A 57,671-nucleotide genomic window follows, 5' to 3' on the forward strand; every position below is an offset into this window, starting at 1 on the left:
CCTCGGCTTTTGCCTGGGACATCTCTCGATCTTCGCCGCTGCATCCAAGCCGCTGGCTGTCAACTCCTTATCATCTCCGGATGACATCTGGAACAGAAACAAACCCAGCGCTGGGACGATGAAAAACCTACTTCGCAATCGTCTCTCATAGTACGACGTGGGATTTCAATCTCGCCCTATGCCGGAACGCCGCAGTGCATTATCGCGCCGGCGAAGCCGCCAAAAATCCATTAAGCTATTGCAGAGCTTCGAGAAATTGCTCGATTTGACGGCAGTCAACACGACGCCTCGCAACCAGCGGCCGGCCGCCTCTCTGAAGACCGGGGACCTATTCTACCAATTGCCCACCACTTTTAACCGATTGTCGCCTCTCCAATCCTTGTCTGAAATAAAGAATCACGGATAATGACGCCATTTCGCTGATTTCGGCGATTCTATCGACATAATGGCCAGAGGCACGATGAACGCGTTCACTTCGTTACCGTCATTCGAATTCGACGACAAGATTCTGATGCAGGGCGCGGAGATATCGCGCAAGCTCGACCAATTGCGTCTCGAGAATTTTCCGCCGGATGCGAGGAAGACGCTTCGTCAATTCTCGGTGGCCGAAGTTGCTCACTATCTGGGCGTCACCCCCAGCAATCTGAAGCGTCTCTATCTCGACGGCAAAGGCCCCACCCCAACGACGATGTCGGGAAACCGGAAGTATTACACCGCGCAGCAGATGATGGAACTCCGCTTCTTTCTCGACCGAACGGGAAAGACGGAAGCGAAGCGATATGTTCCGCACCGCAAACAAGGTGACAAGCTTCAAGTCATTGCGGTGGTCAATTTCAAAGGCGGTTCTGGCAAGACGACGACCGCAGCGCACCTTGGCCAGCATCTGGCTTTGACGGGGCACCGGGTTCTGGTGGTCGATCTCGACCCGCAGGCGTCACTCTCGGCTTTGCACGGATTTCAGCCCGAACTGGACAGGAACCCATCGCTTTACGATGCGCTGCGCTACGACGATGACCGCAAGCCCATTTCGGACATCATACTGCCTACCAATTTCCCGGGTCTAGATATCGTCCCTGCAAACCTCGACCTGCAGGAATACGAGTACGACACGCCACTGGCGATGCAGCAGGCGGGTTCCGAAGGAAAGCGGTTCTTCACCCGCTTCGGGAAGGCGCTCGAGGAGGTAGACAGCCGCTACGACGTCGTCGTCGTCGACTGCCCTCCGCAGCTTGGATATCTTACGCTGACCGCACTTACGGCTGCCACGTCCGTATTGATCACGGTCCATCCGCAGATGCTCGACCTGATGTCGATGTCGCAATTCCTGCTGATGCTGGGCAACATCACGAAGACGATCAAAATGGCTGGCGCCAATGTGCGCATGGATTGGCTGCGTTACCTCATCACCCGTTTCGAACCTTCGGATATTCCTCAAGTCCAGATGCTGGGCTTTATGCAGTCGATGCTGGCCGAAGAAATTCTCAAGAGCCAGATGGTGAAGACGACGGCGATTTCCGATGCCGGCCTGACGAAACGCACCCTTTATGAACTGGACCGCTCGAATTTCACGCGCGAAACTTACGATCGCGCCATCGAATGCATGGATGCCGTCAATTTCGAGATCCAGGGCTTGATCCACAGGGCATGGGGAAGGCTGTAGCGATGTTGACGGCCGTCAAAACCAGCAAAATAACCTGTCAAAACAACATAATATCGAGTTTTCGGGGATAACAGAATGGCTCGCAAGAACCCGTTCATGAACGTCATGAGTAACGCCGGCTCAGATGAAAGCCGCGTGGCGCTCGACTACACAATCAAGGGGGCGTCCAAATCGATCCTGAGCTCTATCGACGAGATCGCAGCTCGCGCGGACCGGTTGCTGGAGGGCGAAACTATTGTTGAGTTGGAACCTGATCTCATCGATCCGTCCTTTGTCCGGGATCGCATCGAAGATGACGAGCAGGAGTTTGCGGAGTTGCGTTCGGCAATCCAGGACCGAGGTCAGGATAGTCCCATCCTCGTGCGTCCACATCCGAAGGCGTCAGGACGCTACATGGTCGTGTTTGGCCATCGGCGGCTGCGTGCGGCTAGGGAGCTCGGCAAAAAAGTCCGCGCTGTCGTCAAACAGCTTCAGGACAGCGATCATCTCGTCGCTCAAGGCCAGGAGAATTCGGCGCGTGCTAACCTGTCCTTTTTTGAGAAGGCAATGTTTGCAAGAGAGATCGCACGACTCCATGTCGATGGAGACAACGCGATCATTCTTTCTGCGCTCTCCCTGGACAGGGCAACCCTGTCGAAAATGCTGGCGGTGGCGGGCATGCCTGGTGAGGTGCTCGACGCTGTCGGCGCAGCGAAGGGTATTGGCCGCGATCGCTGGTATGAGCTGAAGGCGTTGTTGGAACGGCCGACAAATCTGGAGAAGGCGCTCGCTTTCGTGAAGTCTGAAGAATTCGGCGAGAAGACAGGGGATGATCGCTTCAACGCTTTGCTCGCCCACGTCAAAACCTCGCGTCGGGCGAATTCGACAAAACGGATCCGTAATGCGAAATGGGTTTCAGAGGACAAGTCGGTCGCCATTGATTTGAAGAGCGACGGGCGGTCGTACACGCTCGCTTTGAAGGCCAAAGACGCCCTCGGTTTTGGAGATTTCCTCTCCGAGAACCTGTCCAATTTGTATCAGACGTATCGGAACCGCAAGATTCAACCGTAGAGCAGAATGCCGGACGTATGGTCGTGCGTGTCGATTCGCAAGCCGCTCGGCTTTGTCTTGCATCAGGAAGCCGATCGGGGAATGGGTGGGACCTGGTGCATCGCAGCGACAGGCCTGTCCCCCTTGGCGCCATCCTCGGTCTATGACCAGGCCTGCGTCTGAGGCAGGAAAACTGCGCCACGCGTTGTTGCGGAGCCGATCACGGACCTTGCTGTTACCGCTGGCATTTACTGGCTCCGTCGATACCGACAGGCGTTATTTCTTCACGGTTTTCTAAAAAGGGGAGACATTCAGGATCTTCAGGGCCGGCCGTCAGCTAATTCTAAAGCACTCCCGCGCTTCAGGCCGTCCAAATAGCCAGAGCACACTGCCTTGACCAACTCCAGTAGAATAGCAGTCCGCTCCCCCAGCCAGGCGAGGGCCTCCTCACTGATCTCGAAATGCTTTGAATACCGCGCTTTCACGTATGCTTCGTTTAGGGTGTTGAACCACGCACGCTCACGATGTTGGTCGCGGGGAAAGGCTTCAGCTAGGCGCCGGTCCTGCTCCTCGGCGAGCGAGCGGAGGAACTTGATATTATGAGAAGGCGGACCGTAGTTTGTGAGTGTCAGGAGGACACAAGAATAGGCCTGCTCTAAGGCCTGATGAAAAAGAAAAGCGGCGCGCTTTCTATATTGTTCGCTGCGAGCATGTTCCGCCAGGTGGAAAAACTCCTGCGTGGCCTCCAGCCGCTCCTCAAAGTGCTCCTTCGCTACCTTAAGCTGAGCCGATGGTGAGAGTGGCTTTGGCTCAGCCAGGGGCTCGTCATCCAGCTCGTAAAGTACGACACCTTCCTTACGGATGTCGGAGAAGAAGTATTGCCCCTCCCTGAGGTAGGTGTTCACCTCCCGCCTAGAATGAACGATGAAGCTCACCGGCGTCTCGATCGACTTGTCATGGATCAATCTGTCTGCTGCCTTGTACCAATATTCGGCGAACTCGCAGAGTTTGCGGTTGTTGACGATGATCAGGAGATCGAAATCCGACCGGTATCCTTTGATGGTGAACGGCTCGTCCACCCAGCCGCCTTTGGCGTATGATCCAAAAAGGATAATCTTCAGAATCCGCCCACGTTTTTTGAACTCTGCCGTGCCGTCCCTCAGCACGTCTTCGAATTCCTCGTGAAGAATTTGCAGAGCGCGTTCGAGCTCACGTTGTTTGCGAAGCGGAATATGTTCGACAGACGACTTCATTTCATTATCGATAGGCGAAACATAAGATATCGTCCACTGGCAGTTTCGCGACTGGCGTATGGCGACTGTCGTTTGACGATTTGAGTGTCGCAGCGGATACGTCGGTCTCGCGAGAGACACATAGGCTTACAGGGTGATGCGCCACCGATGGGGTAGCTTCCGATAAGCGGTACTTATCGGAAGTGAAACTCGCCTCATCAAGACCAGTCTGTGGCAGAACCGACTGTAACAGTCGCTTCCGTTTAATGCTCGATTAACCATACTTTCAATGCCTTGCGACATTTCGTGGTAGTCCCCGACCAATCTCTTGCTGCCCACTGCTGACAGCGCATCGCGTCTTAATGAGCGGATCACCCGTTCGTCGGTCGGCGCGGATTCGCTCGAACGGATGCACTTTGCCGCCGCCTGAGCCTCGCTCTTGGTCGGTGGCGCGCTCTCGTCCACCTTGAGGACGCTCGTCCTAGACGACGAGGCGGATACCAGCCGAGGCTCTCTGTTCAACCCGCCTGAGCAACCGATATAGATCAATCTATCTCTTCCGCATTTCGCGCAGACAGAATAACGCCGGCCTAGCATTATCTCGCGGCTTTTGCTAATCCCAGGTTGTTCACTTTGGAATAGTATTGTGTCAGCCGCATCCATCTCCATCCAAGAAACGATTGACCTTTTAGAAGGCCAGTTTGCCAAATTTGCCGAAGGCTTCACCAGCGGCATGTACGCGCTGTGGCTTGGGTCAGCCATCTCCCGTGAGCGCGTCGTCGGGCTGGACGGAGTGCTTGCCAAGTTGCTGGAAGGACTTCGCCAACGCGTCGAGAACACCGCAACCTGTCCCCATTTCAAGGCTTTGTCTCGCATCTTAGATCTTGCGGAACTCAGCCAGGAGCAGCGTACTCAAATTGACTTCTCAACGCCGCTGGAAAAGGATCTCCAGAAGATCATCATCGACCGTCTTTGGACCAAGTATTCTAAGGTGCTGGGAACTGAGGTCGAGGGAAAGCCACAACTCGACTATCTCCTCTGGGACGTCCTTGACTTCAAGAACACCTTCGCATCGCAGCACGCAGACGCCGAGCATCTCGCAATTGGGATGCTTGTGCTGGAGGGCGTTGTTTCGGATATCGCGACTGCAAATTGGGACGCCCTGCTAGAGGCCGCGATGGACGAGCTGGGCCACACCAGCGCGCCGTACACTGTGGCCGTGACCGGCGACGATCTTAAGGGCCCCAAGGGCGAGGCCGTTCTTTACAAATTTCATGGTTGCGCGCGGCGAGCGATCGAAGATGAACCGAAGTACCGGCCCCTCCTGGTCGCCAGAGAGGCTGCGATCAACCAATGGATGGCAAATCCGGCGTTCGAGAAAATCCGTGTGCAACTCGGTGCGCTTTTGCAACGGACTCGGACCATCATGATCGGCATGTCTGCGCAGGACAGTAATATTCAGCTCCTGTTCGGCAACAAGGGCTGGAAGTGGGATGACGAGCCTTCGCCGATCATCTTCTCGGCACAGGAATTGAGCGAGGGGCAGAAATCCATTCTTGAGGGAGCCTATCCAGCCGATTACGAGGCAAACCGCAATTCAATATGCGACAACGCCAAGTTTCCCGCCTACGCCAAGGCCATTCTTCTCGCACTGCTCTTGTATGTCCTCGGACAAAAACTTGAGCTTCTCACCTTAAAGGTTTCGTCCGAGGGACTGGACACGGCTGCCAAGGAGGCACTTGCTCAAGGCATAAGAGCAATCCGCAATAAGGCCGCCGAAGGGGGTGACTCCGATCGATATGAGATGGCGCGGACAATAGCCCGAGTGATCGGACGTCACGCCGAGCAGTTTTTTGCCGGGCGAAGCGAGAGTGGCGCTCGGCCTTATGTGGCGATCCATTCAAAGGCTCCTCATCTGATGAGCGCTGACAAGCAGATCGAATACTCGGGTCAGATCGAGGCGGCAGTAGCGTTGGGCGCCATTGGATTGGAAGTTCAGGAGAAGAAGTGGAGCCTGTCGATAGATGATCCTTCCGCCAACACGTCGGGAACGTTGAAGGTAAGCGGGCCCGGCGCCAGCGCCCGCGTGTTTTTCGCTTCGACAGACGACAGAATCAATGGGTTGATCAAGTCCGGCGCTTTCAGCCCCGATGACGCGGACGTTGTTGTGCTATGCTCTGGCAGCGTTACGCAAGGAAAACAGCGAAGCCCGCGGGCGCCTATGCGCGATGGTCGCCCCGAGCCTCGCTATCTCGGCATGGAAGATATCTTGAAAGACAGTGTCTCCTTGGGAGACTTTCGGCATCGGTTTACCGGGGAGGTCGGACTGTGACAACCAGCGAACGCGTCGTCGAGCTGTTGACCACCCAAGGCAGATACCGCGTTGTCGCCAAACCGTTTCGAATCGGCTCCCAGGAATTTGACTTCACCCATATCCTCGCCGGCACGGGCAAAGCGAACGATATCGTTCTCGTCATTGAACTGACCGGGGGCTCAGCGAACGATGTCGTGACCAGATCGGTATTCGCGTTTACTCGTGCCCTTGATGTGGTGGGTTCGAGGCGCCCCGTCACTGTAGTTCTGACCTCAGGCCAGGCAGACAAGGAACTGGTCAACGCCATCAATCGGGTTTGCCGAGTGCTTCCGATCGGCGCCCCTGAGGGCGAAGATTCCCATCAGACGGTGAAGGATTGGCTTTCTGCCCTGCTGCCGTTAGAGAGCCCGCCACCTGTCGCCCACCTCGCGGATTGGCGCGGCCTCTTGGTGGACGACCTAAAAGAATCACTGGATGAGGCCGAGACCGAGCTGTTCATAAGCTGGGCGCAAGGTGGGAAGGAAAGTGTTGAGGACGCTCTGGCAGCAGAGATAACTGATCGCGCCGACAGAGCGTTGGAGGAGGGCGACAAACCATGACCCCGAAGCTGAAGTCACTGACCATCGAGAATTTCCGCAGTATCCGCGGCACTGTCGTGGTGCCACTCGATGCACATGTGGTTCTCGTGCACGGCTCCAACGGCATGGGCAAGACCAGTGTGCTGTCGGCCTTGGAACTCGGATTGACCGGTTCAATTGCACACCTGGATCGAAGACAGTCCCGCTACCAGGAGTTTCTCACCAACATCCACGCCAAGTCGGGTTCCATCCAACTCTCTGTTGAAAATCTGCCTGACGTGACCGGACGATCACCGGGAGCTCTGACGTTCTCTTCGGATCATTTCAAAGCGGAACCCGTTCTGCCCGAGACGGTCGCGTCGTTTTTTGCGGAGCGGTGCTATCTGCCGCAGGCCGTGCTCGGCCGCCTTCTCGAAATCTACGACGAGCAGAAAAAGGGCACTCATTCAGAACTCACCCAATTCGTCAAAGAATTGCTCAGGCTCGATCCCCTTGACGCGCTGGTCGACGGCCTCGATCACGCATTCAACGTAACGCGGGTGCGCAAGATTGCCCCTTCTTACAAGCAGCTTGAAGGGCTGCTTGAGAATTACGAGGCACAGGCATCGCGCTTGGCCACCACCTTATCGGCCGCTGAGGACGCCTTGCGGAGCAGGCGCCAACGTATCGGCGATCTACTATCAAAATTATTCGCCGGCGAGACATTTGCCGGCCCTAACTTGGACGTCGGTGAGCTTCGTGGACGGGCTTCCGAACGTGGCTCTGATGAACAGCAGCTCTCCGCGCTGGCAAGCGATAGAGCAGAGCTGCTTGCACTGCAGTCTCGCTTGAACGGACCGGAAAATCTGAGTGCAGACCTCGATGTCGCAGCCGTGGAACGTGTAGGCGCACAAGAGGCAGAGGCGCTCCAGGCGTGGCTGAACGGGCCTGGCGTCAAGCTGACAGGTTTGCTCGACCAGGTGCGCAAAGAGTACGCAGATCTTGCAATCCCTGATCTAGAATTCCACGAAGTTACTGAAGAGGCCGTGAAATGGTGCAGCGCCGAAATCATTCGGTGCGATAGGGTACTGGCGCAACACGACAAGGCTGTCGAGGCGTTCACAAATGCGCGGGCAGTTATTGATCGTGCGTCAGCCCGGATCCGCGAGATCAATGAGAAATTGGAAGCCGGCGCCAAGGATGCTCGTGCACTCGCGAACGCGCTTGCCGGTGTGGCTCCCCATGTGGAAGGTGACACATGCCCGGTATGCAGTCGCGACTATGCAGAACTGAAGATGGGGTCGCTCACCGCCCACATAGCCGCGACCATCGCCAATCTCACAACCGAGGCGGGTCAACTGCAGGCACTCGCGGCCGAGCGCGCTGATGAGAGCCAGCGACTTGCCACCGCACAGCGAGATCTCGTCGCCGCTGAAGGAGGAGCGCTTTCGGCCGAGGATCTAATTCGATGGCGGCAGAAGAAATCGACGACCTCCTCTCTCCACAGCCAGCTGACGGAACTTTCCGAGCAGGCGGCCGAGGGTAGCAGGCTCGGCCGCAGCGTGATGGAGGCTCGGCTGGCGGTCAGCACGACAAGACGTGCGCTGCTTTTGTCGGTTAGCGTTCTTCCGGAACTCGAGAACATCGTCAGCCGGGTCTCTGGGCGTCCGGTGAATTCGTTCGAGACGCCGCAAGCCGCTCTCGCAGAGGCGCTTGACCTAGTTGGAGAGCGTGTCAGGGGAGTAGAGGAGAGGCTTTCACTTAGAATCGCCTTTGTCACGGAACTCGACCAGTACGAGCGCGAAAACTCAATCGTTACCGACCGGCGAAGCCAACGGGCAGAGATCGCGCAACGCGCCGCCTCGGTTCGCTCCACAGTCGGCGAGATCAACGCGATCCGTGACAAAGCAAAGTTTGTGGCACAGACCGCGAGCAGCGTACGGTCGAATATCGTTCGTGGCGTTTTCAGCGGGTCTCTCAATAAAGTCTGGCGGGACTTGTTCGTTAGGCTCGCCCCCGCAGAACAGTTCGTGCCACAGTTCAAACTCCCAACAGATGCCGCAGGAAAAGTTGAGGCTGTGCTGCAGACGGTTCATCGATCCGGAAAGGCAGCCGGGACGCCGGGAGCAATGTTGAGCCAGGGGAATCTGAACACCTCTGCCCTGACGCTCTTTCTCGCGCTCAACCTGTCAGTCCCCGCACAATTGCCGTGGCTCGTTCTGGATGATCCGGTCCAATCCATGGACGACGTCCACATCGCTCAGTTCGCGGCGCTTCTGCGAACCCTCGCAAAGGATTTGGGCAAGCAGGTTATAGTCGCCGTCCACGAACGCGCTCTGTTTGATTATCTCGCACTCGAGCTCAGTCCTGCATTCGCCGGCGATAGCCTTATTACCGTTGAGATCAGCCGCAGCTTCGACGGGAATACTGTTGCCGATCCCAAGTTCTTCGAGTTTGTCGACGATAAAGCAGTTGCTGCCTAGCAGGCGTTCCCTCGCATCGCTTTACGGAGGCATTCCGAAGTTTATCGCCCTCGATGATGTTAGTTTTGATGCTAGGCACCAGCTCCTCAGCCAATACACAATGCAAGCTCTTTAGCAAACAGGGTAGCGCGTGTCCTGGCGGCATCAACGCCTTGAGGACATCCTCAGTTCGGCGGCTCAGGCGACGCACGTAGCAGAGATATTTGAATAGTAGCGCTCTTTGATCGCCTTCCATACTACGGCGATTGTCGAATCGAATAGCGGTCGTATACCATTACGCAAACACTTCTAGACTGGTCCGATTTCGTGAATAGCAAGCCCTACGAAACATCTCGCCTCTGGAAAGAGGCCTTCTCGGATCCAAATGATCCCACAGCCAAGAATCTCGATGCCGAGTACGCGAAAGCTTGGGATAAATCGTGCTCCATCGCTAAGCGCATCGCGGTTGATGCCCCTGGGCTTACACTTCACGACGAAAGGCATTTTGTGGCACTGTGGAGGGCGGCGGACCTTCTTGTCCCGGAGGGAGTGAAACTAACGCCGGTCGAAACGTTCATCTTTGGCGTCGCTATCTTAATACACGACGCAGCACATACCGTGCTTGCATACAGAGGCGGGTTATCGGCTTTATCGCAAACTGACGAATGGAAAGACAATCTGGTCTCGCGTCTCGACAATCTCGACCCGGACGATGACCTTCCCCTTGTCGCAAATTTGACCGAAAGCGTACGAAGGGCGGTCACATTCGACACCGTCCGGGCAATGCACGCGGCGGCAGCTGCTAAACTGCTTTCTCTAGCGTTCAGCAATCCGCTTGTCGGAGCTGATTTCTATATTTTGGAAGACCTGACGATTCGCAGACACATGAGTGTGACAATCGGCGAAATCGCCGCAAGCCATCACTGGAGTCTCTCGAAGGTAGCGACGTTGCCGCGTGCCCGCAGCCTCATCGCCCCCTACGACCAATATGGCTCGGTTCGAGTAATGTTGCTTGCAGCTCTGATGCGAACCGCTGATGCAATTCAAATCGACGGTTCCCGTGCCCCGGACTTCGAATTTGCCATTTCCAACCCACAGGGTGTGTCGGCTTATCACTGGGCTGCGCAGAATCATCTCGCCACCAACGTAGACATTGAGGATCAGGAGGCGCTAGCGATAAATAGCACAGTTCCTTTTCAGGAGGCTGAGGCCCGCGCTTGGTGGATCGCCTATGATCTCGCGAGAGTTGCCGATAGGGAATTGAGGGAAACAGACGCCCTATTGCGAGATAATGGAGAGCAGAGACTACGGCTACGACGTATCCGCGATATCGAAACACCGGAACGCTTCGCTAAACGTGTATCAACAGACGGATGGGAACCGATATCTGCAGAGGTGAAGGTGGGGGACACCTCTAGAATCGTAGATATGCTCGGTGGCCGCGGACTTTATGGCCATGACGTCACCGTGCCTCTCCGAGAGTTGATCCAGAATGCTGTCGACGCGGTCCGAGCACGCCGACTGGTCGAACCTGGTTACCATGGAAAGGTAGTCGTAGAACTGGAAGCAGGCGATAACGGCCACGGAGAGACGGGTTACTGGCTGCGGGTGAATGACGACGGCTTTGGCATGTCGCCCGCGATCCTTACGGGACCATTTCTGACATTTGGTGAAAGCGGCTGGTCAAGTTCAGCGCTGAAATACGAGCGTCCGGGCTTCGTTGCGCGACGCTTCAGACATATCGGACGATACGGGATCGGTTTTTTTTCTGTCTTTATGATTACGGAAATCGTTAGCGTTACCAGCCGCGCCTTCAACGAAGGACTTTCGGCTGCAAAAACCCTTCAGTTCTCGGCGGGATTGGGGCTACGGCCCTTAATCAAAGAAGCCGAAGGCGGCTCCATGTCGGTCGTTACATCAGTAGAGCTCTTCATAGGGGCCGAAACGAAAACGCGCCTGATGCACAAGCGAGGGGCGCGGACTGTTATCGACCCCGATGGTACGCGCCGGGAAATAGCGCCAGAAGTATACACGATTGCCGAATTGGTTGGCATGATGTGTCCGATCATAGACGTGGACATCGAGGGATTCGATAGCGATAGCGGGGCCAGAGCAGTCATTCGTGCAGACTGGACGACTTGTGGGGTGGAGAACTGGCTGCCGCGCATTCTTGGCATCCCCGGTGACGAAATCCCGGAAGCCATTATCAGCCACCCCGAGCTAGTCGAGATAATTGGATCGCCGGCCCGCCCGATTGGCAGAGCGTCTTTGAACCCGTCCCAACAGCATCTAGGTGTCTATGCCATCGGCGGATTCGGTACAAAGAAAACGGAGACATTAAGCCGTACGGAGACCGCGTTAGTGGGCTGCGTAGACCGTATGCCCGCAGGACCTAAACGCGACCTAAGCGAGCCTCTGGATAGGGAAGCTGTCGCGCGCTGGGCATCCGGTCAGGCGGCAAAATGGGCGACGATTGACCTGACCGGCGAACAGAGAAATTTTGTTGCCGCAAATGCCGCTAGTTTTAGAGGTGATGCGTCGCCTCTCGCAAATGCGCGAATTGATGGCAAGTGGTTTACCGTCACTGAGGTTTACGAGCTTCTCCTAACGAAGGGCCCGATCTATGCGCCCATCCGGAGTCATGCAAACGGCAGAGAATGGACTATCAGTGGAACCGTGAATATCCCTTCGGGTTTCCTCTACCATCCGGACGATGTGACAGTGGAGCTCGAAAACGTCCTCGTAGCAGGAGCTACCGCAGATAGCCGCGACTACTGGGCGGTTCCCGAAGAAGGGGTCGATGCGCCTTTCAGCTTCTTAGCAATTCTCGGACGCCACTGCGTGCTACAGGGTCGAACGCTGGCTTTTGAAGGCGGCAGGATTGACTTCGGGCATTATAGCGGAGAGACTATCAAGCGCGAATGGCGCACCAACGGCGACCGGATCATAATACCGGGGATTACAATCGATCTGGTCGATGCTCGGGTTTAGCGTAGCGAGTTGCTTAGTAAGTATCAAACACGCACGCCTTTTCGAAGAAGGCGCTTGTTGTACCGTCTCCGCTCCGGCAACATGTTCTCGAAGCCTCCAGGCGTCGAAGTTGGCGTCGCATTTAACTTTCGCTAGGTCGGAAATCTTCCCGCTACCCAATCGCGCGATAGTCCCCGCAAGTTCGGAGTGGACGGCTTCAAAGTGGTTTTGATTAATCTCGTCCATTCTACGCATTCGGGATGGCCAGGAAATCTTTGAGAGATAGCTCGGTGAGGAAAGCGCGAAGGCGTTCGGATTTATATAATATCCCTACTGCTATAGCACCTACGCAAAGACTCTTTTCCCGAAGTCATGAATTCGAGATTTCACGGGTATAGTACCGGAGGTTACACAGCTAAGTTGTTAATATAAAAAGCAATCCGATTGTCATCGTCCGAAAGCTGCATTAAATTCCCCCGCGAAAGGGATGGGATTTATGAAGGAGCGATTTGAGGGCGCCGACGGTCGCCGGCTTCGCATTGACGCGTTGGCCGGGCAAAAACTAGTTAGGGGCAAAGAGGACATTGCGGCGGAACTGGCCGATCGCTGCACGATCGAGGAACATCCAGCAGGGTTTGAGCTAATCCGGCACGACGATGACAGCAATGATATCTACTTTATCCTAGCCGGCACCTTCCAAATCGTTGTTAACGGCCGCTCGGTTGCTACACGCGGACCGGGTGACACTGTTGGCGAAATGGCGGCTATCCAGCCAACGCAGAAACGCTCCGCGAGCGTAGTAGCGCAAACATCGGCCGTCGTTGCGAAGCTGACCGAACCTCAGTTTGACGAGGTTGCCACCCGTTTTCCGCAGCTTTACCGCACCATCGCACAGGAACTCTCGCGGCGGCTTCTCGAACGCAACAAGCTCGTGAATATGCATCGCGACAAGATCCGCGTATTCATCATCTCGTCTGTCGAAGGCCTAACGATCGCGCGTGCCATTCAAGACGCCTTCGAGCACGATCCCTTTACCTGCACGGTCTGGACCGACGGTGTCTTCCGCATTGCCAATTACGCCATGGAATCTCTGGAGGCCGCGATTGACGATTCCGATTTCGCAATTGCCGTAGCCCATGCCGACGACATGACCGCATATCGTGGCCAGGACTGGCCCACGCCGCGTGACAACGTCGTTCTGGAGCTAGGACTGTTTATGGGGCGGCTCGGCCGTGCCAGGTCCATCCTCATGGAACCGCGCGACGAAAAGCTTAAACTGCCCAGCGACATGACGGGCATCACCACAGTGACGTACCGCTTCGAAGCCGGCAAAGACATGACTGCGCTTCTCGCCCCGGCATGCAACAGGCTGCGTGAACACATCAAGTCCATGGGGCCGAACAACGGATAACGAATGGGCCTGCTTCAAGACCTCCAAGATCATGCGGCTCAGACTTTTCGGGAGCAATGGGCGACACGTGCGGGACAGGTTGTTCCCTCACCAACTGATCTCAAACTGTCAAATGATGTGGTGGAGTTCGATCGCGCTACCGTTCTCTACGCTGACCTGACCGGTTCGACCAACATGGTCGATACCCTCGGATGGCAAAAGGCGGCCGAGATTTATAAGACGTTCTTGTTCTGCTCCGGAAAGATCATCCGTGATAGCGGGGGCGTCATTACTTCTTACGATGGCGATCGGGTAATGGCTGTGTTCATTGGCAGCACCCAAACCTCAGATGCGGCCATTTGTGGCTTGAAGATCAATTGTGCGGTTCAAAGCGTTATCAACCCTGCCCTCTCGAAGCAGTATGCAGGAAACACGTTCACGGTGAGCCAGGTGGTGGGTATCGATACGAGCCCGATACGAGCTGCCCGAACAGGCGTTCGAGGGGATAACGATATCGTCTGGGTCGGGCGGGCCGCGAACTACGCCGCGAAGCTTACTGAGATAAAGCTTCCACAGCGAACGTGGATTACGGAGGACGCCTATAGCCGCTTGAGGGACGAGGCCAAATATGGCGGCAGTCCCCGCCAGGACATGTGGAAAAAATTCAGTTGGACCCAGCAGAACGACATTCCTGTATATGGTTCGACGTATTGGTGGGCCGTTTCGAACTAAGACCGGCGCCGGTTAGTGACAGTGCGTCGCAACGTCTCCTCGTGGCGACTGAAATATACAGACTGCTGCCAGGGCGGGTTTTGACGAATCGGAGCAGGACATGAAACACGGCTTCACTGCCCAGCATTTTGCGCTGCTAAAGAAATATGCCGGGCAAGTCCGACATGCCGGCGAGCCTGCCGAGGACCGTGACTATGCCGAACTTGTGGTGGCATATGAAGCGAACGCAAAATGGGCACGTGAGGTCCAGGCAAAAGTCTTCCCGCAAGGCTACGTCCGCAAGCTCTCCAAACCCACTGATCAATGGCACCAGAAGTTCAAATCCTACACCTGGACGCGCATCTACCCTCATCGCCGTGTATCGAAAAACCTGGCCTATACGGTCGGGATCGACGCGGATGGCTTCTGCATCAAGATTGACACCGTCAATGCGGCCACACCCCTGCGCGCGCGCTACGATGTGCTTCGCCGCCACGACCATCATCTTTCGCCTTTCGCCAGCATCATACCCCCCGCGAAGGGCCTCACAATGTCGCTTGAGCAACTCGTCGACTGGAGCGTAGAATGCATCGGCGGGTTTGAACCCGGTTATGACGATATCGGACGCCATCTTGGCTTGGTGTCTCCCACCCTGCGGCTGGTGACTGATCGAGATGTGTCGCGGCAGGCTATCGACCGCTGGCGCGACATCCTACTCGAAAACGCAGGCGGTTCTGGCGCCCTTCGCTCAATAGCCGGCCACGAGGTATGGTTCACCGAAAAGGGCGGCGACGGCGGTGTTGAGGTGAAGGCGGGGCTCGATCCTCTCGGGAAGGAATGGGCAGTCGAATTCAACGCCCCGCCCGCGCCGGGTTCCTATCAACGCCTGACGGCGGTGGCGGAGGACGAATTGGGCGGTCTCCACCTGCTGCGCCAGGGCTGGCTGCGTGGCCGGCGGCCCGCCGCCGACATTCGTGTTGCCGAATTCATCAGATCAACCGGACTCTCTCCGGTTCCCGTCAAGGCTGAAGGGAAGGCGGCCGAACGGCACTGGTTCGTGGTTGCCGATCTCGGCGACGCCCCCACGCGCATTCGCAGGAAGACCGCGGCCTTCGTCGAGCTATGCTGGGCGGCGCGGACACCGATCGGCGGGCCGGCCGATTCCAAGAGCGACGCCGGAGAGAGCCTGGGTGGGTGCGAGAGCGACGCGCCTTATATGCTTCCGGCTCGCAGCGCGGCAGACCCGAAAATCGTCGAGCAGTTGCACGGAAAAGTCTGGAAAGCGCTCGCAACTGCGCTTGCTGCGCGGAAAATCGACTATCGGAAATGGCGCCGGGCGGGTGGCTATTCGATCGACTTGGAAATTGCACCGAAGGGCGGCCAATCGCTGCTGGTCGAGATCAAGACCGGTTGTGCCGCCTCCGATGTCCACACTGGTGTAGGCCAGCTTCTTCTCTATCGGAAGCTGTTTCCACGCTTGGCTGATCACAAGGCCGTGCTGCTGATCGATACCGACATCCCGGCGGGAATGGCCAAAGCGGTGACGGCACTCGACATCGCTGTGCATTCCTATTCGTGGTCCGAGAGGGATGGAGCCCGAAGCGTCGAATTTTCCGAGGATTTCAGGCATTTGTGCAGACTAGGATAGAGCACTTGTCACGCTGCTGATCGCGAGCGGCCAAACACCTGACCCAGCACCTGTGGGAGCCTGCCTCTTTGCGACCGGATGATATCGATTTTGGTACTACAAGTATTGTCGGTTCTCGATGTGTTAACGCTGCGCCGTGCCGCACTGGTCAATACCAAAATCACCGGCAGCGCCCAATGGGGGCGCCGCTCTAATAGGCGAGGCAACGCGGGATGCTGGTTGCATTGGGAACGGCATCTTGCCCTTTTTATCAGGGCGTGGGCTGGAGACGACGCGGCTGCGCAGTGGGGGCGCGCCGCCACTGCCGCGATCACGGATGAAGTCTTCATTGGCCTTTGGGCAGATCTCTCCACTTTATACTCAGCAGAGGTTTGGCCGTTTTGGGAAGCTTCGAGCGATCAACCATCCGCGACGAGACTTCAAAGTCGGCGTTGATCTTCACGACGAGGAGCTTGCTGAAATTTCCCGACACCTTGACGCAAACCTCGTCATTGGACTTAAACGGCGTAATGGTTTTGATTTCCACGTGATCGTTACCAAGCCGACCGTCGGCACCCTGCGCGTAGTTCTTGTTCAGCTTTATGCCGTGGGTGATGGCGCCGAACAGCTCGCCAATGACTCCGTACACGTCAAGATGACGACCTGTCTCACGGTGGTAGCTTTCGGCCAGCGCCAAGAGCTCCTGAAAATATGGGATCAAAGATTTGATCGCATTGGGATATTTGGCACGCCACTCGTGGTATTGGAGTTGTTCTTCCACGTCGGACCAGGAAACCCATTCGCCGTCGTCATAGAAGGCCCGATTCCAGATATCAGCATCCATTTCCAACCTCCTGGAAGCCGGGTTTTCGCGACGCTGCCCGTGCGATCTTATGATCTATCCATGCAGAAAGCTCGTCCCAGAGCGCTCGGTCACGGCCGACTTGGCAGGCAATTGCAATGATCTGCTGGTAGGAGATAGGCGTGATCGCCCCTTGGCCGGCGAGACTAGGATCAATCAGGCCCCGTTTCGCTTTCTGCGCAGTTGGAAAGCTTGGATGATCGGCAAAGGCGGCAAGCGCAGCCGCTTGAAGGTTGCGGTGCTTGCCGATCGCCGCAGCCAGCACGGCGTTGCGCATCCACTGATAGGCGTCTTCCTTAAAAGGGCAGGGTGTATGGTCCACACCTGGATCGAGCTCGAAGACCTTTGGGATGTATTCCCAGTAGCGGATGCTCTTGCCTGTCAGAGCGCATTGCGACCGCACGCCATTGCCCGGGTTGATTTGGTCTTCATAGCGTCCGTTGCATTGGCGTTCGCCGGAGCGAGAAACAGCCGTTTGGCTACATTGTCCTCCGGGTTCGGTGAACTTGCACTCGATGAAAGAGAGCTAGGTTTTGTCAGGCCGCTGGCATGAAAGGCACAGTCCGTTCTAAAACGCCGACGGTGATTGGTATCGTGGCCTAAGTTTCGGACGGCAAGATCATACCGAGCCTTACGATGTGATCGCTCCACCGGGATTTTCCTCTGACCTGAGGCCAAATTTCCCTTCAGTTTTCGGGGGATCAGGGCATGAGCGTCCATTACAATCGCAGCTCCTGTCGGCGTGCAGGGCGGGTCTCATAAACCATATACTTGGATCGTTCCATACCGGCAGGCGCGGAACGTTGAAAGCGGCCGCGATAGTGGTTAGGGCTCACTCCGATCGTTCGCGCAAAGGCGCGGCGCATCGCATTGACGTCGCTAAAGCCGCACATGGCGGCGATCTTCTGCAGGGGCTGGGCGGTATCCTCCAGCAGACGGCGGGCAGCGTCGGTTCGCGCCGCCGTGACGAAATCCGCCGGCGTCATGCCGAGCTCGCGGCGGAACACCCGGGCGAAATTGCGTTTGCTCATACCGATCTTCTGAGCCAGATCATCGACGGCGAGCGGAGCGCTGAGGTTTGCCAGTACATATTCCTGCGCCCTCTGGATCAGGGTCGTTTCTGACATCTGGCCAACGAGGTGGGCGCTGAACTGCGATTGCCCGCCCGGACGCTTCATGAACATCACCATGTAGCGGGCGACGATCATCGCAATGTCGCGCCCGTGATCCTCTTCGACCAGCGAGAGCGCCAGATCGATGCCCGAGGTGACGCCCGCCGCCGTGATGAGTGCGCCGTCGCGAATATAGATCGCGTCGGGATCGAGATCGATCGCCGGAAAGTCCTTGGCGAACTTACTGGCACATTCCCAATGCGTCGTTACCTTCTTTCCGTCGAGCAGCCCCGCAGCCGCCAGCAGGAACACGCCGGTACAGATCGACCCGAAGCGCCCGACCGTCGGCACCCGCCGCTGCAGCCACGCGATAACCTCGGGATCGATCGTCTGGAACGACGGATCGCCAGCGACAAGCAGCGTGTCGATCGGCTCGTCCGGGTCGAAGATCGTCCGGTCGGCGAGGAACCGAAGCTGCCCCGTTCCGCTCACGGACGGCGCTCCCGTCGACATGATCTGTATGTCGTATGCCTCCATGTCGCCAAGCCTTCGGGCGGCTTCCCAGAAGACTTCAGCGGGACCGACGATATCCAGAGACTGGACCCCGGGAGGGGAAAGAATAACGATGCGCATTGCCTTGACCCCTGTTGCGATGCGGATCCGGAAACGCCCGCATGTTCAATCCATGCAATTAGCCTGCCAGCTCACGAAAGGCTGCGGCGGATCTGCCGGCTGTCGAGATGGAAATTCCGCTTTGCCGGCGCCTCGCCGGCCTCGATCCTCTGCCGGGCGGCACTGAGCAAGGCAGCGGCGTTCAGCCTGGCGAAGGCGAGGCATTCGTCCGGCGAAGGCCTGGCGCCGAGCAATGTCCGCAGCGCAAGCCGGTGCACGAAGCAGTGGCCGCCGTTGCCGGCGGCAAACTGCAGCGCGTCGATATCCTCGCGCCATGTCAGGTGCAACTCTTCCACCCTATACCTCGAAACGCCGGAAGAACGTGCCCGTCAGCGATCCGAGCAGCGCCCAAAAGATGAGGCTGGTCATGACTGCGGTGCCGATGAACTGATGTTGGAGCGCTTCCGGAGCCAGCGCATGCTGGCCCTCTGGCGCGGCTGGCGCACCGATCACATGCGGAGCCGCGATCAGCACGATGGCGGCGACCGCCGTCCATGGCTTCCTGTGAAAGGCAATCAGGGCAAGGCCGCCAGCGGTCGCTGCCGCCGTCGCTATCCACCAGACCTGCCGGTCGGCAAGTGGCGCGGATGGCGTGCCCGGCAGTTCGGGCGGCAATCCGAGCATCGGCGCGATCATCACGCAGGCAAAGCCCGCTAGTCCCCACATCAGCCCTTCGCGCCAGCCGAGAGCCTTGCCGCGCATCGAGATCAGCCCGGTCAGCGCCAGCGCATAGCCGATGGCAGTGAGAATATTGGCGGCTAGCGTGAAGGCCGTCCGCTCGACGCCGTCGGCCGGCTCCCAACCTTCCTCTTCATGGTCATGATCGGCCATCGCCGCATGATCGTGTCCGGGGGGAACGGCGGCTGCGGCGTCTGCCGCCGGAAGAGCCTCACCCGCCTTCTCGTAGACTTCAGCCTTGGCGATGAGCTGGCTCGTGCCGAAGAACTGGACGGCCGTGACAGCGGCTCCGACGATGCTGCCGGCGAGCACCGCGGTGAAGACGATCGAACGAAACAGCGACATTGTCATTCTCCTTTCAGTGGCACGGAAACGCGTTGGCGTGGCGTGTGTCATGCGCAGCATTGTGGACGACTTCGATATGCGAAAAGCCGACAAAGCCGACGATCATCAAGCCGAGGCAGACGGCAATCGCCGACTGAAGCAGCCTCGTGGCGGAAGCGGTGGCAACAGGTGTCGAGGATGAGACGGTATAGGGCGTGGACATCGGAAAACCTTTCGACACGACGCCTTCGGCGCCGATAACATGTTGACTGAAGGGCCAGCGCATTACCTCGAAAATCGGAATCCGTTTTCGGAAAGGATTATGCGCCAATTCAAAGTGAGAGCGTCATTGGCGTCCTGCGGGACGCGCGGCGCTCTATGCTGATCAGGCCGCCAAGGCGGCTTTGATCTCGTCTGCGTCGATTACGCCGGATTTCACCACGGCCTTTTCAAGAGCGCCCAGGAACTGGTCATAATAATTCCAGGAGGATCGATCGACGGGATGGGTCGCCTCCCAGGCGCCGATCGCGCTGATCAGTTCGTCGCGGAAATCGTCCCATTCGAAGAAGCCGTCCTTGGCGAGCGCAAGCGCCATGCCGAAGGCCTTTCGCTCCCACTCGCTGCCGAAGCAGAGCGAGCCGTTTGCTCGCGGCGGGTTGTCGGTGCTGCCCATCATCTCGGTGACGGCGAAATGCTCGAATTGCGTCAGCACGACCCCCTCCTCACGGTGCCCTGGCGACGGCGACACCCATCATCGCTTCGGGTGTGACCAGGGCCTCGAGTTCCGCTTCGGAAAGCCCGTCCGTGCCGGCCGGGCGTTCCGGCACGACGAACCAGCGGATCTGGGCGCTGGAATCCCAGACTTTGATTTCGACCGCATCGGGAACCGCCAGCCCGAACTCCGTCAGCACGGCGCGTGGTTCGCGGGCGGCACGGCTGCGGAAGGTCGGGTCCTTGTACCAGTAGGGCGGCAGGCCGAGCACCGGCCACGGATAGCAGGAGCAAAGCGTGCAGATGATGAGGTTATGGACATCGGGGGCGTTGGCTACCGCGCGCATGTGTTCGCCCTCGGCGCCCGCCATGCCCTCGGGCAACGGAAGTTCGGCGATGGCCTTCGGCGTGTCGGCGACGAGTCTGTCCTTGAACGCCGGATCGACCCAGGCGCGCGCGACGATCTTGGCGCCGTTGAACGGCCCCATCTTGGTCTCGAAGAAATCGAGGACGGTATCGACGGTTCTGTCGGTGATCACGCCCTTCTTGATCAGCAGGGCTTCCAGGGCCTTGACGCGGGCGGCGCTGTAGGCTTCCCGGTCCTGACGATAGTGAAAACGGTCTATCATTGTTGTTCGCTCCTTGACTGGAATAGCGGCGACTGGTGTGCGGCTCAGGCGGCTTTGGAGGCTTCGGCGGTTTCCGGTGCCTCGACATAGCGGGCGTATAGATCGGCATAGAGGCTGAAATTCTTCTCGGCATTATCGGGCCAGAGGTCACTCGGTTCGAAGCGAACGCAGTAGACCGGCATCGCCGCGCCGACGCCGTCGGGGCCGGTGTCGCAGAGATAGGTGTAAGCTCCGTCATAGACGGTCTCGATCGTTCCGAACTTGTTGCGGAGGAAACCGGGCAGCCTCGTATGCTCGACGGTCGGCACATCGCGGATCGCCACCGTGTCGCCGACCTTGAATTCGAAGGTCACGGCGACGTCGCGCTTGGGGCTGTCGCCTTCGACGAGATATTGCACGACGCGCCGGTCAATCGCCTCATCGCCGGCTTCGTGCAGCGGCTTCGACGGTTCGTTGTAGTATTCCTCCGTCAGCGCATCGAGCTCTTCGGCGGTGATATAGCCGTTGTCGATGAAGTATCCCGATATTCCGCCTAGCCACTTCTCGTAATAGCGAAATCTGAAATAATCGAAGGGATTGAGGGACTCGGCCCCTTTCCTGAGATCCGCCCAGGTCCAGATGGTCTTAAACGTCGATGGCGTCTCGGGAAGCGGAAGCTGCGGCGACAGCGCCATCATCGCCGTATGGATGCCGAAGATCCTGGTTTCCCAGACATCGACGAAAACGCGCGTTTCAGTGCTCACGGCCCCCAGCCCCTCAAGGCCGCCAAGATAGTGCTGAAGTTTCATGGGATCGTTCCTTTATGATGAATGGTGACGATGACGCTCAGGCGGTCGCGGATTTCTTGCCGGCCAGAAGCTGGGTTCCGATTTCCGAGAGCAGGCCGAAGACGCCGCCGAGCAGCATCGCGGCCATGGCGACGAGGGTCGGATGATTGAGACCTGAGGTGACGATCGTCGTGTCCGTTGCCGCGCTGGTGCCGACGAGAGAGGCGAAGCCGAAGACGATCGCCGGCGGAAAGTTCAAGATCGGGATGGCCGAGGCCAGGATCATTGCTGAGGTGCCGGCGCCGACCAGGATCGCCGCAAAGATCGGGTGGGCCGGGCCATACTGGATGACCAGCAGCGTGATCGAGGCGATACCGATGCCGGTCCAGTTTGAAACGATCGATTTGACCAGCCCCTGGTTTCCGCCGCCGCAGGCGAAGAACGACGCCCAGGCGATGAAGGTGACCCACACGGGAACGGGAAATATCGTCGCGGTGATATAGGTGTCGATGGCGCCGAGCACACCAAGGCTGATCATTGCGGCAACGAGCGGGGGCATGGGTCTGTCTCCTTGTTGAGGGGTTGGGCGGATGCGCATCAGGATGCCAGCGCGCGCTGCTGGCTGAGGCAGCTCATGAAGCCGTCTCGAAGCATCGCCTCGTCGAGGTTCCTGCCGATGAAGACGATTTCGTTGAGCCGCTTTTCCGAAGGCCCCCAGGCTTTCCCGGGGCGTCCTTCAAGCGTCATGTGCACGCCGTGAAAGACATAGCGGCGCTGCTCGCCGTGGAAATTCAGCACGCCCTTCATGCGGAAGAGGTCCGTGCCGATCTCCTGAGACAGGCGATTGAGCCAGACGTTCAGCGCCGCCGGATCGAGCAGGCCGAAGTCCTGGATCGCCACGCAACCGATGCTCTGGTCGTGCTCGTGTTCATGGTCCTTGAGAATATCGGGGTCGATAGACAGGATGTTCTTAAGGTCGAAGGCGCCGACGTCGAGCACCGCGGAGAGCTCGACCTTGCAATCCCTCGTCCGGATAATCCGGGCAAGCGGATTGATCCCGCGCAATTGCTGCTCGGTGGCGGCAAGGTCCTCGGTGCTCTCCAGGTCGATCTTGTTGAGCAGCAGCACGTCGGCAAAGCTGATCTGCTCCCTCGCCTCGTCCTGAGAGAGCTGTTGCTTCATATGGCGGGCATCGACGACGGTCACGATCGCATCAAGCTGCAGCCGCCTGGCGAGCGTTTCGTCGAGCAGGAAGGACTGGATGACCGGCGCCGGATCGGCAAGACCCGAAGTCTCGATGATGATGCGGTCGATTGGCCGTCCGGAGCGCAGCAGTTCGCCGATCGCGGCGATGAGATCGCGCCTGACGGTGCAGCAGATGCAGCCATTGTTCAGCTCGATGACCTCGTCCGCCGTCGGCACCACGAGCTTTCCATCGATGCCGACCTCCCCATATTCGTTGACGATCACCGCTACGCGCTCGTTTTCGATTGAGGTGAGCAGGTGATTGAGAAGCGTGGTCTTCCCGGCCCCGAGAAACCCGGTGAGAATTGTCGTCGCAAGCTTTGCCATGGCCTCATCCCCTTGCCGTCCGGGCACGCCTCCGCCGTCTCGGCCAAATGACCGGGGCTGAATAGGCGCTCCGCTGCTGTTTGCTGGTCTGATGCGCCCGGAAGCGTCGATCAGACGAGGAGAATTACACTTGCAATACCGTCACGAGGCAAGAGACCTGATGTTTCATATTCGGCCAAAGAAACCGCAAATTCTGCCAAAATGATGAGCTTTTTGATTTTTGATTAAAAACTGATCATACTGTCTAATTATTGATCTTATTGCCCTTTTCCCGATCATCGACAGGATGGGCATGAAAAACTGTCTGGTTTGCGCAAGCTTTGGCGAGGGACGCCATGCGCAAGTTGGCTTTTCGAGAGCATTCCATTGTCGCCGGCGAAAGTGGTGCCGCTAGGCTGGGGGCTTCTGTCCATCGCCGGTGATCCAGAGGTGCTTAGCCGCCTCGGCCTCAACGAGCATAGCCGCGTCCTTCTCATCAACATCGACTTGAGGATCGGTCTCGGCGCGAGATGAGACTTTAAAGTCGGCGTTGATCTTCCGACGAGCATCTTGCAGAAATCGCCAGCGAGACTACGACCCATTGGGGCCCGAGTGCCACTCGGCGGCAATCCTATCTGCCTGCCAGCGCTGAGCTACATCAGATCGCGCGCGATGCGCTTCTCTTCGAAGATCTTCCTGTAAATTTCCGTCTCGCCGTCATAGGCAATGATCGAGGCGCTGATGATCCAGTCTGTTGCCGTACAGGCGATGGACGATGTCGCGACCGTGCGGACGAACCAGCCGGGGCGCTGCATGTCGCAGGTCCAGGTTGAGATGCCGGACATCGACAGCGGGTCATCCGGCGCGATCGACCAGGTTTCTTCGCGAAGCTGCCGCGTCGACAGGCCAGTGCCAGGATGTTCGAAAAGGCCGGTATCCTCGTGGATTTCATAGCGGGTAAGGCCGGCCGTCAGATCGCGCACGACATGCCGCTTCGTCGAGCCCGACGCGTGTTCGATATATTTCGGCAGCGGATCGGGATCGTCAGGCTGTTTTACTTCGATGAGGTCATGTGTCCCAAGCAAAGGCAAGCCAAGGCCGACGGAGGCGATGTCGATCGTCAGACCCGGATCTTCCGGCGGTGGCAGGACCATCGGCCAATAGGCCGTCGACAGCGACAGGCGGATGCGGTGCCCCTTGCGGAAGCGGTAGCCGCAGGCATCAAGGGTCAGGCTCACAGTCGTGCGTTCACGCTTGCTCATCGGTTCGGGCGCTGCATTACCGTTACGATGAGCGAGATTGAGCACGCCAAAGGAGACGCGTGTCGCGGTGCCATCCGGGTGGATGTCGACGAGCCTTGCGCAGAGATTGGCGGTTTCGGCGTCGCATCTGAGCGCCAGCGTCACGACCGGGCGGCCGAGATAATCATGATCTTCAGCCAGCGCCGCGGTCTGGAAGGTCAGCGAGCCGGCGTCATCGAGGCGCTGATCGATCGCCAGCTCCGCATCGGGCTTCAGCGTGAACCATTCGCCCGAGGCGGTGCCTGTGTCGAGCGGCGATCGCAGGTAGACGGGGTGCTCCGGCGTATGCGGGATCGGCATGCCCTCCATCAAGCCGCCGAACTGCTCGACATAGAAGCACTGCAACTCAGGCGGCTGCCAATTACGCTTGGCGATCCAGAATCCCGGGTCGAAATCGCGGCGCGTCGCGGGCGCTATGGCATCGAGAATATAGGCGCGCACGGATGGCATGGTCTCCGCGCCGTTGGGCTCGCCGCGCAGCCAGCGGTTCCACCAGGCAATCGCTTCGCCGTGGAAATCAGCGCGCGGCTTCGGCCAGGCGTAATGCGGATATTTGTGAACCCAGGGACCGATCAGCGCCTTCGCCTTCTCGCCGAGGCCTTCGACTGCGAGCAGGGGCGTGTTGCGATAGCCGTCAGCCCAGCCGGCGATGATGATAGCGGGGGTATCAAAGTCCGCGAAGCCCTCGCAGATCGAACCATGCCGCCAGAAATCGTCGCGGCGCTGATGCTGGAGCCATTCCTCCAGGAAGAAGGGTTCCTGCTCTAAGCGTTCCAGCCACATATCCCGCCAGTCGTCGCCGACGATGGCCGGATCGGGGGAGCGCGATTGGTAGGCAAGCATCGTCGCCGCCCATGAAAGCTGAGCGGAGAGATGGCAGCCGTTCTTGTAGTGGATGTCGTCATTGTAGCGGTCGACCGTAGAGGCGATCGAAATCACCGCCTTCAGCGCCGGGGGCTTCAAGGCCGCGACCTGCAGGCAGTTGAAGCCGCCCCAGGAAATGCCCATCATGCCGACCGAGCCGTTCGACCAGGGCTGCTCCGCAATCCAGGCGATCAGCTCGCAGGCATTGGCAAGCTCCAGTTTGGTGTATTCACCATCGATGATGCCGCTGGATTCACCGGAACCTCTGATATCGACGCGAACGCCGGCAATGCCGGCCGCGGCAAACGCCGGGTAGGTGGATTCATCACGCGGGCTCGTTCCATCGCGCTTGCGGTAGGGCAAGAACTCGAAGACCGCCGGCACGGGATCGCTCTCCGCGCCATCGGGCATCCAGATGCGCGCGGCGAGACGGGTCCCGTCCTTGAGGGTGATCCACTGATTTTCGATGGTGGTGAAGCTGCGCTCAGCCATGATCATATTTCTCGGAGAGGTTTAGGCATTAAACCATACACGGCTGCCGATGTAGCCGTTGGACATATCGTTGCCGATGTCGTCGACATATCCCTTCAGGGTTTTCGAAGAAGCCATGATGTAGTCGTTGAAGACGGGCAGGATCAGACCGCCATCGTCTCGCACCATCAGCGCCAATTGCCGATAAAGTACCTTGCGCTTGGTCTCATCGAGCTCGGACCTTGCCTGCAGCACCAGCGTGTCAAAGTCAGGGCGCTTGAAACGCGTGTCGTTCCATTCGGCAGTCGAAAGATAGGAAGTGGAATAGCGCGAATCCTGTGTCGGGCGGCCGCCCCAGAAGGAGGCGCAGAAGGGCTGCTTGTTCCAGACGTTGGTCCAATAGCCGTCTTCCGGCTCGCGCTTTACGTCGATCGTGATGCCTGCCTTGCGCGCGCTTTGCTGGAATAGGATCGCCGCATCCACGGCGCCTGGAAAGGCTGCATCGGAGGTCAGCAACTGAACCGGACGGTCGAGGCCCGATTTCTTGAAGTGGAAGGCGGCCTTTTCCGGATCATACGGCCGTTGCTCGATATCCGTCGGAGCGAGGGCGTAGTTGGAATTGACCGGATAGTCGTTGCCGATCGTTCCGTAGCCGCCCAGAACCTTTTCCAGGATCGACTGGCGATCGATGGCATATTTCAGCGCAAGGCGAAGGTCGTTCTTGTCGAAGGGTGCCGTGTCGCAATGCATCAGGAAGCAGTAAAAGCCCTTGCCGGCGTTCCGGACGATATCGACAGTCGGTGCCCGCTGCAGCATCGGAACGGTCTTCGGGTCGACATTGTTGACGAAATGGACCTGGCCGGAGGCGAGCGCCGCAATGCGAGCGGTGTTGTCATTGATGACGAGGATTTCCACGCTGTCGACAAAGCCTCGGTCGGAGCGCCAATCCCTTGGGTTCTTCTCAAAGGAAGCACGAACGCCGGGTTCAAAGTTCTTCAGAATGTAAGGACCGGTGCCGATGGCGGCTGCAGGCTTGCCGACGCCACCCTTGGGTTGGATGATCAGATGATAGTCGGTGAGAAGGAGAGGCAGATCCGCATTGCCTTCCGAAAGCGTCAGGACAAGGTCGCCCGCCTTTTCTTCGATACCGGTGATCGAGGCCATCAGGCCGAGTGCACCGGACTGCGAATTCTTGTCGGCATGGCGCTTCAGTGTCGCGACGATGTCGGCGACGGTCATCTTGCTGCCGTCGTGAAACTGCACGTCGTTCCTGATCTTGAAAGTCCAGACGGATGCGTCCGCCGATGGCGTCCAGGAAGTCGCCAGTGACGGCAAGGGCGCACCCGTCTTGGGGTCGGATTCGACCAGCGTATCACCCCAAAGGCGGCCAATGACGAACAAAACAGAGGCGCTGTATGTTGCGGGGTCGAGCGCATCGCTGGTGGCGCCGCCCTTGAGGCCGAGTTTCAGATGACCACCGCGCTTCGCTTCCTGCGCGCGGGCATCGCGCGGCATCAGAAGACCGGAAGTGAGGGCCGGCAAAGCGCCCAGCGCGACGGCGCCGCCGAGGAAGTGGCGGCGGTCGATTTTCAGCTGCACAGAATGATCCATTTGATGCGTCATGACAGTTCCCTCTTTTCAATTTTGTAAGAGGAACGTAGAGGTCGGGCAGGCTCACGCAATTTCGCGACTTGACGCATCTTTAAGCGAGTTTACGCTAGCCGGTATCAAGACGGAGCTGCCGATGCCTCACCTGGTCGACAACCTCAAGATTGCCTGTGCTACGCAGCGTTCTATTTCGCAGCTCTGCCGCGCAATCGATATTAACCGGCAACAATTCAATCGATACATCAACGGCCAGACGAGACCGTCTGCCCATAATCTGGCGCGCATCGCCAAGTATTTCGATCTCGACGCGGCCGACTTTGGTCTCGCTCCTAGGCTCTTTCGCGAGCGGCTTCGCAAACCAACCCTGGGCCTCAATCAAAATTCCGAACTCTTAAAGGCGTTCCCCGGGGATCTGACCGCGCTCCGGCGCCATCTCGGCTATTTCCAGACCTATCATCGCTCACCGTCCTGGCCTGGAATGGTTGTCTGTTCATGCAGCCGCCTTATCGAGCAAGGCGGGCTGGTGCATGTCAAATCAATGGAGCGTCTGCGGGATCCTGGAAACGGCATCCAGCAGTTTTCGAAATATGTTGGCCTTGCGGCCTTCTATCGGAACAGGATCTTCATTACGGAGCGTGTCGTCGGCCCGAATTCCATGTTGTCACAGACGATCCTCCTGCCATTCGACGAGTACCAGCGTGTCTATTTGCGCGGAACGACAATGGGGATTTCCTGGCGAAGGGAAAACCTCCCCTATGCCTCACGGATGATCTGGCGACATGTCGGCGCCGAGCCCGACTTACGTGAGCTTCTTGCGCGCTGTGGACCTCTGCCGCTATCGTCGCGCCACCTGCCGCCGACGGTTCGCTCATTCCTTGCGGATCCGTCTGCAGAAGTATATGCGGTGCCGGCAGAATATTGAGGACCTGATTGCACGGTTGAGCGGCTCGGCATGGCCGAAGTGTCGATCCTATCATTGACCTGATCCCCGCGATGCTTTGGCCACAGCGTCTGATGAAATTCTCGATTTCGCCAACCAGCAGTACTGGGAGTTGTCGGCTGACTTCTTGCGCCATGTCGCTGGCACGGTGTTCCCGTTCTGGACGAAGAAGATCGCATACTGGATCGATCGGAACTCTGCGCTCAGGCGGCTCACGACCAGCATGAGTGCTTCGATACAGCATTTAGTTTCGCGCGTTGGCAGGAGTGTGCAGTGAGGCCCCCGCCTTTTCGGCCGCTGCCCGCAGACGCTTGTCTCTGGTCCATAAGGTCGCTCGTTGATCGAGGAGAACTGAGGCCATCAAGTGGGCATCTGTGTAGCCAATGCCCATACTGAAAATGGCGTGGCGATCAATCATCATCATAACTTCGTCGTGCGTCGCGATGAACGCTTCGCGCTGGGCCGCAAGGAAAGTTATCACGCTACTGCGATCCCGAAGGCTGCCAAGTGCGAGCTCTCCGATTACGGCTGGATGGCATAAGAGACGGTCGTCCTCAATAATCCTACGCAGCTCTGAATCGGCATGCCGGAAATGATCGATCCAGATGGAAGTGTCGGCAAGTATCACTTGGCAGCTGCGCTCCGGCGGCGTGGGGCTGCCTCCGCATCCGGCATAGTTCCGCCGAGCGCGATGAGGCGTTTTCCCGACTCCACACGAACAAGCGTCTCCAATGCTTGGCGGACCAGAGTGGCGGTTTCTTTCGTGCCCGTTAGAGATCTAGCCCTTTCCATGAGGGTGTCGTCGAGATTGATAGTCGATCGCATCGTTGGGCCTCCTGATTATGGTGTTATAGATAGCACCATTTGGTGATAAAATCTACGCGTGATCTCCAGTCCAATATGTCGGCCGTCGGATGTGCAAATTCAGCAGCGTGATATTTTGCTGTAGGCGGGTTCCTGTCCCATCGACTGCACGATTGTGGAATGGCGGGGTCGGTGGTTCGTATCCCTTCAAGGCGAACATCGGGCAATCCCGGCCGCTCATGGAAGGTCGAGCGGTCGGATCGAGCGGACGCCGATCAGGTTGGAACTTGATCCACAGCACGTCGATGGTTCAACGCAGGAACTGCTCGATCTGAGCGCCGGATCGATCAGATCCTGATGAACCGCTGACCTGCCACTGAACTTTCATCCGGCGACGATTAGAGCCTCGGCAGTTTTGGATACGCCAAATGGCGCGGTGTGAGCAACCGGCGGAAACGCGAAGCTTTCATCTTGCGCAGCGTTGGAGCCGGTTGCGGCGATGGTCCCGGCAAAGTCTGCCGGGGTTTTGTATCCGAGCGATGAGTGCGGACGGAAATGGTTGTAATCGTCCGCCCATTCAGCAATGGCGCTTCGGGCATGATCGAGGCCGAAGAACAGGCTTTCGTTGAGCAGCTCGTCGCGCATGCGCCCGTTGAAACTCTCGACATAGCCATTCTGCATCGGCTTTCCCGGCGCGATGTAGTGCCATTCGACCTTGTGATCTTTCGACCAGGCGAGGATGGCATTCGACGTGAGTTCGGTGCCGTTGTCGGAGACAATCATTCCTGGCTTGCCGCGTCGTTCGATGAGTGTCGTCAGTTCCCGCGCCACGCGACGCCCGGAGATCGAGGTGTCGGGGATGGCGGCTAGGCACTCGCGCGTCACATCGTCGACGACATTGAGAATGCGGAAGCGCCTGCCGCAGGCGAACTGGTCATGCACGAAATCTAGCGACCAGCGAGCATTGGCCTTCGCTTCGACCAGGATCGGTGCACGCGTGCCGACGGCACGCCGCCGGGCCTTGCGCTTGCGAACGGAAAGTCCTTCCTCGCGATAGAGCCGGTAGATGCGATTAACCCCGGACGGCTCTCCGTCCCGTCGAAGCAGGATGAACAGTCGCCGATAGCCGAAACGCCGCCGCTCATTGGCAAGGTCACGCAGCTTCGCCCGCAATTCTACCTCGGGCGGTCGAGAGGATCGATAACGGATCGTCTTGCGGTCGGCGGATATGATCTGGTAGGCCCGCCGCTCCGAAAGACCCATGACGGCCTTCAGATGCGTGACGGCTTCACGCTGGGCGACAGGCCCTACCATTTTTTTGCAAGAAGCTCGCGGAGCGCGGCTGCATCCAGCATCTGTTCGGCCAGCAGCTTCTTCAGCCTCGCGTTCTCGTCCTCGAGCGCCTTCAGCCGCTTCGCCTCGGAGACTTCCATGCCGCCATATTTGGCTTTCCAGTTATAAAACGTCGCTTCTGAAATCCCGTGCTTGCGGCACAGGTCGGCCACCTTCGCGCCTGCCTCCTGCTCCTTCAGCACCGCAATAATCTGCTCTTCCGTAAATCTCTGCTTCTTCATTCGTCCGTCCTTTAATGGGCCGGACTCTAATCCATCCTGGAGGAAATTCGCAGTGGCAGGTCAACGCAAGATCCGAGAAGCCAGCTTCCGCCGCAAGGTGCGCGATGCGTGTGACGGCGTCGTCCTGCCGTTTCCTTCGAGACTTGGGGAATCCCAGCCATACCAGAGGTGCGTTTCGTGCGTCCTTGGCCTGGTTCGCTTGTCTCAGGCGAGCCGCTCGACACGGCGAGTCGTCGGCGGTGCGGCTGTTCTCCGCAGAGACCCCTTTGACGGGAGTTGCTGCAGCAGCCAGGCCGCGGTCTGTGCGGTGATCGTGACGTGCTTGTCGTTGTTGCTGCCGATCCAGGCTGTCAGATCCGACGTCGCATCGCCGACGCTACCGGTCAGGTCGTCGTTGCTGTACACGTCGAGCGAACTCAGGGACAGCGCGCTGATGGTCGGCACGAAACAAGCCGAGTCGTAATTGATCGTCGACGAATACCCGGCCATGTCGAGCTCGTTGCCGAGAGTGCTGAAGAACGTGTCCGTTCCACCCGGTGCCGATTCGTACTCGGGTGTTTGCTGACCCTCTCCACAAACAGTGACGAAAGTACCTCCGCCGCCGGGAATTTCGAGCTGGAGCTGGCACACAGCATTGGCGATCGTGGTCTTGTGTCCTTCATCATCGTACACGGTGGCCGTGAGCCCTGGTGATGTCATCACTTCCAGGCCCAATCTGGCGATCATCCCGCCTTCGGCCGAGAGCACGTAATCGGAAGCCGGCGTCCCGTTCAGCGTGCCGTCGGTCGCGCCGTTCGAAACGCCGAGCAATGTCGGCTGCTTAGGAAAATTGCCGCTCGCCGACAGATTGTTCGACAGGTTGGCGCGCAGCGGAGAGACGCCGGTGGTGATGTCGGTGTAGGTCGTCCCATTGACCCAGTAGATCAACATTTCCTGGGCAGCGTTGCTGTTCAGCAGCGCGGCCGGTGCCTCCACCGATCCATCCTGTGTATAGAGCCAGACACTCTGGATGAAGCCCTGCACGCCGACGGGCACGGATGCACCCAGGTGCGGCGTGTCATACGAAACGTAATAACTGGTCTGGTGCGGGATGTTGTTGGTCTCCATGTAGGCGAGTGCGTAGCGGGCCACGAGGCCGCCCATGCTGGCGCCGCCGACGACGAGCTCGGTGTCGGACGAGGTCATGTTGATCGCATATTGAACCGCTGCCATTACAACGCCCGCATTGGCCTCGACATACGTCGTGCCGTCGTCGAAGCCGACCAGTACTAGGTCGTATCCCTGTGCGAGCAGATCCTGGGCCAGGTTCTGCTCGTTGAAGATATTCCACAACGTGTTGATCGAGTAGCCGCCGGGGAAACCCTCTGCCATCAGCAGCGGATTTGTTAGTGTCGTGTTGCCGCTGCCGTAAAACACGTATGCATAGCCGGTCGCAGTTACACCCTGGAACGTGATCGGTGAATAAAGCGACCACGTCTCGTCCGGTATCGGTGCACTTTGCTCGGCAATGGTGAGCCGACAACCAGTGGCATGGCGACCAGCTCCGGCCAGTCGCACACGAATGCACCGGTGACCGGCGCTCGGATAGGTGACATCCACCGGCTCGTCGAGCTTTACATTGCGATAGTCGGTACCGTCATCGAAATCGATTTCGAGCTCGCGCGGCGTTAGGCCGGTATTGTCGATCACGAGATCGCTTGGCACTACGTAGCGCACCTGTAGTCCGTCGTGGCGTTCGGGGAGCAGTCGAAGGACGTGGTATTCCTGCTTGCACAGCGGTGCGGCGAAGAATGCCGCCCTGTCCTTGAGCGATCCTGGTGCAGGTGTCGGCAACGCGCCGCCTGCGCGCACGAAGCGCGACAGTTCGTCGGCAAACGCTTGGCTCGGCGTTCCGTAGCGAATATTTGCTATCGCCACCGGCATGAGACCGCATGCGCGGTGGCGTGCGGCGCGCGCCTCGATCTCCGCCGGCGAAGGCACCGGCGCACCCGCGATGGCGCCGCGATGCAATTCGGAGTAGAGCCACCGCCAATGCCGGGGTTCAACTGGGTCCCTCTGCACGCCGTCGAGCATCGATTCCACGTCGGGCCGGCGCATCAGGGGCCAGCGAAACACACCGCCATGCAGAATGCTGGGATCGGCGAACTCACGCATTCGCGAGCGAATCGTTCGCACTCGTTCGAATGCCGCTCTTGTGTGTCCCGCCGTGTCAGCCATTGCGTGCCTCCATCCGGGATTCCTTCTGTCTCGGGCCGGATTGGCGTGCCCCGGCGGCGACGCCGACCGAAGCGGTGTCGCCGGACATGTTCTCGAAGCAGAGGCTTTGGTTATCCGAGAAATCGATCTCGATGCCCGGATACCAGCTTCCGCCGCCCTTGAAATTGGTAATGTTCACCCCCCAGCCGTTATCGAGGCTGCAGGTCAGCACCGGTTCGTCTCCCAATGTCGCTTGCCAGGTGCCCGACGCTGAGAAACCGATTTCCGAGAAAGGCGCGCCAATGACTGATGCCGTCACCACGCATGTGACGGCACCTGACAGCGCGACTTCGATGCTGATGGAGCCTTCGCCTGATCCGATCGGAAAGTGCTCCCACTGGAAGCCGCCCTGAACCAGTAGCGTGCTCGAGTTCATGGTGACCGTCGGGGTGGCGCCATTGTCGCCTTCATTGTTGAGGCTGTGCCATGCGGAGACGTTGAAGAAATCGAATCGGCCAGTTGCCCCATTCTCCAGCCTTGGCATCAACGCTGGAATATCCACAGCCGTGTTCGTCGCCCAGAACGCCGCGCCCGAAGTGTCGTAGAAGACCAGGTTGGCGTCCACCTGGACTGCCAGGTAACCCGGTGAGGCGTTGTTTGTATTGTAAGCAGCCCATAACAAATCTGAACCGTCATAGATGACCAGGTTGCCGTCCGTCTGCACTTCGAAGCGAGCGGCGACGCCAATATTTGTTCCCGACGACCAGTACGGAAAGCCCTGGAAGCTTGAATTTGCTACGGGTGGTGGGCCTGCGACTTGGTACAACACCAAGTTTCCGTCCGTCTGCATCACAAGGACGTACGACCCGTTTGCGCTGATTGCCCACTGGTTCGATTGCATGCTGGTTCCGACTGGTATTTCGCCGCGCGGCGCCGCGATCTGATCTCTAAGCGTAACTGTCAAAGGGTCCATCTAAGCCTCCCTGCTGCATGCGATTGGTCGAAGCCGTACGGCATCTCTCCCCGTGTGCTACGTCGGGGGGGTCTACCTTCGGTTGATCAGAGAATAATCTAGGATGGCCCTGACGCTACTACCCGCTCGTATTTATCGCAGGTTGTGGTTAACTGATAATGTGTACAGCGGTAGAAGGTTGAAGCATACAGAACGCGGGTACAAAGCGCTTAAGCGGGAGGCGAAGCGTCACGCTGCTGGGCGCTAGAATCCAAGGATTGGGGATGCTGTCGCTACCGTCATCGGACGCACGATTTGAATCTTGACGTGTCCGAGGCCACGCCGTTCATGCGGCGAGGCTTAGATCGCAATACCAGGCACTATACGCACACGCCCGGCCCCACAGAGCTGCCCGTGCGAGCCGCGGTATGCTCCGTCGTAGCATTCGTTCAAGCCCCGCCATCCGGCCTGTTCTATACTGATTTCACCGAAAGACGGGCTTCGTCTTTAACAGCGACACGATGACTTCCTCGGATCGACGGACCGGACTAAACCGTCGATGCTCGCCAGAAAGGCCGCAGTGTCCGGCATCATTCCGGCGGAAGCATTGACCTCGCCCCCTCGATTGTTAGCGCATGTGTTGCAATAAATACACGATTCTCCGAAAACGAGCGGGATTCGAGTCAGAGCGAACACTACCAGTCGATGATATGGCACTCAGTTCAATCCTCCGGTGAGGTGACAATGCGCTACTTTTACATGGAGCCGGAAGTTTCTGGTTCGCTCGGAGATCGTACGATCGTAGACCGAAGCGTACATCCGCCGATCATCAATGAGCTGCATTACGAGATGGAGGGTTGGCTGGGAGACGCAATTTTGGAGAGCTTCCCCGCATTTATTGTAACCGAACAAGCAAAGCGGGGGCTCCTGTCGGCAGCCGTCACCGGGGCAAGTTTCGCCAAGGTTGATGTAACGGCCAGCGAAACATTTAGAGAGCTATACCCATCCCGCGAAATTCCTCCGTTTGCTTGGTTGAAGCCTGTAGGAAGAGCAGCTCACGACGACTTCGGAACGGTATCTAACGGGCGGCTCGTCGTCTCGGAACGCGCGCTTGAGGTGCTCCGGAAATTCGGTGTCGCGAACGCGTTGGTCGAGCCATTTGCATGATCGGGCCCGTCATTTGAGCTTGCCGCTAGCCGTTTCTACCTTCGCTGAACTGCGCGGAATTAGCGGTGACCTAGCATCTCCGTAAGCGTCCGGTGAGCCAGCCTTTGAGATTCTCGGCGAACACCTGAAGTTACGTCACTAATTCCGTCATTAGAGACGTTATCATGCATGAACTATGGGCCGCATGGAGATTTTGACGGGTGTCGAGCGTCGGCGTGACTGGTCGAACGACGAGAAGCTGTCGATATTGGACGAGGCTTCCGCCACAGGTGCCAAGATTGCCGAGGTCGCTCGTCGGCACGATATCAAGCCTCAGCAGATTATGCGTGGCGAAAGCAGTTCGCCGCCGAGCAGGTTGAGCCGGTCGTTTCGTTCTTACCGGTTGCATTGATCTCCTCAGAGCCGAGCAGTGAGACAGAGCGGCCAGGTTCGGCGGACAAACCCGCTGCGGCGAAGAGATCGGAGGGTCTTGCAGCGGGGTCAAACGCCCCACTGTTCTTAACGGAAACCGAAGAAGCTCAAAATTGCGAGCACTATGACCACGGCGCCGACGAGCCAAATCAGGTTGTTCATGTGAAATCTCCTCCGAAATGAAATGGGCCACTTGCAAGCACATAATGTGTAGCGGCAGTTCAAGTTCCATTTCCTCATTAGCCGGAGAGAATGTTGATTTCCTACCAAAGCTACCCGATCTTTCGCTCAAGCATCGCCAGATGTTCGAAGCACACCGTCTCGACCAGCTGAAGCAATGAAGAAGTTGGCATTGAAGCCAGCTGAGAGCCTCCTCGCTGATTTGGTAGTGTCTGGAATACCGCGCTTTGAAGTATGCCTCGTTCAGCGTGTTGAACCAAGCGCGCTCACGATGCTGATCCCGAGGAAGCGCATCGGCAAGACGCCGATCTTGTTCCTCGGCGAGCGAGCGGAGGAACTGCTGTCGTGAGACGGCGGGCCGTAATTGGTGAGTGTTAGGAGGATGCAAGAGTAGGCTTGTTCAAGGGATTGGTGTATTATGAACCCGGCTTCTTAAACAGAGGTGCGGTTGCGTGATCGAGGGTTCGAGGCGCATCGAGGGCATGCAACTGCCAAAGCTTGGGGCCTCAGCGGCCTCAAGCATTTCGGAGGTGAAGCGACACGTCCTGCCGCCTGGCGGATGTTGTCGTGGCTGGCACCACTTGATCTTGCGGCCGAATGCCGTCACCCACGAGACCGATTCGATCCCGGCTTTTGCGATGGCCTCCTGGCCCGGTCCGGATCTTCTGCGGTCAACCCATGGAAGAGTTAAAGGTGTCGCCGAACGCATCGGCCCCCGGGGCCGTCGATTGCAACAGCCACTTCGGTTCCATAAATACCTCTTACGCCACTGATACTGAGATACCGGGGTCAACGGTTCTGGCGCGGCGAGAGCCTTCGAGGCCAGCCCCGATTGTTGCTATGGGGTTCACGTTTTAGGCCAAGAAGATCGCATAATGGATCGAAGGGAACCAGCCCGGGCGCCAGCGAAGATTACAAGCGTCAGCAGGTACATAAGCGACGACGGTTTACGGTTCGAACCCATTCAAAGGCGGTTGCATTTCTTTCATTTGTAAAAAGCCGCGCTATCATCAAAGTATACAAAAATTTGCTTTCGCTTCGCTCTTGATCAGATATCCCCTCGCTTGAGAATTTCCTAGATCAGTTCCGGTGATCAATCAGCGAGAGGTTCAGGGACGCCTGCGGAGCTCTCGTCGACCTCATGGCGCCATCCGGCATGCCACCTACTTCTGGTCTCCTTTCAATCAGCCACGTAACTAATTTCAAATGGTCGTACCTTGACTTTCAATCGGTCATAACCGTAGTTTCAAACGGTCACCAAAGGAATGAAGCTATGGCCCTGTATCCAAGGCTCGTTGAGCAACGCGTTGCCGACGCCATGTCAGACACGCGAGTGGTACTGATCGTGGGTCCCCGACAATCAGGAAAAACGACATTGGCCAAGAAGTTGGCCAGCGAGGGGATCGAGTATTACACGCTGGACAATGCAACGACCCTGGAGGCAGCGCGACAGGATCCGGTTGGCTTTGTAAGAAGAATGGACCGCGCCATTATCGATGAAATTCAGCGCGCCCCCGAGCTGTTGCTGGCGATCAAGGAAAGCGTGGATACCGACCAGCGCCCAGGACGTTTCCTTCTGACCGGCTCTGCAAATCTCATGACGCTGCCACGCGTGGCGGATTCGCTCGCAGGACGCATGGAGGTCGTCCGATTGCTGCCGCTCGCTCAAAGCGAAATCAGGGCGGCGGGCAGCAGCTTCCTGCGCGACGCCTTTCAAAACGAGGTTAAGGCAGGAGAACCAACCGTTGGAGACGACCTGATGGCTGCGGTTCTGGCAGGCGGATATCCCGAGGCGTTGGGTCGCAAAACCTTGAGCCGCAGACAGGACTGGTATACGGATTACATCCAGGCGATCGTTCAACGCGACGTTCGCGATGTCGCGCAAATCGAGCAGATTGCGCAAATGCCGCGCTTGCTGCGCATCCTGGCGGAGCATTCGGGACAACTCGTGAACTACTCCGGAATTGGCGCCGCCATCGGGATGAACCACATCACAACGCAAAAATACGTCGGGATATTCGAGAGCCTGTTCCTCGCCCGAACCGTTCAACCCTGGTTTTCCAACAAACTGAAACGCCTGACCAAGACCCCGAAAATACATTTCCTCGATTCTGGTCTTCTCGCATCTCTTCGTGACCTCTCTCTCGACCGACTCCGGGATGATAGGGGGCAGTTCGGGGCGTTGCTGGAGACTTTTGTTTTTGGGGAGATCCTTAAACTCGCCAGCGCCGCACATACCCGATTTGAGTTTTCGCATTTTCGTGACAAGCAGCAGAATGAAGTCGATATCGTCATCGAAGACAGGCGAGGGCGGATCGTCGGTATCGAGATCAAAGCGGCAGCATCCGTCACGAATTCCGATTTTTCTGGATTGCGAATTTTGGCCGAAGCATCCAGAGAACGGTTTGTTTCGGGCATAGTCTTGTACGACCATGACAAGGTGATTCCGTTCGGAGAACGCCTATCCGCCGTGCCAATCTCGGCGTTGTGGCGTTAGCGTCTGGGAATTCGCTGCACGCGCCGGACCCCATAATTCTTGGAAATTCAACGACGACGAATGGGCTCAGGTTCGATTCCGTTCAAGGCGAGGCAATTTGCGGATACGCCAGTCGAGCTTCTACGAGGACCAACGGCGACCACAATGGAGAAGCTTCGGCAACTCGGAGGCGAGAGGGCGCCGAGGTTAAACGGCACCCTTGGGGAAGATCATCGCTACTCGTGTGTCGCTCCTTCAAAATCCAAAACCCCACCAATAGGAACGTACGTCTGCCCATCGAACTGATAGAGCTGGAGCGCTTCGACGGGGTAGATGTCGGTGTCCCCCTTGGTCGTTATCTTGATGTCGTCGGGGAGCACGGGGTTCTTCCAGCCGTCCATGTTATGGACGACCTTCATCAGTTCCTCGCGGGTCGGCTCCTTGAGCTTTTCAAGAGACTGAACGAGGGCGTCGCCGATGGCGTATCCGGTCTGGCCAATAGTATTGGCGAAGACAAAGTTAACTTTCGCCGCCTTGATAGCATCGAGATAGCGGTCGACGCCTTCGTCACCCGACTTCTGGTCGCTGATGATCGGCTTTAGAAAATCCGAGGTGATGATGCCTTTGGCATTTTCCAGGCCGACGGATTGGAGCACGGGATATGCGGACGAAAGATTGGTCACCAGGGTCAACGGTTTCCAGCCGCTTTCGGATTGGAAGCGGATGGCCTCGCCACCCTGCCTGGGAGCGGCAATGATGACCAGCGTGTCGGCGCCGGATGCCTTCAGCGTGTTTAGCTGCGTCTCGACGGTGGGGTCCTGGGATGTCACGGGCTGGCGTTCGATCACTTTGATCGGGGAGCCCTCGATGGCGCGGTCGAACGCCTTCATGAAGGTTTGGCCGGTTTCCGTGTTCAGATATAGAAAGGCTACCTTGGCCTCAGGCTTGGTGGAGTTGAGATATGCAGCGAAGGCATCGGCTTCGGTTGAGAAGGACGGAACGAAGCCGACTTCCCACTTTGGGGCATTCAGGGAGATAACCCCGGAATACATGAAGACGTTCGGGACCTTCTTCTGGGTAATGTAGCGTCCGATCGCGAGGTTGTTCGGAGTAGCGGCGGTGCCGACCAGCGCGAAGACTTCGTCCTTCTCCACCATTTTCCGGACATTCGCCAGGGTGCGTTGCGGGTCAAGTCCATCGTCCTCGATGACGAGTTCAATCTTGCGGGTCTTGCCGTCGCCCATCTTGACGCCACCTTCGGCGTTGGCCTGCTCGATACGTGCCCTGATGCCCTCTGCGACGCCGCCAACGACAGCGACCGGACCGGTCAAAGGTCCCGTCACACCGATCTTAATCGTATCGTCGGTGATGCCGGGCGACGGTTCCGCGGCGCTGGCGTGGGAGGCGGCGAGCAGCGCGGCCGCGGCCAGCTGCATCGTGCATCCCTTCATTATAGAGATCAGTCTCATTTCAGTTCCTCCCAGTTTGATGGCGGGCATCTCAGCCAGCCGACCTCCGAAACATCATCGAAAGCCATTTTTCGATGAAGCCAGTGACCCCATTGCGCGCGACCATCATGATGAGGATCAGTGCGAGGCCGTAAATCAAGTTGCCGAGGCTCAGGTTGATGTCGGATGCCCAGCTCGGCACAAACACCATGAACAGGCCGCCGACGAAGGCGCCCACGATGCTGGTTACGCCGCCAACAATGCTTCCGATCACGATGTTGATGGACAGGATCGCCAGGAAGGATTCCGGGCTGATAAAGCCGCTGACGATGGCAAATACTCCACCGCCCAGTCCGGCGAGCGCCGAGCTTATCGCAAATGCCCAGAGCCGGGTGCGCGTCAGGTTGACGCCAAGCGCCTGGGCAATCTGAGGGTTGTCGCGCTGAGCCCTCAGCGCGCGGCCGGCGTCGCCGAACAGCATTCGGGAGACGAGCAGTGCACCGACGCCGGCACAGGCGAGCGAGATGAGGTAAAGCCAAAGCTCCGGAACATCCGCCATGAAACCCGGCGTTTCGGGAGCGTCGACGGGAAGCCCGGATACGCCGCCGGTCAGGCTTCCCATCTTGAGGAGCAACTGCGGGAATGCCGCCGCGATGCCGAAAGTGACGATGGCCAACTGCAGACCTTGAAGCCTGAGCGCCGGAAGGCCGATCACCAGGCCGATAGCGGCGGCGACTGCAGCCGTGACTGGAAGCGTGGCCAGAGGGGAAACGCCGTAGGTCGCGTTCAGGATGGCGGTAACGTAGGCGCCAACGCCGAACAGCGTTCCTTGGGCAAGGCAAATCTGCCCGGCATATCCCATCAGAAGGTTCAGACCGAGAATCGCAATTGTATAGGCGATCGCTATGGCCACTTGCTGGAGTGCGTAGGCCGGGGCGAAGACCGGGATCGATACCGCGACGATTGCGAAGACACCAAGCTTGATCGCGGCTGAGAGGGAAATGTCTCTCATAGTTTTGTCACCTTGTAGGAGCCGAACAGGCCGACGGGCTTCACGAGCAGGATGGTCAATGTCAGCGCGATCGGGACCGCGATACGCATGTCGGCTCCGATGAACGGGAGGTAGCTTGCCCCCAGGCTTTCGGCGACACCGACCGCGAGACCGCCGACAATGGCGCCAAGCGGACTATCCCAGCCACCGAGCGTTGCAGCCGCCAGGGCATAGAACAGGATCGGTGTCATCATCGTCGGGCTAAGGAACAGGCGGGGCGCAATCAGGATCGCGGCGAGTGCCCCGATGACGGCAGCGAAGCCCCAGCCGAGCATCAGCATTCGTTCGACATCGACGCCAACGAGAACGCTGCGTGTACGATCGAAGGCGGCTGCGCGCATCGACAGGCCGAGCTTGGTGAAGCGGAAGATGGACCCCATCGCCAGCGCGATCGCTAGGAGGATTGCCAGTGTCCCGACGGCAGAGGCGAGCACGCGGACGTCGCCAATGCTAAAGCCGCCATCCGGGAAAAGGCTTGGGAAGGAGAGCTGTTCCGCCCCCCAAATCCACATGCAGGCGGCCTGGAATAGGACGAGGATGCCTAGCGTGATGACGACGGTCGCTTCCACGGGAGCGTCCATCATCGGTCGGATGATCAGGCGGAATGTCACGATCCCGATGGCGAATGCCGCTACGAGGCTCGCGAGGACGGCGAGCCAGAGCGGCACGCCCCACTGCATCAGTTGCCAGGCGCCATAGGCCGAGAATGTCGCCATTTCGCCTTGGCCGAAATTGACGACATTCGTCGCCCTGAAAATCAGGACGAGCGCCAGCGCCAGCGCCGCGTAGATGGCGCCCGTGGTCAAGCCGCTGACGACGAGCTGGAAGAAAAAACTCATCAGGCGACTCCCAGATATGATTTCTTGATGTCTTCGTTGCCGATCAGCTCGCTTGCCGCGCCGCTCGCGACGATCTGGCCAGCTTCGATAACAAAGGCCTTGTCGGCGTATTGAAGGGTGATGTCGACGTTCTGTTCGACCACGAGCAAAGTCATGCCGGCCTCTTTGTTCAGGGACTTGAAGATCGCCAGGATTTCCTGCGTGATCGACGGCGCCAGTCCGAGAGATGGTTCATCGCACATGAGCAGCTTCGGCCTGGACATCAGCGCGCGAGCCACGGCGAGCATCTGCTGTTCGCCGCCGCTCAAGTTTCCGGCGAGTTGGTTGCGCCGTTCCCGCAATCTCGGAAACGTTTCGTACCAGCGTTCCTTGTCTTGTCTCACTTGGGAGCGGCTGGCCACGATCGTGGCGCCGAGCGACAAATTTTCTTCCACCGTAAACTCTGTGAATGTGCCGCGACCTTGCGGGATGTGCGCGACACCGAGGGCAAGGCGCGTCTGGGCGGAGATCTTGTCGAGCGCTTTGCCGGCATAGGAAACCGAACCCTTGAAGGACAGGAGGCCCGAGACTGCGCGCAGCAGCGTCGTCTTGCCGGCGCCGTTTGCGCCGAGCAGGGCGACGAATTCGCCTTCATCAACTGAGAACGAACAGTCGAACAGTGCCTGCGTCTTGCCGTAGAAAACGGACAGTTCTTTGATATCCAAAAGGGTCATGCCGCTTTTCCGAGGTAGGCGGCGATCACCGCATCGTTTGACTTGATTTCGGCAGGAATTCCCTCGGCCAGGTTGCGGCCGAGGTGAAAAACGACGATCCGGTCGCAAAGGCTCATCACCAAACCCATGTGATGCTCGATAAGGAGGATGGAGAGATTGTGTCTGCGCCTTATCCCGTCGACGAGCGCGCCGAATTCGTGGACCTCGCCGTGGGTAAGCCCGCCGGCAGGTTCGTCGAGCAGGAGGATCTTCGGCTCCGCGGCAAGCGCCCGGGCGATTTCCATCCGTTTTTGCAAGGGATAGGGTAGCGAGCCGGCCGCGCGGGAGGCCAGATCCGCCATGCCGACCTCCTCAAGCACCGCCATCGCCTTTTCGCTTGTGGACCGCTCTAAGGCTTTCGCCTGGAATGGGGCGAAGATCGCCTTTCCGAAATTTCCGCCAAGCCGGTGATGTGCACCTAGCATGACGTTCTCGTGAACTGTCATCGATGCATAGATGCCTAAATTCTGAAACGTCCGCGCGACGCCCATTCCAATCATGTCGCGCGTTTCCACGCCTTCGAGCGGCTGGCCGTCGAGCATGATCGATCCGCTCGCGTAGCTCACGAGACGGGTTGCCGCGTTGAGAAAGGTTGATTTTCCGGCGCCGTTCGGCCCGATGAGGCCGCAGATTTCACCTGGCCTTACGCAAAGCGACACGTCTGTCAGCGCTCTTACACCGCCAAACTGCACGGAAACACCCCGCGCCTCGAGCACCGGGCGCACCTCTTCGATGCTGCTGTCGTTCACTTTATTCCTCCCTCCTGAAGCGGCTTCTCCTCTGTCCGTCAATTTCTGTTGTTGACAGTCAATTCCGCTTTGGATACCAATTCGTATCTGAAGACGTTTCGGTATGTCAAGTCTCAATCTCATTCGATTGCTTCCCCGAAACGTCCAGAGAAGCGTGCCCCCGGCTGGAGACCGGCGGCTAGATTGGCGACAACTCCCCAAGCGGGAGTTCTGGGAGGAAATCGATGACGGGATCACACACCGAACTAACGGGCGAAAACCTCTACCGGGATCCGTATCCCGTCTACGCGCGTTTGCGCTCAGAGCAGCCCGTGGCGTTCTTCGAGGGAACGAAGGAATATTTCATCACCCGGTTCGATGATTGCCGGACCATCGGGGGCAACGACAAGATCTTCGGACCATCCGGATCGGCCGACCGCCCCGAGGCCCGTGTGATGGGCATGCCAAACGTCCTCACCATGTCCGGCGAGGACCACCAATGCCTTCGTGAGGGCATTGATCAGAACCTTACGCAGGAGCGCGTACGCTCGTTTGTCGAGGGTCTGACGCGCCCGGTCGTGCAGCGCTATATCGACTCCGTCAAGAAGAAGGGAGAAGCGAACCTTACGACCGAACTCTTCGAGCCGATCTCGGTGCGTTGTATCGGCGACGTTATCGGCCTGACGGAAACCCCCAATGAGACGCTCGTCGAGTGGTTCCACGCGATGGCGCTCGGCCTGCAGAATGTCAGCAACGACGCGGCAGTCTGGAAGCGGCTCGATGATGCGCTTGCCGACATCGACAGGCAGATGGGCGATCTTTATCAGACCTGCCTTTCCAAGCCCAACAACTCGCTTCTGAGCCACGTCATGTATGGCGGCATGCCGAAGGGTGAGGTCCGCAGCTGGGAAGAAATTTCGCCCACAATGCGCGTCATCATTCTCGGGGGCCTGCAGGAGCCAGGCCACGCCGCAGCGAACGCCTGCGCAGGCCTTCTTACAAATACCGTGCAAGCGAAGGTGATGTCGGAGCAGCCACAGGAAAATGCCATGCGCGCCTTCGACGAGGGCCTCCGCTGGATCGCGCCGATCGGTGTGACGCCGCGCGTCGCCCGGGAGGATTTCGAGATAGCGGGAACTGTCATTCCGCAAGGAGCCTCTGTGGCGATCGTCATGGGCTCCGCCAACCGCGACGAATCCCGCTTCGAAAATGCCGATACATTCGACATGTTCCGCAAGAAGAAGCAGCACCTGTCATTCGGCTTCCGCCCGCACTTCTGTTCCGGCCACTTCCTTTCGAGGGCAATGGGCGAGATTGCGCTCGCGGAGGTATTCAGGCAATTGCCTGAACTCCGGCTCGACCCCACGCGCGAGATGAAGGGCAAGGGATGGCGATTCCGCGGCATCTCCGATCTGCCCGCGAAGTGGAACGCCTGATGTCGCTCATCATCGACTGCCACGGCCACTTCACAACGGAGCCACCGGAGCACCACGCCTTCCGGACGGCACAGGTCGCCTATGCGGAAGGCAAGGCGGCCGAGCAGCCCATTTATCCCGGCATTCCGGACAAGCAGCTCCATGACATCATCGAAGAAAACCAGCTGAAGATACAGCGCGAGCGCGGTTCGCATGTGACGCTCCTAAGCCCGCGTGCCTCCGGCATGGGCCACCACGTTCCAGGTCTGGCAGTGGCCAAGGAGTGGTCGCGTCTTTCGAACGACAATGTCGGCCGCATCGTCGACATGTTCCCCGACAACTTTGCTGCCGTCTGCCAGCTTCCGCAGACCGTCGACGGCGACCTTTCCGCGGTCGTCGACGAGTTGGAGCGCTGCGTCGGGAACGGCTTCGTCGGCTGCAATCTCAATCCCGATCCCTCGGGCGGACGGTGGAGCGCCCCGCCGATCTACGATCCGTGGTGGGACCCGATGTGGGAGGCCATGGTCGCCCTCCAGGTTCCCGCGATGATCCACGTGTCAAGCTCCTGCGAACGCTGCCTTCACATGACGGGAGCGCACTACATCAACGCCGACACCGCGGTATTCATGCAGCTCATCCAGGGAGATCTGTTCGAGCGTCACCCGGAACTCAAGCTGATCATACCGCATGGCGGCGGGGCCGCCCCTTACCATTGGGGGCGTTACCGCGGCCTGTCGATCATGCTCGAAAAGCCGAGCCTCGACAAGCACCTGATGAACAACCTGTTCTTCGACACCTGCGTCTACCATCAGGCAGGCATCGACACGCTGTTCAAGGTGGTCGACGTCAAGAACATCCTCTTCGGCTCGGAGTTGCTCGGCGCGGTCAAGGCGATCGATCCCGAGACGGGCCATCCCTTCGACGATACCAAGAGATACATCGATCGCCTCCCGCTCGGCGACAACCAGAGACATGCAGTCTTCGAAGGAAACGCCCGGCGGGTCTACCCGCTGTTGGACAAGAGACTACGCGAGCGCGGCCTTTAAAGGCGGCTCGCAACTACCAGGGAGAAATCAAATGGCTTCGAGCCAACATCTGAGCCTCGCAGGCGGGGCGCAAGGGTTCAACTGGCTACCGGTCTTCGTCGCCGAAGAACTCGGCATTTTCGCCAAGCATGGACTGACAATCGAATATAAGAAGATGGGCACCGTCGACAAGGCGACCACCGCTGTACTGGAGGGTGAAGCAGACCTCGCCATCACGCCGCCGGAAGGCGCCGTCTCCAACTTCGTCAAAGGTGGTGAACTGCGCGTGATCGCCTCGAACTCGAATCGTCTGCCGATGTCGCTCGTCGCCCAGCCTTCGATCCAGTCGATCAAGGAGCTTAAAGGCAAGAAGGTCGGCACGTCGTCCCTCACCGAGGGTACCGCGATCTATACCCAAATGCTGCTCTCCAAGGATGGGCTGCATTATCCAGGCGACTATGAATTCGCGCTCACCGGCATCCACACCAAGCGCTGGGAAGCGCTCCTGGCAGGAGAGATCGACTGCGCGCCGCAGCCGGCACCATGGAATTTCCTCGCCGAGCGGGACGGCTTCAACCTGATCGGCGAGATCAACGACGTTATCCCTGAAATCGTCTTCGCCGCCGTCATCGGCCGCAAGAGCTGGGTCGACGGCAATCGCGATATCGTTGTCCGTTTCCTGCGGGCGCTCATCGATGCCTATGCGATCACCAACGACCCCGGTCGGGAAGATGTGACGCTTCCGATTTTCCAGCGGATCACAACGAAAGACGACGCCGCTCTCGCTTCACATGGCCTTCGCTACATGCGCGACATGGGTATGTGGCCGGGCGACCTATCCATCCCGCAAGCTGCGATGGACACGACCATAGAGCTTATGATCGGCGCGAACTTGCTTGACGAAGCAGCCAGACCTGTCGCGGGCGGCGTGTTCGATCGCGGCCTGCTCGAAGCTGCATTCCGCTGAACGACCATTCGGCCGCGTTACGCCAGGAGATTTTCAATGAAAGTAATGACAAAGACCCCGCGGACGGACCGCCAAATATGCGAAGCGCTGGGTAAGCTCGGCGTCGCCACTGTCCATGAAGCTCAGGGACGGAAAGGGTTGCTGGCGCCGCATCTGCGTCCGGTAATCGACGGCGCGCGCATCGGTGGCACGGCCCTAACCTGCGAGGTTCCGCCTGGCGACAACTGGATGATCCATGTGGCGCTCGAGATGGCCCAACCGGGGGACATCCTGGTTGTCGCACCGACCTCGCCATGCACCGACGGCTATTTCGGCGACCTACTCGCCACGTCTTGCAAGGCACGAGGAATTCTAGGTCTGGTGACCGACGCGGGCGTCCGAGATGTGGCCGACCTGCGCGCGATGAAGTTCCCGGTATGGGCCAAGGCCATATCGGCGCAGGGCACGGTTAAGGAGACGCTGGCGAACGTCCAGGTGCCCGTGGTCTGCGCCAGAGCATACATCGAACCGGGTGACGTGATCATTGCCGATGACGACGGGGTCTGCGTCGTCAAGCGCGGCGAGGCAGCTCAGGTGCTTGAGAAGGCCCGCAAGCGACAGCAGATGGAAGACGAAAAGCGCGGCCTCTACGAGTCCGGCAAACTCAGCCTCGACATCAATAACATGCGTGCGCAGCTCGAAGCGAAAGGCCTGACCTATGAATAGGGCTACTGAACTGCGCATTCCTCGCCGCGTTGTCACTGGCATCAGGTACGGCAAGTCGGTGTTTGTCAGCGATGGCCCGACGCCCAACGCCCACGCTTACGAATCTGTACCGGGACATTTGACTTCGGTTCTTTACGCCACCGCCGCGAAGCCGGCCCTTCCGCAGGATCATGCGGAGCAGGCGCCACCGCAAATGCTGATCACGCCTGAACCGGGAACGACCAAACTGATGATCGTCATCTTCCCGCCTGACTCCGTGTTCGCGACCGTCGATCCCGCCTCCGCCTTCAAGGAGCAGGCAGTCCACATTCCCGGCCTGATCCAGGCGTTCGAGCCTGACGCGCCCGGCATGCATACCACCGACACGGTCGATTACGACATTGTGCTCGACGGCGAGATCTGGCTCGAACTCGACGATGGCGCTGAAACCTTGCTGAAGCAGGGCGACGTCGTGGTCCAGTGCGGGACGCGCCATGCCTGGCGCAACAAGGGCGATAGGCCTGCCACGTTGTGCTTCGTCCTCATCGGCGCCGAAAGAGAGGCGTGAGATGAAGCCCGGCAACCTCACCCAATCTTTCGACTGCGTGATCGTCGGCGGCGGGCACGGCGGTTCGCAGACGGCGGCCGCACTCAGGCAGTGCGGCTTTACGGGAAGCATCGCGCTGATCGGCGCTGAAGCGGAAATTCCCTACGACCGCCCTTCGCTTTCGAAGGACTACCTGGCTGGCAAGAAGACGTTCGACAGGATGCATCTGCGGCCCCAGGATTTCTGGGACGCGCGTGAGGTCAAATTGTTGCTTGGCCGGCATGTGATCGGGGTCGATGCCATCGCTCGCACCGTGATGACCGATCGCGGCGAACATTTTTCCTATGGCCAGCTGGTTTGGGCCGCGGGGGGCGATCCGCGGAAGCTTACCTGCCCCGGCAAAGACCTGGCAGGCGTTTTCTACATCCGCAGCAAGGCGGATTGCGACGCACTGATCGATGTTCTTCCCGACGCACAAAGGATCGTGATCATCGGCGGCGGGTACGTCGGCCTGGAAGCGGCCGCAGTGTTCCGGGAGCTCGGCAAGGAGGTGACCTTGGTCGAAGCTCTTGACCGCGTGCTGGCCCGAGTCGCTGGAGAGCCAATATCTCGCTTTTACGAAAACGAGCATCGGGCGCGCGGCGTCGACATTCGTCTCAACAGCAATGTTGCTTCTTTCGAGGGCGTCGACCGCCGGGTGTCGCATGTCGCTCTTGCATCGGGGGAGACGATTGCATCCGACATCGTGGTCGTCGGAATTGGCATTATCCCGTCGGTCGATCCGCTGATCGCGGCGGGAGCCAAGGGCGTCAATGGTGTTGATGTCGATCAGTTTTGCCGCACGTCGCTGCCGAACATCTATTGCGTCGGCGACTGCGCCCGCTTGGAAAATGGGCCGGGCATCCGCATCGAATCCGTACAGAACGCGACCGATCAGGCGACCACCGCTGCCAAAGCGATCTGTGATCAGTTCAAGGAATACGATGCAACGCCGTGGTTCTGGTCCAATCAGTACGATCTGAAAATGCAGACGGTCGGCCTCAATTACGGCTTCGACAGCGTCGTCACGAGAGGAGATCCCGCCTCCCGAAGCTTCAGCGTCATCTATCTGAAGAACGGAGCGGTTCTCGCCCTCGATTGCATCAACTCGCCGCGCGATTACGTGCAGGGGCGAAAGCTTGTCGAAAGCGCGGCGAGGATCGATCCGGCCGCTTTGGCGGACACATCAAGACAACTCAAGGAAATCGACCTCGTCATGTCGTGAGACCTTTCGAGGCTTAGAGAAGGTGGAGGAAAAATGGCTACCATATCAGTACGGACCAGGGACGGAGAGCTCCATAGCTTCGACGGACGGATAGGCGCCTCGCTCATGGAGAATATCCGGAACGCTGGGTTTGACGAGCTCTTGGCGATGTGCGGCGGCTGTCTGTCCTGCGCCACCTGCCACGTGTATGTCGAGCAGCTTCCTACGAGCGCAAATTTGCCGGTATCCTCGATCGATGAAACCGAGCTGCTAGAGGGATCCGACTACCGCCAGGAGAACTCCCGGCTTTCCTGTCAGCTACCGTTCGACGAGACACTCAGTGGCATCGTGATCGGAATTGCGCCCGAAGACTAGAGCGAGGTCCTTCGGCCGATTGACGGAGATTACACCTCAATCTTGCAAATACGATCGCTCGGGGAACCGAGCTGGTCACCTCGCATGCCTCTCTTCGGCCGCTCCCTGTGCTGAGCCGGTCTGCACACGTTTGCCTTACATAAGCAGCGATAAATCTATGCCACGTGAACCGATCGGACTAGTTTCGATCAGCTGACTGCACTGACCAATCAATCGGGGTTTGCGACACGAGAGTCATCCCGGCTGGCCTCGCTTTTCTTGAAGACATGAGCTTTTCTGCGCTCTGGGGCGGTGAATGGCGTTCTGGCGCTCCTTTTAGGGAGGGAATCGGCCATGCAGGCAAGCACTCCTCCCTCCCAAAAAGACAAGAGCAGCCTCAGTTAATGATCGGTAGCAGCTTGTTGATGGAATCCTTCGCATCGCCATAATACATCCGGGTGTTTTCCTTGTAAAACAGCGGGTTCTCGATGCCGGAGTAGCCGGTGCCCTGACCGCGCTTGGAAACGAAGACCTGCTTGGCCTTCCAGACCTCCAGCACCGGCATGCCTGATATCGGCGAATTCGGATCTTCCTGTGCTGCGGGATTGACGATGTCGTTGGAGCCGATGACGATGACAACGTCCGTGTTCGAAAAATCCTCGTTGATTTCGTCCATTTCCAGAACGATGTCGTAGGGCACCTTTGCTTCGGCCAGAAGCACATTCATGTGGCCGGGCAGGCGTCCAGCGACGGGATGAATGGCGAAGCGTACGTCCTTGCCGGTCGCACGCAGCTTGCGCGTGAGCTCGGAGACCGCGCCCTGTGCCTGTGCAACCGCCATGCCGTAGCCGGGCACGATGATGACCGAGTCGGCATCGTTGAGGGCAGCGGCAGCGCCTTCGGCGTCGATCGCAACCTGTTCACCCTCGACAGCCATTGCCGGGCCAGAGGCATTGCCGAAACCGCCGAGGATCACCGACAGGAACTGCCGATTCATGGCTTTGCACATGATGTAGGAGAGGATTGCTCCGGAGGAGCCGACGAGTGCGCCGGTAACGATCAGAAGGTCGTTTCCAAGCAGGAAACCGGTCGCTGCAGCCGCCCAGCCGGAATAGGAGTTGAGCATGGAAACGACGACCGGCATGTCGGCCCCGCCGATCGCCATGACGAGATGGGCGCCGATGACGAAGGCGATCAGCGTCATCATATAAAGCGTCCATGAGCCCACGCCGTTCATGTAGAGCAGCATGAGGATGAGAGAGGTGGCGACCATCGCGATGTTGAAGGCATGGCGGCCGGGCAGGATCAGCGCCCTACCGCCGATGCGGCCTGAGAGCTTGCCATAGGCGATAATCGAACCGGTGAAGGTCACAGCACCGATGAAGACCCCGAGGAAGATTTCCACCTCGTGGATGATCTGCTCGGCATGCGCAGTGAATTCATGCGCCGTGACATCGGAGTTGAGGCCGATAAAGACGGCGGCAAGGCCGACAAAGGAGTGAAGGGCCGCCACGAGTTGCGGCATGCCGGTCATTTCGACGCGCCGCGCCATGACCGCCCCGACGACTGCGCCGATCACGAGCATGACGATGAGTACCGCCGAAAGGCCGACGCCTGGCCCGAAGATCGTCGCAATGACGGCGATCGCCATGCCGACGATACCGTACCACACGGCGCGCTTTGCGTTTTCCTGGCCCGAAAGACCGCCAAGCGCGAGGATGAAGAGGACCGAGGCTGCGATATAGGCCGCGGTCTGGATACCGATAGACATTGTCAATTCTCCCTCGACCCGGTCAGGACTTCTGGAACATGTTCAGCATGCGGCGTGTCACCATGAACCCGCCGACGATGTTGATCGTTGCGATCGCCACGGAAAGGGCAGCAAGCGCCGTCACCAGCCAACCGCCCGCGGTGATCTGCAGGACCGCTCCAATGATGATGATGCCGGAGATGGCGTTGGTGATTGCCATGAGCGGCGTATGCAGCGAGTGCGACACGCCCCAGATCACCTGGAAGCCGACGAAGCAGGCGAGTGCGAAGACGATGAAATGGCCCATGAACACCGGCGGCGCAAAAGCGCCGATGAGGAGCATGAGCAGACCGCCAATGATGAGAAGCCCGACCTGGTTTCGCGTCGCAGACCTGAAGCCGGCGGCTTCCGCGGCCTTCTTTTCTTCTGGCGTCAGCTCCCTGGCCTTTTCCTTGGGTTTCTGGGCGGCAATCGCCTGGATCTTTGGCGGTGGCGGCGGATATGTGATCTCGCCCTTCAAAGCGATCGTCGCACCACGGATCACGTCGTCCTCCATGTTGTGGACGATGACGCCATCCTTATTTGGGGTCAGGTCCGTCATCATGTGGCGGATGTTGGTCGAATAGAGCGTCGAAGCCTGTGCGGCCATGCGGCTTGGGAAGTCGGTGTAGCCGATGATGGTGACGCCGTTGTCGGATACGATTTTCTGGTCCGGGACGGTCAGGTCGCAATTGCCGCCACGCTCGGCGGCAAGGTCGACGATGACCGAACCCGGCTTCATCGTGGCTACCATGTCGCCAAGCCAGAGCTTCGGCGCGTCGCGGCCCGGGATTAACGCCGTCGTGATGACGATGTCGATGTCAGTCGCGATTTCGCGGAACTTCTTCAGTTGCGCCGCGCGAAACTCGGGCGAGGAGGGCGCGGCATAGCCGCCCGTCGCAGCGCCGTCCTGCTGCTGTTCGTCGAAGTCGAGGAAGACGAATTCCGCGCCCATGGATTCGATCTGCTCGGCGACTTCCGGCCGCACGTCGAAAGCATAGGTGATGGCGCCGAGCGAAACGCTGGTGCCGACCGCGGCAAGACCGGCGACGCCCGCGCCGATGACCAGGACCTTGGCAGGCGGGATCTTGCCGGCGGCGGTCACCTGACCGGTAAAGAAGCGGCCGAAATTATTTCCGGCCTCGATCACGGCGCGATAACCGGCAATATTGGCCATGGAGGAGAGGGCGTCCATCTTCTGGGCGCGCGAGATGCGCGGCACCATGTCCATGGCGATCACGGTGGCGCCGGTCGATTTCGCCTGGTCCAGCAGGTCCTTGTTCTGTGCCGGATAGAAGAATGAGATCAGCGTCTTGCCGCTCGAAAGCCTCGCCACTTCGCTTGACTCCGGCGGGCGCACTTTGGCGATCACGTCGGCGCTTGCAAAGAGCGTTTCGGCGCTGTCGACAACCGTTACCCCGGCAGCACGGTAGGCATCGTCGGAGAAGCCGGCGGGTTTGCCGGCGCCAGTTTCGATGGCACATTGATATCCGAGCTTCTGAAGCTGTGTGGCGCTGTCAGGCGTCATTGCAACGCGCGCCTCTCCTTCCAGCCTCTCTCGAGGCGACCCTATTAGCACGTATCCCTCCCTTAAAATTTGAAAGTCACTGATCCGACGCGACGCTGGGTTTCGGTCCGGCCGAGGCTAAACCAATGAAAACCTTCGCCGCATTCAGTTCGGAGATTCGCGTCAGTACACGACCACGCCGCGGATGCTTTCACCCTTGTGCATCATGTCGAAGCCCTTGTTGATGTCTTCGAGCGGCATCGTGTGGGTGATCATCGGATCGATCTGGATCTTGCCCTGCATGTACCAGTCGACAATCTTCGGCACGTCGGTACGCCCGCGCGCGCCGCCGAAGGCGGTGCCCATCCAGTTGCGGCCGGTGACCAGCTGGAACGGCCGGGTGGAGATCTCCTGGCCGGCGCCGGCAACGCCGATGATGACCGACTTGCCCCAACCGCGGTGGGATGCTTCCAGCGCCTGGCGCATGACCTTGGTGTTGCCGGTGCAGTCGAAGGTGTAGTCGGCGCCGCCGATCAGGTCGCCGTTGCGCTTCGTCATGTTGACGAGATAGGGCACGATGTCGCCCTCGACCTCCTTCGGATTGACGAAGTGCGTCATGCCGAATTTCTCGCCCCATTCCTTGCGGTCAGGATTGATGTCGACGCCGATGATCATGTCGGCGCCGGCCAGCCTCAGGCCCTGCAGCACGTTGAGGCCGATGCCGCCGAGACCGAAGACGATCGCGGTGGCGCCGATCTCGACCTTGGCGGTGTTGATCACCGCGCCGATGCCGGTCGTCACCCCGCAGCCGATATAGCAGATCTTGTCGAACGGGGCGTCTGGATTGACCTTGGCAAGGGCGATCTCCGGCAGCACCGTGTAATTGGCGAAGGTCGAGCAGCCCATATAGTGGTGGATCTTGTCCTTGCCGATCGAGAAGCGGGAGGTGCCGTCGGGCATCAGACCCTGGCCCTGGGTCGAGCGGATCGCGGTGCAGAGATTGGTCTTGCGGCTAAGGCAGGAATAGCATTCGCGGCATTCCGGCGTGTAAAGCGGGATAACGTGATCGCCCTTCTTGACCGAGGTGACGCCGGGGCCGACGTCGACGACGATGCCCGCGCCCTCATGGCCGAGAATGGCGGGGAAGAGGCCTTCCGGATCGGCGCCGGACAGGGTGAAATCGTCGGTGTGGCAAATGCCCGTCGCCTTGACCTCCACCAGCACTTCGCCGGCCTTCGGGCCGTCGAGCTGCACGGTCATCACTTCGAGCGGTTTGCCGGCCTGAACGGCTACGGCGGCGCGTACGTCCATTTAGAATTTCCTTTCAATGAAAACCAAGCCTGTTCCGATAGGGCAGTGATCAATGCCTGATACCGGAGGCAATAGGGAATGAAGTGAACTAGCCGCGTCCAGGCAAAGGATGCGGAGAGTCCCCGTGACCGAGATCGCAATCGTAGAAATCGTAGCCCTCCCTCAGTTCGGCGCAGCAACGTCTTCACCGCCAGCCGCACCGGATCTTCGTTAACATACCAAATAGCATCTGCATACTAAAAAGTATCTGATGTTCTTTGAACGATTACGGATCGCTCGGGCATGCCTACGAACCTTCACAGCGCTCAGCGAAATCGGCGATGGAAATCAAGGGGCTGATCGCCAAATCCGCAGCCTGAGGCGAAGCTGAACAAAAAAGGCGCCGTCGCGATAACACGACGGCGCCGTTTCGGGAGGCGACCTGACGGTCTCGCATCACGCCTTGTGTTCGCGGCCTTCCACTTGGATCACGATATCGACCTCATCGCCGATCATGCCGAGCGCTGCCTTCATGCCGAAATCGCTGCGTTTGACTTTGGTCGTGGCGCTGAACCCGACAACGTGGCTCTTGTCCCAGGGGTTCTGCCCTTCCTTGTTGAACGTGACGTCCAAAGTCGTGGGTTTCGTCACTCCCGCTATCGTCAGATCTCCGACGACCTGGCCGGTGTTGTCGCTCGTCTTTTTGAACTCCTTGCCGACAAAAGTGATGTCCGGAAATTCCGTGGCGTTGAACCAGTCGGCGCCCTGGATGTCGCCATCACGCTGTTTGTTATTCGTCGAGATCGACGCAACGGTGACCTTGACATCGAGACTGCTGGCGTCCGGCTTGGAAGCGTCGAAATCGAACGTGCCGGAGAACTCTTGCGCGACTCCGATCACCTTTGAGAAGCCAAGATGATCGATGTAGAACGCAATACCCGAATGCACCGGATCAATGTCGAATTTCGCGGCCGAGGCGGGCGAGACCACGCCGGCGAGCGCCGTCATCGAAAGTAGCAATGCTGCTAATCTGTATTTCATTTTCATTCTCCTCCTCCTGTTAAACTGGAAAGCTTGATCCATAATCCACGAACGCGACGGCAAACGCCGCTGCAGCCGGCAGTGCAGCCAAGGCGACATGGACGAAATGGCGTGGAAACGGCCGAGAAAGGCCGAGCTTCAAGCAGATACGTTCCGAGAGCGCCGGCAGCACAGCGCAGAGAGCGAGTACCGCAAGTGCGATGAGATCGGCTTTGCGCGTGATCAGCACGACGGTATCGGCGATGGCGATGAGGCCGCCCAAGGCGCCGAGGCACGAGGCGCCGCCAAAACGGAAGGCCGGCTTTGCTGCGTGAACAATTAGAATTCCGAAGCATCCAGCCGCAAACATCAGGCAGAGCTGAAACGAGGAAGATGAGGCGCCGAGAAGGGCAATCGGTGCAAAGCCGGCAGCAAGTACGGCAACGACACCGCCTCGCCTCACGTCGTCCTCTGCACCTGTTGCTCCGCGCCACATGACCATCCCCATGATCGCCATTCCGGCGACCGCGGCGAGCGCGACTTCCCAGGACGCTGTCCCCAATCGCGGCGAACCGACATAAAATGCGGCCGCGACCGGCTGCAGGAGCGCAAGAAGGCGCACCGCGCGTGGGGCCGCTATCTCGGCGGCGAAGCCGATCGCCGTTCCGATGGCGATCACGTAAAATACCTTGTTGACCGCACCGACGGGCGGAAATGTCGGCACTTTGTTGTAGGTGAGCCAATAGGCTGCCAGCAATCCTGCGGGCATCAGGAGGTCGGTCGGCCGAGCCAAGCCGCGCCAACGCATCAGGCCAGACACAAGAAATCCAGCAAGCGCCATGGCGAGCAGGGACGCGACCAGCGCCTCCTGAGGGGAGTTGCCAAATTCAAGCATGTAGTGATTTCCGAATTGCCAATCCACGACGTGCCGCTGACGCGCACGACCAAGTGGTGTCTTATGCAGCTCTTGCGCTTCGACAGGTCGCCATGACTATGACTTTGTCCATGATCCCCCCATATCCCGCATGCTCCTCAGCAGCGGTCGCCGCCCTCGGCCTAAATACCACTTGGTTTTCACATACCATATGGTTTCTGGATGAACGCTAGTCTTTGAGTTTCACGATGTCAAGCCGATTTGCGCGGAAAGATTTGCTTTCCAGCACTTGGTAAGTCCTTTCGACATGCGCCGAGCTATTGCTCATGCTCAAGAGCGCGCCCGGCCGCGGCGCGCACTTCACATGATCAGATGGCGGATGATTTTGGTTATGCTATAGCCGCTTTGGCGGGCGCCGACGCGCGTGAGGACCGGTACATTTCCCTCAGCACGACTCGGACCATGTCCCCAGGTGCGCCGTCCTTGAGGAAGCTGGAAATGCCGCCATAAGTAAGCTCGAGCACGATACCGCCAATGTAGAATGGGCTCGCCGGCGGCTGCAGAACAAGGTTCAGCTTGTCGATAAGGATCTTGCCGACGCCTTCCCATTGATCCCTGAATAGTTTTATGTGGCGGTCTCCGAGCGTGTGGTCATGTTGGGCCATCCGAAGAAGCTCTATCGCCAGCATGCCCCATCGGCGATCGTCGCCGCGATCGTTTGCCCACCCTGCCAAGACATCAATCAGTCCCATCGGGTCATCGTGTTTTCCAAGAAGCTCGGTCAGCTGAACGACGTCGCCACCCGCGTTACCGGCAAGGAGTTGCAGGAAGATATCTTCCTTATTGGCAAAATTCGAATAAAACGCCCCCTTCGAGTAGCCCGCCTCTTCAGCGATGCGTTCGATCGAAGCCCCGGCATATCCGTAGCGTGCCATGACCTCGTAAGCGGACGCCAAAAGTTTTTCCTTTGTGCGAGCTTGACTTTGCTCACGTGTCAGCCGTGCCATTCGCAAATCCGTTCCTTGCGTATCCAGAGACCGAGGCGTACCTCAAAACAAGGTCGTCACACAAGAGCCGTTAGAACACAAACGAGTGCCCAGAAAATCGGATACTCGGGACCCATCTTCTGCCAGCGCCAGTTCATGCCGTTGATTTTCACAACCGCATAGCCCGCTCCGAGCAGCACCAGAGCGCCGAAAAGGGCTGCAACCCGCGGGTATATCGAGAAAATCAGACCGACCGCCGCGCAAGCTTCCGCAACCATGGTGAGGCCAACGAACAGCTTCCCGGGCTTGAAGCCTGCCGCCTCGAATGTTCCACCGGCCTTCTGATAATGCAGTCCCTTGCCGATGAGATGGGGAATAAGCCAAGCGCCGCAAAGAATGCGGAGCCAGTCAACCAACACGAAGTCCATGTCTCCTCCCTTGACGCCGGCCTCTAGCCGCGTCCGCGAGGATAATTGGCAATCCTCGCTTGCTTTTTCAGATACTAAACGGTATTCACAATCCAATTAGGATGTCAATACGACTCGATCTCTGAGTTTGGGAGGGAAAGCTTATGGAAATGATGCGTGCTGCGCGCCTGCATGCCGTTGGTCAACCGATGAGGATTGATGAAGTCGAGCGGCCGAAGGCAACCGGAAGCGATGTCGTCGTCCGCGTGAGGGCATGTGGAATGGTCCCGAATTTGGCGAACGTCCTGGCCAATTGGGAGACCTGGTATCCGCAGATGCCACTCCCGCCGCGCCCGGCAATCCATGGCCTCGATCCGAGCGGGATCGTCCATGAGGTCGGCCCTCAGGTCGTCAGCGTCAAGCCGGGCGACAGGGTGTACGTGAATCCCGGTCGATTCTGCGGCGCTTGCCACCATTGTTCGTCGGGCAAGCCGCAGGCTTGCGAACATTGGACCCTCGGTGGCTACTTCGGCTACAATCAAA

50 protein-coding genes and 3 pseudogenes (1 of these 53 running past the window's edge) are annotated in these 57,671 nt (G+C 58.7%); 20 read left to right on the forward strand and 33 right to left on the reverse strand.

The features are described 5' to 3' along the window. Positions 1–460: 460 nt before the first annotated feature. Positions 461–1,660 carry a plasmid partitioning protein RepA gene (gene repA / locus ATY76_RS29305; protein ID WP_088678337.1) on the forward strand — a complete coding sequence of 400 codons (1,200 nt, stop codon included), beginning with the start codon at positions 461–463 and terminating at the stop codon, positions 1,658–1,660. A 75-nt stretch (positions 1,661–1,735) separates the two neighbouring features. Further along, positions 1,736–2,710 carry a plasmid partitioning protein RepB gene (gene repB / locus ATY76_RS29310; protein ID WP_088678154.1) on the forward strand — a complete coding sequence of 325 codons (975 nt, stop codon included), beginning with the start codon at positions 1,736–1,738 and terminating at the stop codon, positions 2,708–2,710. A gap of 299 nt (positions 2,711–3,009) precedes the next feature. Here repB and ATY76_RS29315 read toward each other — a convergent pair whose 3' ends face one another. Continuing rightward, entirely contained in the window at positions 3,010–3,942 is a 933-nt protein-coding gene (locus tag ATY76_RS29315; protein ID WP_088678155.1) for a nucleotidyltransferase and HEPN domain-containing protein, read from the reverse strand. 625 nt (positions 3,943–4,567) lie between these two features. On the opposite strand from ATY76_RS29315, the gene ATY76_RS29320 reads away from it, so the two are divergent. From ATY76_RS29320 to ATY76_RS29350, 7 genes are all read left to right on the forward strand, one after another. After that, the gene (locus tag ATY76_RS29320; RefSeq protein ID WP_245310128.1) at positions 4,568–6,253 is read left to right on the forward strand and encodes an SIR2 family protein; all 1,686 of its coding nucleotides are present in this window, start codon (positions 4,568–4,570) and stop codon (positions 6,251–6,253) included. Further along, the gene (locus ATY76_RS29325) at positions 6,250–6,834 is read left to right on the forward strand and encodes a hypothetical protein (protein ID WP_088678156.1); all 585 of its coding nucleotides are present in this window, start codon (positions 6,250–6,252) and stop codon (positions 6,832–6,834) included. The genes ATY76_RS29320 and ATY76_RS29325 overlap by 4 nt, the downstream gene beginning before the upstream one ends. Next, a complete protein-coding gene (locus tag ATY76_RS29330; protein ID WP_088678157.1) occupies positions 6,831–9,275 on the forward strand; it encodes an AAA family ATPase in 2,445 nt (814 codons plus the stop codon). Before ATY76_RS29325 ends, ATY76_RS29330 begins: the two co-directional genes overlap by 4 nt. A 306-nt stretch (positions 9,276–9,581) precedes the next feature. Then, positions 9,582–12,245, forward strand: a complete 2,664-nt coding sequence (locus ATY76_RS29335) for an ATP-binding protein (RefSeq protein ID WP_088678158.1) — start codon at positions 9,582–9,584, stop codon at positions 12,243–12,245. Positions 12,246–12,720: 475 nt separating this feature from the next. Beyond that, positions 12,721–13,635, forward strand: a complete 915-nt coding sequence (locus ATY76_RS29340; protein ID WP_088678339.1) for a TIR domain-containing protein — start codon at positions 12,721–12,723, stop codon at positions 13,633–13,635. A 3-nt stretch (positions 13,636–13,638) separates the two neighbouring features. Further along, positions 13,639–14,346, forward strand: a complete 708-nt coding sequence (locus ATY76_RS29345) for an adenylate/guanylate cyclase domain-containing protein (protein WP_088678159.1) — start codon at positions 13,639–13,641, stop codon at positions 14,344–14,346. A 100-nt stretch (positions 14,347–14,446) separates the two neighbouring features. Then, positions 14,447–15,973: a hypothetical protein gene (locus ATY76_RS29350; protein ID WP_088678160.1), complete on the forward strand. Its 1,527-nt coding sequence runs from the start codon at positions 14,447–14,449 to the stop codon at positions 15,971–15,973. A gap of 325 nt (positions 15,974–16,298) precedes the next feature. Here ATY76_RS29350 and ATY76_RS29355 read toward each other — a convergent pair whose 3' ends face one another. From ATY76_RS29355 to ATY76_RS29415, 13 genes and pseudogenes are all read right to left on the reverse strand, one after another. After that, entirely contained in the window at positions 16,299–16,796 is a 498-nt protein-coding gene (locus ATY76_RS29355; protein WP_088678161.1) for a hypothetical protein, read from the reverse strand. Further along, positions 16,786–17,331, reverse strand: a pseudogene (locus ATY76_RS29360) (hypothetical protein); the annotation flags it as partial. The gene ATY76_RS29355 and the pseudogene ATY76_RS29360, both read right to left, overlap by 11 nt. Before the next feature lie 202 nt (positions 17,332–17,533). Then, entirely contained in the window at positions 17,534–18,559 is a 1,026-nt protein-coding gene (locus ATY76_RS29365) for a GlxA family transcriptional regulator (RefSeq protein WP_088678162.1), read from the reverse strand. Between the two features lie 71 nt (positions 18,560–18,630). Beyond that, positions 18,631–18,894: a hypothetical protein gene (locus ATY76_RS29370; protein ID WP_009995687.1), complete on the reverse strand. Its 264-nt coding sequence runs from the start codon at positions 18,892–18,894 to the stop codon at positions 18,631–18,633. A gap of 1 nt (position 18,895) precedes the next feature. Continuing rightward, positions 18,896–19,621 carry a CbtA family protein gene (locus tag ATY76_RS29375; RefSeq protein ID WP_009995686.1) on the reverse strand — a complete coding sequence of 242 codons (726 nt, stop codon included), beginning with the start codon at positions 19,619–19,621 and terminating at the stop codon, positions 18,896–18,898. Positions 19,622–19,634: 13 nt separating this feature from the next. Next, positions 19,635–19,823 carry a CbtB domain-containing protein gene (locus tag ATY76_RS29380; protein WP_088678340.1) on the reverse strand — a complete coding sequence of 63 codons (189 nt, stop codon included), beginning with the start codon at positions 19,821–19,823 and terminating at the stop codon, positions 19,635–19,637. A gap of 162 nt (positions 19,824–19,985) precedes the next feature. After that, positions 19,986–20,312 (reverse strand): nitrile hydratase accessory protein, encoded by a 327-nt coding sequence (locus tag ATY76_RS29385; RefSeq protein WP_040142645.1) that lies wholly within the window; start codon positions 20,310–20,312, stop codon positions 19,986–19,988. A 10-nt stretch (positions 20,313–20,322) separates the two neighbouring features. Next, complete coding sequence (nthA, locus tag ATY76_RS29390) at positions 20,323–20,940, reverse strand: nitrile hydratase subunit alpha (RefSeq protein WP_040142647.1); 618 nt, start codon at positions 20,938–20,940, stop codon at positions 20,323–20,325. 44 nt (positions 20,941–20,984) lie between these two features. Next, entirely contained in the window at positions 20,985–21,728 is a 744-nt protein-coding gene (gene nthB, locus ATY76_RS29395) for a nitrile hydratase subunit beta (RefSeq protein ID WP_088678163.1), read from the reverse strand. Between the two features lie 37 nt (positions 21,729–21,765). Then, positions 21,766–22,266, reverse strand: a complete 501-nt coding sequence (locus tag ATY76_RS29400) for a DUF1097 domain-containing protein (RefSeq protein WP_088678164.1) — start codon at positions 22,264–22,266, stop codon at positions 21,766–21,768. 38 nt (positions 22,267–22,304) lie between these two features. Beyond that, positions 22,305–23,279: a GTP-binding protein gene (locus ATY76_RS29405; RefSeq protein WP_088678165.1), complete on the reverse strand. Its 975-nt coding sequence runs from the start codon at positions 23,277–23,279 to the stop codon at positions 22,305–22,307. Between the two features lie 632 nt (positions 23,280–23,911). Further along, a complete protein-coding gene (locus ATY76_RS29410) occupies positions 23,912–25,915 on the reverse strand; it encodes a CocE/NonD family hydrolase (RefSeq protein ID WP_088678341.1) in 2,004 nt (667 codons plus the stop codon). Between the two features lie 21 nt (positions 25,916–25,936). Beyond that, positions 25,937–27,517: an ABC transporter substrate-binding protein gene (locus ATY76_RS29415; RefSeq protein ID WP_088678166.1), complete on the reverse strand. Its 1,581-nt coding sequence runs from the start codon at positions 27,515–27,517 to the stop codon at positions 25,937–25,939. A gap of 121 nt (positions 27,518–27,638) precedes the next feature. Between ATY76_RS29415 and ATY76_RS29420 the strand changes: the two genes are divergently transcribed. Continuing rightward, positions 27,639–28,424 (forward strand): helix-turn-helix transcriptional regulator, encoded by a 786-nt coding sequence (locus ATY76_RS29420; RefSeq protein WP_088678167.1) that lies wholly within the window; start codon positions 27,639–27,641, stop codon positions 28,422–28,424. A 262-nt stretch (positions 28,425–28,686) separates the two neighbouring features. Here ATY76_RS29420 and ATY76_RS29425 read toward each other — a convergent pair whose 3' ends face one another. The 6 genes and pseudogenes from ATY76_RS29425 to ATY76_RS29445 all read right to left on the reverse strand — a co-directional run bounded on the left by ATY76_RS29425 (position 28,687) and on the right by ATY76_RS29445 (position 33,989). Beyond that, positions 28,687–29,070, reverse strand: coding sequence for a type II toxin-antitoxin system VapC family toxin (locus ATY76_RS29425; protein ID WP_088678168.1), 384 nt, complete (start codon positions 29,068–29,070; stop codon positions 28,687–28,689). Beyond that, a complete protein-coding gene (locus tag ATY76_RS29430) occupies positions 29,067–29,267 on the reverse strand; it encodes a type II toxin-antitoxin system VapB family antitoxin (protein ID WP_016736583.1) in 201 nt (66 codons plus the stop codon). Before ATY76_RS29430 ends, ATY76_RS29425 begins: the two co-directional genes overlap by 4 nt. Before the next feature lie 363 nt (positions 29,268–29,630). Continuing rightward, complete coding sequence (locus tag ATY76_RS29435; protein ID WP_348627532.1) at positions 29,631–30,701, reverse strand: IS3 family transposase; 1,071 nt, start codon at positions 30,699–30,701, stop codon at positions 29,631–29,633. Then, positions 30,668–30,820: pseudogene (locus ATY76_RS34330) on the reverse strand (transposase); the annotation flags it as partial. The gene ATY76_RS29435 and the pseudogene ATY76_RS34330, both read right to left, overlap by 34 nt. Before the next feature lie 204 nt (positions 30,821–31,024). Further along, positions 31,025–32,974, reverse strand: coding sequence for a hypothetical protein (locus ATY76_RS29440; RefSeq protein WP_088678170.1), 1,950 nt, complete (start codon positions 32,972–32,974; stop codon positions 31,025–31,027). 55 nt (positions 32,975–33,029) lie between these two features. Then, the gene (locus ATY76_RS29445; protein ID WP_190233754.1) at positions 33,030–33,989 is read right to left on the reverse strand and encodes a hypothetical protein; all 960 of its coding nucleotides are present in this window, start codon (positions 33,987–33,989) and stop codon (positions 33,030–33,032) included. Positions 33,990–34,712: 723 nt separating this feature from the next. Here ATY76_RS29445 and ATY76_RS29450 point away from each other — a divergent pair. Continuing rightward, complete coding sequence (locus ATY76_RS29450) at positions 34,713–35,135, forward strand: hypothetical protein (RefSeq protein WP_088678171.1); 423 nt, start codon at positions 34,713–34,715, stop codon at positions 35,133–35,135. 683 nt (positions 35,136–35,818) lie between these two features. Here ATY76_RS29450 and ATY76_RS34335 read toward each other — a convergent pair. Beyond that, positions 35,819–36,143 (reverse strand): annotated as a pseudogene (locus ATY76_RS34335) (HEPN domain-containing protein); the annotation flags it as partial. An 856-nt stretch (positions 36,144–36,999) separates the two neighbouring features. Between ATY76_RS34335 and ATY76_RS29465 the strand changes: the two are divergent. Beyond that, a complete protein-coding gene (locus tag ATY76_RS29465; protein ID WP_088678173.1) occupies positions 37,000–38,223 on the forward strand; it encodes an ATP-binding protein in 1,224 nt (407 codons plus the stop codon). Positions 38,224–38,438: 215 nt separating this feature from the next. On the opposite strand, the gene ATY76_RS29470 is transcribed toward ATY76_RS29465, so the two are convergent. The 5 genes from ATY76_RS29470 to ATY76_RS29490 form a co-directional block, all read right to left on the reverse strand. Then, positions 38,439–39,671 carry an ABC transporter substrate-binding protein gene (locus ATY76_RS29470; protein ID WP_088678174.1) on the reverse strand — a complete coding sequence of 411 codons (1,233 nt, stop codon included), beginning with the start codon at positions 39,669–39,671 and terminating at the stop codon, positions 38,439–38,441. Between the two features lie 31 nt (positions 39,672–39,702). Next, the gene (locus ATY76_RS29475; protein ID WP_245310131.1) at positions 39,703–40,563 is read right to left on the reverse strand and encodes a branched-chain amino acid ABC transporter permease; all 861 of its coding nucleotides are present in this window, start codon (positions 40,561–40,563) and stop codon (positions 39,703–39,705) included. Positions 40,564–40,658: 95 nt separating this feature from the next. Further along, positions 40,659–41,540 (reverse strand): branched-chain amino acid ABC transporter permease, encoded by an 882-nt coding sequence (locus ATY76_RS29480; protein WP_088678176.1) that lies wholly within the window; start codon positions 41,538–41,540, stop codon positions 40,659–40,661. Then, positions 41,540–42,253 (reverse strand): ABC transporter ATP-binding protein, encoded by a 714-nt coding sequence (locus ATY76_RS29485; RefSeq protein WP_088678177.1) that lies wholly within the window; start codon positions 42,251–42,253, stop codon positions 41,540–41,542. Before ATY76_RS29485 ends, ATY76_RS29480 begins: the two co-directional genes overlap by 1 nt. Continuing rightward, a complete protein-coding gene (locus ATY76_RS29490) occupies positions 42,250–43,164 on the reverse strand; it encodes an ABC transporter ATP-binding protein (protein ID WP_245310132.1) in 915 nt (304 codons plus the stop codon). The genes ATY76_RS29485 and ATY76_RS29490 overlap by 4 nt, the downstream gene beginning before the upstream one ends. Positions 43,165–43,265: 101 nt before the next feature. Here ATY76_RS29490 and ATY76_RS29495 point away from each other — a divergent pair, with 101 nt between their 5' ends. The 7 genes from ATY76_RS29495 to ATY76_RS29525 are packed head-to-tail and all read left to right on the forward strand — an operon-like array spanning position 43,266 to position 49,276. Beyond that, entirely contained in the window at positions 43,266–44,456 is a 1,191-nt protein-coding gene (locus ATY76_RS29495; protein ID WP_088678179.1) for a cytochrome P450, read from the forward strand. Further along, positions 44,456–45,481, forward strand: a complete 1,026-nt coding sequence (locus ATY76_RS29500) for an amidohydrolase family protein (RefSeq protein WP_088678180.1) — start codon at positions 44,456–44,458, stop codon at positions 45,479–45,481. The genes ATY76_RS29495 and ATY76_RS29500 overlap by 1 nt, the downstream gene beginning before the upstream one ends. 31 nt (positions 45,482–45,512) lie before the next feature. Next, complete coding sequence (locus ATY76_RS29505) at positions 45,513–46,427, forward strand: ABC transporter substrate-binding protein (protein ID WP_088678181.1); 915 nt, start codon at positions 45,513–45,515, stop codon at positions 46,425–46,427. 36 nt (positions 46,428–46,463) lie between these two features. Beyond that, complete coding sequence (locus tag ATY76_RS29510) at positions 46,464–47,132, forward strand: 4-carboxy-4-hydroxy-2-oxoadipate aldolase/oxaloacetate decarboxylase (RefSeq protein ID WP_088678182.1); 669 nt, start codon at positions 46,464–46,466, stop codon at positions 47,130–47,132. After that, positions 47,125–47,679 (forward strand): cupin domain-containing protein, encoded by a 555-nt coding sequence (locus ATY76_RS29515; protein ID WP_088678183.1) that lies wholly within the window; start codon positions 47,125–47,127, stop codon positions 47,677–47,679. The genes ATY76_RS29510 and ATY76_RS29515 overlap by 8 nt, the downstream gene beginning before the upstream one ends. A 1-nt stretch (position 47,680) precedes the next feature. Beyond that, positions 47,681–48,922 carry an FAD-dependent oxidoreductase gene (locus tag ATY76_RS29520; RefSeq protein ID WP_088678184.1) on the forward strand — a complete coding sequence of 414 codons (1,242 nt, stop codon included), beginning with the start codon at positions 47,681–47,683 and terminating at the stop codon, positions 48,920–48,922. Positions 48,923–48,955: 33 nt separating this feature from the next. Beyond that, positions 48,956–49,276 (forward strand): 2Fe-2S iron-sulfur cluster-binding protein, encoded by a 321-nt coding sequence (locus tag ATY76_RS29525; RefSeq protein WP_074071251.1) that lies wholly within the window; start codon positions 48,956–48,958, stop codon positions 49,274–49,276. A gap of 376 nt (positions 49,277–49,652) precedes the next feature. Here the strand turns inward: ATY76_RS29525 and ATY76_RS29530 are convergent, their stop codons facing one another. From ATY76_RS29530 to ATY76_RS29560, 7 genes are all read right to left on the reverse strand, one after another. Continuing rightward, positions 49,653–51,026, reverse strand: a complete 1,374-nt coding sequence (locus ATY76_RS29530) for an NAD(P)(+) transhydrogenase (Re/Si-specific) subunit beta (RefSeq protein WP_088678185.1) — start codon at positions 51,024–51,026, stop codon at positions 49,653–49,655. A 22-nt stretch (positions 51,027–51,048) separates the two neighbouring features. Further along, on the reverse strand, positions 51,049–52,623 hold the full coding sequence (locus tag ATY76_RS29535; RefSeq protein WP_088678186.1) for a Re/Si-specific NAD(P)(+) transhydrogenase subunit alpha: 1,575 nt from the start codon (positions 52,621–52,623) through the stop codon (positions 51,049–51,051). 111 nt (positions 52,624–52,734) lie between these two features. Then, on the reverse strand, positions 52,735–53,862 hold the full coding sequence (locus tag ATY76_RS29540; RefSeq protein ID WP_088678187.1) for an S-(hydroxymethyl)glutathione dehydrogenase/class III alcohol dehydrogenase: 1,128 nt from the start codon (positions 53,860–53,862) through the stop codon (positions 52,735–52,737). Between the two features lie 435 nt (positions 53,863–54,297). After that, a complete protein-coding gene (locus ATY76_RS29545; RefSeq protein WP_245310136.1) occupies positions 54,298–54,888 on the reverse strand; it encodes a YceI family protein in 591 nt (196 codons plus the stop codon). Positions 54,889–54,901: 13 nt separating this feature from the next. Further along, the gene (locus ATY76_RS29550; RefSeq protein WP_088678189.1) at positions 54,902–55,756 is read right to left on the reverse strand and encodes a hypothetical protein; all 855 of its coding nucleotides are present in this window, start codon (positions 55,754–55,756) and stop codon (positions 54,902–54,904) included. A gap of 368 nt (positions 55,757–56,124) precedes the next feature. After that, positions 56,125–56,742, reverse strand: a complete 618-nt coding sequence (locus tag ATY76_RS29555; protein ID WP_190233757.1) for a TetR/AcrR family transcriptional regulator — start codon at positions 56,740–56,742, stop codon at positions 56,125–56,127. Positions 56,743–56,798: 56 nt separating this feature from the next. After that, positions 56,799–57,149, reverse strand: coding sequence for a DoxX family protein (locus tag ATY76_RS29560; protein ID WP_088678191.1), 351 nt, complete (start codon positions 57,147–57,149; stop codon positions 56,799–56,801). Between the two features lie 143 nt (positions 57,150–57,292). Here ATY76_RS29560 and ATY76_RS29565 point away from each other — a divergent pair, with 143 nt between their 5' ends. Continuing rightward, on the forward strand, positions 57,293–57,671 hold the 5' portion of the coding sequence (locus ATY76_RS29565; protein ID WP_088678192.1) for an alcohol dehydrogenase catalytic domain-containing protein. Its footprint extends 728 nt past the window's final position; the window shows 379 of its 1,107 coding nt (coding positions 1–379); it begins with the start codon at positions 57,293–57,295; the stop codon falls past the right edge of the window.

Origin of the sequence: Rhizobium sp. R339 (genome assembly GCF_002211395.1) — a bacterium.
Lineage (GTDB): Bacteria > Pseudomonadota > Alphaproteobacteria > Rhizobiales > Rhizobiaceae > Rhizobium.

What these genes read in the sequence shown, in the direction of transcription:
- ATY76_RS29515 (WP_088678183.1), top strand. Translation starts at nt 47,125, where the DNA reads ATGAATAGGGCTACTGAACTGCGCATTCCTCGCCGCGTTGTCACTGGC.
- ATY76_RS29520 (WP_088678184.1), top strand. Translation starts at nt 47,681, where the DNA reads ATGAAGCCCGGCAACCTCACCCAATCTTTCGACTGCGTGATCGTCGGC.
- ATY76_RS29540 (WP_088678187.1), bottom strand. Translation starts at nt 53,862, where the DNA reads ATGGACGTACGCGCCGCCGTAGCCGTTCAGGCCGGCAAACCGCTCGAA.
- ATY76_RS29495 (WP_088678179.1), top strand. Translation starts at nt 43,266, where the DNA reads ATGACGGGATCACACACCGAACTAACGGGCGAAAACCTCTACCGGGAT.
- ATY76_RS29555 (WP_190233757.1), bottom strand. Translation starts at nt 56,742, where the DNA reads ATGGCACGGCTGACACGTGAGCAAAGTCAAGCTCGCACAAAGGAAAAA.
- ATY76_RS29415 (WP_088678166.1), bottom strand. Translation starts at nt 27,517, where the DNA reads ATGACGCATCAAATGGATCATTCTGTGCAGCTGAAAATCGACCGCCGC.
- repA (WP_088678337.1), top strand. Translation starts at nt 461, where the DNA reads ATGAACGCGTTCACTTCGTTACCGTCATTCGAATTCGACGACAAGATT.
- ATY76_RS29355 (WP_088678161.1), bottom strand. Translation starts at nt 16,796, where the DNA reads ATGGATGCTGATATCTGGAATCGGGCCTTCTATGACGACGGCGAATGG.
- ATY76_RS29410 (WP_088678341.1), bottom strand. Translation starts at nt 25,915, where the DNA reads ATGGCTGAGCGCAGCTTCACCACCATCGAAAATCAGTGGATCACCCTC.
- ATY76_RS29315 (WP_088678155.1), bottom strand. Translation starts at nt 3,942, where the DNA reads ATGAAGTCGTCTGTCGAACATATTCCGCTTCGCAAACAACGTGAGCTC.
- ATY76_RS29445 (WP_190233754.1), bottom strand. Translation starts at nt 33,989, where the DNA reads ATGGACCCTTTGACAGTTACGCTTAGAGATCAGATCGCGGCGCCGCGC.
- ATY76_RS29470 (WP_088678174.1), bottom strand. Translation starts at nt 39,671, where the DNA reads ATGAGACTGATCTCTATAATGAAGGGATGCACGATGCAGCTGGCCGCG.
- ATY76_RS29465 (WP_088678173.1), top strand. Translation starts at nt 37,000, where the DNA reads ATGGCCCTGTATCCAAGGCTCGTTGAGCAACGCGTTGCCGACGCCATG.
- nthA (WP_040142647.1), bottom strand. Translation starts at nt 20,940, where the DNA reads ATGATAGACCGTTTTCACTATCGTCAGGACCGGGAAGCCTACAGCGCC.
- nthB (WP_088678163.1), bottom strand. Translation starts at nt 21,728, where the DNA reads ATGAAACTTCAGCACTATCTTGGCGGCCTTGAGGGGCTGGGGGCCGTG.
- ATY76_RS29505 (WP_088678181.1), top strand. Translation starts at nt 45,513, where the DNA reads ATGGCTTCGAGCCAACATCTGAGCCTCGCAGGCGGGGCGCAAGGGTTC.
- ATY76_RS29420 (WP_088678167.1), top strand. Translation starts at nt 27,639, where the DNA reads ATGCCTCACCTGGTCGACAACCTCAAGATTGCCTGTGCTACGCAGCGT.
- ATY76_RS29560 (WP_088678191.1), bottom strand. Translation starts at nt 57,149, where the DNA reads ATGGACTTCGTGTTGGTTGACTGGCTCCGCATTCTTTGCGGCGCTTGG.
- ATY76_RS29440 (WP_088678170.1), bottom strand. Translation starts at nt 32,974, where the DNA reads ATGCGTGAGTTCGCCGATCCCAGCATTCTGCATGGCGGTGTGTTTCGC.
- ATY76_RS29400 (WP_088678164.1), bottom strand. Translation starts at nt 22,266, where the DNA reads ATGCCCCCGCTCGTTGCCGCAATGATCAGCCTTGGTGTGCTCGGCGCC.
- repB (WP_088678154.1), top strand. Translation starts at nt 1,736, where the DNA reads ATGGCTCGCAAGAACCCGTTCATGAACGTCATGAGTAACGCCGGCTCA.
- ATY76_RS29510 (WP_088678182.1), top strand. Translation starts at nt 46,464, where the DNA reads ATGAAAGTAATGACAAAGACCCCGCGGACGGACCGCCAAATATGCGAA.
- ATY76_RS29545 (WP_245310136.1), bottom strand. Translation starts at nt 54,888, where the DNA reads ATGAAAATGAAATACAGATTAGCAGCATTGCTACTTTCGATGACGGCG.
- ATY76_RS29550 (WP_088678189.1), bottom strand. Translation starts at nt 55,756, where the DNA reads ATGCTTGAATTTGGCAACTCCCCTCAGGAGGCGCTGGTCGCGTCCCTG.
- ATY76_RS29480 (WP_088678176.1), bottom strand. Translation starts at nt 41,540, where the DNA reads ATGAGTTTTTTCTTCCAGCTCGTCGTCAGCGGCTTGACCACGGGCGCC.
- ATY76_RS29530 (WP_088678185.1), bottom strand. Translation starts at nt 51,026, where the DNA reads ATGTCTATCGGTATCCAGACCGCGGCCTATATCGCAGCCTCGGTCCTC.
- ATY76_RS29525 (WP_074071251.1), top strand. Translation starts at nt 48,956, where the DNA reads ATGGCTACCATATCAGTACGGACCAGGGACGGAGAGCTCCATAGCTTC.
- ATY76_RS29350 (WP_088678160.1), top strand. Translation starts at nt 14,447, where the DNA reads ATGAAACACGGCTTCACTGCCCAGCATTTTGCGCTGCTAAAGAAATAT.
- ATY76_RS29365 (WP_088678162.1), bottom strand. Translation starts at nt 18,559, where the DNA reads ATGCGCATCGTTATTCTTTCCCCTCCCGGGGTCCAGTCTCTGGATATC.
- ATY76_RS29380 (WP_088678340.1), bottom strand. Translation starts at nt 19,823, where the DNA reads ATGTCCACGCCCTATACCGTCTCATCCTCGACACCTGTTGCCACCGCT.
- ATY76_RS29500 (WP_088678180.1), top strand. Translation starts at nt 44,456, where the DNA reads ATGTCGCTCATCATCGACTGCCACGGCCACTTCACAACGGAGCCACCG.
- ATY76_RS29450 (WP_088678171.1), top strand. Translation starts at nt 34,713, where the DNA reads ATGCGCTACTTTTACATGGAGCCGGAAGTTTCTGGTTCGCTCGGAGAT.
- ATY76_RS29405 (WP_088678165.1), bottom strand. Translation starts at nt 23,279, where the DNA reads ATGGCAAAGCTTGCGACGACAATTCTCACCGGGTTTCTCGGGGCCGGG.
- ATY76_RS29340 (WP_088678339.1), top strand. Translation starts at nt 12,721, where the DNA reads ATGAAGGAGCGATTTGAGGGCGCCGACGGTCGCCGGCTTCGCATTGAC.
- ATY76_RS29490 (WP_245310132.1), bottom strand. Translation starts at nt 43,164, where the DNA reads ATGAGATTGAGACTTGACATACCGAAACGTCTTCAGATACGAATTGGT.
- ATY76_RS29430 (WP_016736583.1), bottom strand. Translation starts at nt 29,267, where the DNA reads ATGCGATCGACTATCAATCTCGACGACACCCTCATGGAAAGGGCTAGA.
- ATY76_RS29375 (WP_009995686.1), bottom strand. Translation starts at nt 19,621, where the DNA reads ATGTCGCTGTTTCGTTCGATCGTCTTCACCGCGGTGCTCGCCGGCAGC.
- ATY76_RS29330 (WP_088678157.1), top strand. Translation starts at nt 6,831, where the DNA reads ATGACCCCGAAGCTGAAGTCACTGACCATCGAGAATTTCCGCAGTATC.
- ATY76_RS29485 (WP_088678177.1), bottom strand. Translation starts at nt 42,253, where the DNA reads ATGACCCTTTTGGATATCAAAGAACTGTCCGTTTTCTACGGCAAGACG.
- ATY76_RS29345 (WP_088678159.1), top strand. Translation starts at nt 13,639, where the DNA reads ATGGGCCTGCTTCAAGACCTCCAAGATCATGCGGCTCAGACTTTTCGG.